The organism is Paraburkholderia nodosa, from assembly GCF_001718195.1.
Lineage (GTDB): Bacteria > Pseudomonadota > Gammaproteobacteria > Burkholderiales > Burkholderiaceae > Paraburkholderia > Paraburkholderia nodosa_A.
This window is the reverse complement of the sequence record NZ_MCNV01000003.1, coordinates 1-57406: the sequence shown is the minus strand read 5'-3', so window position 1 is coordinate 57406 and position 57406 is coordinate 1. Positions and strand designations below refer to the sequence as shown.

Annotated in this window: 49 protein-coding genes and 1 pseudogene (1 of these 50 cut by a window edge); 36 read left to right on the top strand and 14 right to left on the bottom strand. The window is 65.4% G+C overall.

Features of this window, described 5'->3' with window-relative positions; genetic code table 11:
* Together BFD71_RS06485 and BFD71_RS06480 are read right to left on the bottom strand one after the other, a co-directional pair.
* Positions 1-121: the 5' portion of a hypothetical protein gene (locus BFD71_RS06485; RefSeq protein ID WP_069262492.1), read on the bottom strand. The gene continues 860 nt to the left of window position 1, outside the view; only the first 121 of its 981 coding nucleotides appear in the window; it begins with the start codon at positions 119-121; the stop codon falls past the left edge of the window.
* A gap of 7 nt (positions 122-128) precedes the next feature.
* Positions 129-2111, bottom strand: a complete 1983-nt coding sequence (locus tag BFD71_RS06480; protein WP_069262491.1) for a primary-amine oxidase — start codon at positions 2109-2111, stop codon at positions 129-131.
* Between the two features lie 207 nt (positions 2112-2318).
* Here BFD71_RS06480 and BFD71_RS06475 point away from each other — a divergent pair, with 207 nt between their 5' ends.
* The 9 genes and pseudogenes from BFD71_RS06475 to BFD71_RS06435 all read left to right on the top strand — a co-directional run.
* Complete coding sequence (locus BFD71_RS06475) at positions 2319-3335, top strand: AraC family transcriptional regulator (protein WP_141710590.1); 1017 nt, start codon at positions 2319-2321, stop codon at positions 3333-3335.
* Positions 3336-3645: 310 nt separating this feature from the next.
* Positions 3646-5100 (top strand): APC family permease, encoded by a 1455-nt coding sequence (locus tag BFD71_RS06470; RefSeq protein WP_083245105.1) that lies wholly within the window; start codon positions 3646-3648, stop codon positions 5098-5100.
* Positions 5101-5239: 139 nt separating this feature from the next.
* Complete coding sequence (locus BFD71_RS06465; protein WP_069262488.1) at positions 5240-6451, top strand: porin; 1212 nt, start codon at positions 5240-5242, stop codon at positions 6449-6451.
* Between the two features lie 120 nt (positions 6452-6571).
* Positions 6572-7315, top strand: coding sequence for a (Fe-S)-binding protein (locus BFD71_RS06460; protein ID WP_069262487.1), 744 nt, complete (start codon positions 6572-6574; stop codon positions 7313-7315).
* The gene (locus BFD71_RS06455) at positions 7312-8706 is read left to right on the top strand and encodes a lactate utilization protein B (RefSeq protein WP_069262486.1); all 1395 of its coding nucleotides are present in this window, start codon (positions 7312-7314) and stop codon (positions 8704-8706) included. Before BFD71_RS06460 ends, BFD71_RS06455 begins: the two co-directional genes overlap by 4 nt.
* Complete coding sequence (locus tag BFD71_RS06450; RefSeq protein ID WP_069262485.1) at positions 8693-9280, top strand: LutC/YkgG family protein; 588 nt, start codon at positions 8693-8695, stop codon at positions 9278-9280. The genes BFD71_RS06455 and BFD71_RS06450 overlap by 14 nt, the downstream gene beginning before the upstream one ends.
* 12 nt (positions 9281-9292) lie before the next feature.
* Positions 9293-11533 (top strand): cation:proton antiporter, encoded by a 2241-nt coding sequence (locus BFD71_RS06445; protein ID WP_069262484.1) that lies wholly within the window; start codon positions 9293-9295, stop codon positions 11531-11533.
* Positions 11530-12336, top strand: a complete 807-nt coding sequence (locus BFD71_RS06440) for a bestrophin-like domain (RefSeq protein ID WP_069262483.1) — start codon at positions 11530-11532, stop codon at positions 12334-12336. The genes BFD71_RS06445 and BFD71_RS06440 overlap by 4 nt, the downstream gene beginning before the upstream one ends.
* Positions 12337-12400: 64 nt before the next feature.
* Positions 12401-12637 (top strand): annotated as a pseudogene (locus tag BFD71_RS06435) (hypothetical protein); the annotation flags it as partial.
* Between the two features lie 292 nt (positions 12638-12929).
* Here the strand turns inward: BFD71_RS06435 and BFD71_RS06430 are convergent.
* Entirely contained in the window at positions 12930-14291 is a 1362-nt protein-coding gene (locus BFD71_RS06430) for an NYN domain-containing protein (RefSeq protein ID WP_083245103.1), read from the bottom strand.
* Positions 14292-14564: 273 nt separating this feature from the next.
* Between BFD71_RS06430 and BFD71_RS06425 the strand changes: the two genes are divergently transcribed.
* Entirely contained in the window at positions 14565-16442 is a 1878-nt protein-coding gene (locus tag BFD71_RS06425) for an alkaline phosphatase family protein (RefSeq protein WP_083245102.1), read from the top strand.
* A gap of 76 nt (positions 16443-16518) precedes the next feature.
* Positions 16519-17760, top strand: a complete 1242-nt coding sequence (locus BFD71_RS06420; RefSeq protein WP_069262481.1) for a cytochrome-c peroxidase — start codon at positions 16519-16521, stop codon at positions 17758-17760.
* Between the two features lie 66 nt (positions 17761-17826).
* Here BFD71_RS06420 and BFD71_RS06415 read toward each other — a convergent pair whose 3' ends face one another.
* Positions 17827-18711, bottom strand: a complete 885-nt coding sequence (locus BFD71_RS06415; RefSeq protein ID WP_083245101.1) for an IclR family transcriptional regulator — start codon at positions 18709-18711, stop codon at positions 17827-17829.
* Between the two features lie 163 nt (positions 18712-18874).
* Between BFD71_RS06415 and BFD71_RS06410 the strand changes: the two genes are divergently transcribed.
* The 4 genes from BFD71_RS06410 (at position 18875) to BFD71_RS06395 (ending at position 25655) form a co-directional block, all read left to right on the top strand.
* A complete protein-coding gene (locus tag BFD71_RS06410; RefSeq protein ID WP_069262479.1) occupies positions 18875-21214 on the top strand; it encodes a cytochrome P450/oxidoreductase in 2340 nt (779 codons plus the stop codon).
* A gap of 47 nt (positions 21215-21261) precedes the next feature.
* Entirely contained in the window at positions 21262-22635 is a 1374-nt protein-coding gene (locus BFD71_RS06405; protein WP_069262478.1) for an MFS transporter, read from the top strand.
* 260 nt (positions 22636-22895) lie between these two features.
* Positions 22896-24428 (top strand): class I adenylate-forming enzyme family protein, encoded by a 1533-nt coding sequence (locus BFD71_RS06400; protein ID WP_069262477.1) that lies wholly within the window; start codon positions 22896-22898, stop codon positions 24426-24428.
* A gap of 69 nt (positions 24429-24497) precedes the next feature.
* Positions 24498-25655, top strand: coding sequence for an acyl-CoA dehydrogenase family protein (locus BFD71_RS06395; RefSeq protein WP_069262476.1), 1158 nt, complete (start codon positions 24498-24500; stop codon positions 25653-25655).
* 41 nt (positions 25656-25696) lie between these two features.
* Here BFD71_RS06395 and BFD71_RS06390 read toward each other — a convergent pair whose 3' ends face one another.
* On the bottom strand, positions 25697-26599 hold the full coding sequence (locus BFD71_RS06390) for a LysR family transcriptional regulator (RefSeq protein ID WP_069262475.1): 903 nt from the start codon (positions 26597-26599) through the stop codon (positions 25697-25699).
* A 293-nt stretch (positions 26600-26892) separates the two neighbouring features.
* On the opposite strand from BFD71_RS06390, the gene BFD71_RS06385 reads away from it, so the two are divergent.
* From BFD71_RS06385 to BFD71_RS06325, 13 genes are all read left to right on the top strand, one after another.
* On the top strand, positions 26893-27798 hold the full coding sequence (locus tag BFD71_RS06385; RefSeq protein WP_069262474.1) for an SDR family NAD(P)-dependent oxidoreductase: 906 nt from the start codon (positions 26893-26895) through the stop codon (positions 27796-27798).
* Positions 27798-29090, top strand: a complete 1293-nt coding sequence (locus tag BFD71_RS06380; protein ID WP_069262473.1) for an acetyl-CoA hydrolase/transferase family protein — start codon at positions 27798-27800, stop codon at positions 29088-29090. Before BFD71_RS06385 ends, BFD71_RS06380 begins: the two co-directional genes overlap by 1 nt.
* Positions 29091-29152: 62 nt before the next feature.
* Complete coding sequence (locus BFD71_RS06375) at positions 29153-30352, top strand: acetyl-CoA C-acetyltransferase (RefSeq protein ID WP_069262472.1); 1200 nt, start codon at positions 29153-29155, stop codon at positions 30350-30352.
* A 45-nt stretch (positions 30353-30397) separates the two neighbouring features.
* Complete coding sequence (locus BFD71_RS06370) at positions 30398-31573, top strand: phenylacetate--CoA ligase family protein (RefSeq protein WP_069262471.1); 1176 nt, start codon at positions 30398-30400, stop codon at positions 31571-31573.
* Positions 31570-32706 carry a lipoate--protein ligase family protein gene (locus BFD71_RS06365; protein ID WP_069262470.1) on the top strand — a complete coding sequence of 379 codons (1137 nt, stop codon included), beginning with the start codon at positions 31570-31572 and terminating at the stop codon, positions 32704-32706. Before BFD71_RS06370 ends, BFD71_RS06365 begins: the two co-directional genes overlap by 4 nt.
* Positions 32703-33494: an enoyl-CoA hydratase/isomerase family protein gene (locus tag BFD71_RS06360; protein ID WP_069262469.1), complete on the top strand. Its 792-nt coding sequence runs from the start codon at positions 32703-32705 to the stop codon at positions 33492-33494. Before BFD71_RS06365 ends, BFD71_RS06360 begins: the two co-directional genes overlap by 4 nt.
* A gap of 20 nt (positions 33495-33514) precedes the next feature.
* The gene (locus BFD71_RS06355) at positions 33515-34384 is read left to right on the top strand and encodes a MaoC/PaaZ C-terminal domain-containing protein (RefSeq protein WP_069262468.1); all 870 of its coding nucleotides are present in this window, start codon (positions 33515-33517) and stop codon (positions 34382-34384) included.
* A 33-nt stretch (positions 34385-34417) separates the two neighbouring features.
* Positions 34418-35206 carry a citryl-CoA lyase gene (locus tag BFD71_RS06350; protein ID WP_069262467.1) on the top strand — a complete coding sequence of 263 codons (789 nt, stop codon included), beginning with the start codon at positions 34418-34420 and terminating at the stop codon, positions 35204-35206.
* Between the two features lie 158 nt (positions 35207-35364).
* On the top strand, positions 35365-36210 hold the full coding sequence (locus tag BFD71_RS06345) for an FAS1-like dehydratase domain-containing protein (protein ID WP_069262466.1): 846 nt from the start codon (positions 35365-35367) through the stop codon (positions 36208-36210).
* Between the two features lie 37 nt (positions 36211-36247).
* Positions 36248-37411 carry an acyl-CoA dehydrogenase family protein gene (locus BFD71_RS06340; RefSeq protein ID WP_069262465.1) on the top strand — a complete coding sequence of 388 codons (1164 nt, stop codon included), beginning with the start codon at positions 36248-36250 and terminating at the stop codon, positions 37409-37411.
* A 15-nt stretch (positions 37412-37426) separates the two neighbouring features.
* Positions 37427-38605 (top strand): CaiB/BaiF CoA transferase family protein, encoded by a 1179-nt coding sequence (locus tag BFD71_RS06335; protein ID WP_069262464.1) that lies wholly within the window; start codon positions 37427-37429, stop codon positions 38603-38605.
* Positions 38606-38650: 45 nt separating this feature from the next.
* Positions 38651-40030 carry an MmgE/PrpD family protein gene (locus BFD71_RS06330; protein WP_069262463.1) on the top strand — a complete coding sequence of 460 codons (1380 nt, stop codon included), beginning with the start codon at positions 38651-38653 and terminating at the stop codon, positions 40028-40030.
* Positions 40027-40830, top strand: a complete 804-nt coding sequence (locus tag BFD71_RS06325) for an HpcH/HpaI aldolase/citrate lyase family protein (RefSeq protein ID WP_069262462.1) — start codon at positions 40027-40029, stop codon at positions 40828-40830. The genes BFD71_RS06330 and BFD71_RS06325 overlap by 4 nt, the downstream gene beginning before the upstream one ends.
* Before the next feature lie 104 nt (positions 40831-40934).
* Here the strand turns inward: BFD71_RS06325 and BFD71_RS06320 are convergent, their stop codons facing one another.
* From BFD71_RS06320 to BFD71_RS06305, 4 genes are all read right to left on the bottom strand, one after another.
* Positions 40935-41870, bottom strand: coding sequence for an electron transfer flavoprotein subunit alpha/FixB family protein (locus BFD71_RS06320; RefSeq protein WP_069262461.1), 936 nt, complete (start codon positions 41868-41870; stop codon positions 40935-40937).
* Between the two features lie 14 nt (positions 41871-41884).
* The gene (locus BFD71_RS06315; RefSeq protein ID WP_069262460.1) at positions 41885-42634 is read right to left on the bottom strand and encodes an electron transfer flavoprotein subunit beta/FixA family protein; all 750 of its coding nucleotides are present in this window, start codon (positions 42632-42634) and stop codon (positions 41885-41887) included.
* A 206-nt stretch (positions 42635-42840) separates the two neighbouring features.
* Positions 42841-43833, bottom strand: a complete 993-nt coding sequence (locus BFD71_RS06310) for a hypothetical protein (protein WP_069262459.1) — start codon at positions 43831-43833, stop codon at positions 42841-42843.
* A gap of 347 nt (positions 43834-44180) precedes the next feature.
* Entirely contained in the window at positions 44181-44798 is a 618-nt protein-coding gene (locus BFD71_RS06305) for a LysE/ArgO family amino acid transporter (protein ID WP_069262458.1), read from the bottom strand.
* Positions 44799-44942: 144 nt separating this feature from the next.
* Here BFD71_RS06305 and BFD71_RS06300 point away from each other — a divergent pair, with 144 nt between their 5' ends.
* Entirely contained in the window at positions 44943-45851 is a 909-nt protein-coding gene (locus BFD71_RS06300; RefSeq protein ID WP_069262457.1) for a LysR family transcriptional regulator ArgP, read from the top strand.
* Between the two features lie 762 nt (positions 45852-46613).
* On the top strand, positions 46614-47087 hold the full coding sequence (locus tag BFD71_RS06295) for a DUF3331 domain-containing protein (protein WP_083245099.1): 474 nt from the start codon (positions 46614-46616) through the stop codon (positions 47085-47087).
* A gap of 214 nt (positions 47088-47301) precedes the next feature.
* Here the strand turns inward: BFD71_RS06295 and BFD71_RS06290 are convergent, their stop codons facing one another.
* Together BFD71_RS06290 and BFD71_RS06285 are read right to left on the bottom strand one after the other, a co-directional pair.
* On the bottom strand, positions 47302-48552 hold the full coding sequence (locus BFD71_RS06290; protein ID WP_141710589.1) for an MFS transporter: 1251 nt from the start codon (positions 48550-48552) through the stop codon (positions 47302-47304).
* An 11-nt stretch (positions 48553-48563) separates the two neighbouring features.
* Complete coding sequence (locus BFD71_RS06285; RefSeq protein WP_069262455.1) at positions 48564-49613, bottom strand: PRC-barrel domain-containing protein; 1050 nt, start codon at positions 49611-49613, stop codon at positions 48564-48566.
* 520 nt (positions 49614-50133) lie between these two features.
* On the opposite strand from BFD71_RS06285, the gene BFD71_RS06280 reads away from it, so the two are divergent.
* Positions 50134-51537 carry an NCS2 family permease gene (locus BFD71_RS06280; protein WP_083245098.1) on the top strand — a complete coding sequence of 468 codons (1404 nt, stop codon included), beginning with the start codon at positions 50134-50136 and terminating at the stop codon, positions 51535-51537.
* Positions 51538-51656: 119 nt separating this feature from the next.
* Here BFD71_RS06280 and BFD71_RS06275 read toward each other — a convergent pair whose 3' ends face one another.
* Positions 51657-52052 (bottom strand): hypothetical protein, encoded by a 396-nt coding sequence (locus BFD71_RS06275; RefSeq protein WP_069262454.1) that lies wholly within the window; start codon positions 52050-52052, stop codon positions 51657-51659.
* A gap of 140 nt (positions 52053-52192) precedes the next feature.
* On the opposite strand from BFD71_RS06275, the gene BFD71_RS38950 reads away from it, so the two are divergent.
* Genes BFD71_RS38950 through BFD71_RS06265 form a run of 3 tightly spaced genes read left to right on the top strand, consistent with a single transcriptional unit; the run spans position 52193 to position 53759 of the window.
* Positions 52193-52645, top strand: coding sequence for an ArsR/SmtB family transcription factor (locus tag BFD71_RS38950; RefSeq protein WP_083245097.1), 453 nt, complete (start codon positions 52193-52195; stop codon positions 52643-52645).
* On the top strand, positions 52579-52983 hold the full coding sequence (locus BFD71_RS06270) for an SRPBCC family protein (protein ID WP_083245139.1): 405 nt from the start codon (positions 52579-52581) through the stop codon (positions 52981-52983). The genes BFD71_RS38950 and BFD71_RS06270 overlap by 67 nt, the downstream gene beginning before the upstream one ends.
* Positions 52984-53018: 35 nt before the next feature.
* Entirely contained in the window at positions 53019-53759 is a 741-nt protein-coding gene (locus tag BFD71_RS06265; protein ID WP_069262452.1) for a DUF899 domain-containing protein, read from the top strand.
* Positions 53760-53834: 75 nt separating this feature from the next.
* On the opposite strand, the gene BFD71_RS06260 is transcribed toward BFD71_RS06265, so the two are convergent.
* Complete coding sequence (locus BFD71_RS06260; RefSeq protein WP_069262451.1) at positions 53835-54017, bottom strand: hypothetical protein; 183 nt, start codon at positions 54015-54017, stop codon at positions 53835-53837.
* Between the two features lie 106 nt (positions 54018-54123).
* Positions 54124-55038 (bottom strand): NAD-dependent epimerase/dehydratase family protein, encoded by a 915-nt coding sequence (locus tag BFD71_RS06255; protein WP_069262450.1) that lies wholly within the window; start codon positions 55036-55038, stop codon positions 54124-54126.
* A 115-nt stretch (positions 55039-55153) separates the two neighbouring features.
* Between BFD71_RS06255 and BFD71_RS06250 the strand changes: the two genes are divergently transcribed.
* Positions 55154-56086, top strand: coding sequence for a LysR family transcriptional regulator (locus BFD71_RS06250; protein WP_069262915.1), 933 nt, complete (start codon positions 55154-55156; stop codon positions 56084-56086).
* 124 nt (positions 56087-56210) lie between these two features.
* Positions 56211-57406 (top strand): histidine ammonia-lyase (hutH, locus tag BFD71_RS06245; RefSeq protein ID WP_069262449.1); only part of this gene is annotated, 1196 nt, incomplete at its 3' end.

Below are 57406 nucleotides of genomic sequence, written 5' to 3'. Positions count from 1 at the left end.
CCGGCATCGCCGCGATCATGACGCCTCCCGCAAGCGCGCTCGCGCCGCCCGTGATCGACGCCCAGACGCACAGCAGGCGTGCGGCGTGCATTACATCGAGGCGGCGCTCGCGCGGCATCATCGCGCGCTCACTGCTTGCTGTGGCAGCACGATTTTGCTTCGGGCGCGTCTGCGCGGTCCTGCACGCTGTGCGGATCGCGCCCGCCCGGCAGGTCCATCGCGGGATTGCCGTAGAAGAAGTTGTTGGGCTTGAGCATGAAGCCCGCATACTCCACCGGCATCACGGGGAAATCCTCGGGCTTGCACACGTGCGTGTGGCCGAAGCTGTGCCACAGCACGATGTCCTCGTTCTCTACGTTGCGGTTCGCCTCGATATAGCGCGGCAGGCCGTCGCCGCCGGCGTGCTGGTTCGGGTAGTCGCCGCTCGCGTAGCGCTGCGTCGTGTCGTACGGTGTGACCCACACGTGGCGCGTGGCGAAGCCGCCGCGCTGGCGCACCTTCGAGTCGGGATCGGCGAGCATGAGCGGCGAGTCGTTGACGATGAGCTTGTAGCCCGGATTCGCGCCGACGCGGTTCTTCACGTTCGGGTTCACCACTTTCCAGAAGCGCCCCGTCTGACCACTGGCGTTACGCGCCGCTTCCTGCTCGGTCTTGAGCACGCGCCTGGTCGTATCGAACACGTTGCCGTATGGATTCCCGGCACCCATCGCGCGCGGCACGAATTCGTGCTCGGTGACGGAGTTCTTCTCGCCGTCCACCATCATGTGCAAGCGCGCGTTGAAGAAGTGCTGATGCGTCGGGCCACCCAGGTTCTCTGTGACCATGCCGCCCCACGGGTAACTGTCGCCATCCGCCACCGCGGAAGTCTGGATGATGCCCGTGAGCTTGCATTCGAGCTGGATCGTACCGTCCTGATAGAAGTACCAGTAAAAGCCGTAATCGTAGTTGCCCACTGTTGCGAAGAACGAGATCACGAGGCGGCGCGAACGGCGCATCTCGAACACACCGGTGCGGAACTCGTAGTGCTTCCAGAGCGTGCCGTAATCCTCTTCGTGCAGACACACGGCGTTCTTCATGGTGAAGCCGTTGCCGAAGTCGTCGGCGGACGGAATGTCGAAATAGCGGATCGTGCCGAGGCAATCGCAGCCCAGTTCGAGCTGGTTCGCGAGCTTGCCGAGTCCGTATTCGCCCGCATCGAACGCGCTTTTCCAGTAATGGTTCGTGGTGGGGTCCGAGTAGGGCACGCACATCTCGGTCACGCTCGCGCGGTAGACGATCGGGCGCGGCGCGCTCTTGCCGTCGTCCCATGTGATCTGGTGCAGCACGAGCCCTTCGCGCGGCGTGAAACCCACGCGGAATTTCCAGTTCTGCCAGCTAACCTGCCAGCCGTCTATCGTGAAGCTCGGGCCTTCGGGCTGACTGATTGAGAGCGGCTTGACGGTGTCACGCGGCTTGCCGAGGCTCGGCGTGTCGTAGTTGTGCCTGGCGCGCGGAATGGGGATGATGCGGCCGTCGTCGATCAGCTCGATCACCTTGTGCGCGAGCAGGTCCACCACGGCGACGACGCCTTCGATGGGATGCGCGTAACCATTGTCGGTCAGGGACTCGCGGTAGTAGCTCACGCAGCGCACGAGGCGGCGGCCGTTTTCGTTCGGGCGGTCGAACGCGCCCGCGGAGAACGGGTCGACCTGCACGCGCTCGAGTTCGTCTTCGGTGAGGCCGCGCTTTTTCACGGCCTCGCGCCATGCTGCGTCTTCCTTGACGATGCGCTCCGCGTTCATGAAGTCTTCGATCATCACGGGCGGCTGGCCATAGGGCGCGTTTTGCAAGGCGAGCGCCTTACGCAATTCCACTTTCTTCTCGCGCAGGTCCACCACGAATTCGAGCGTCTGGCTGCGGGTGCGATCGATCGCGATGACGAAGGCGCGGCGCGAGAAGTAATCGCCATGCTTGTACGCGAGCACTTCCGCCTTGGGCGGCTCGCACAGTTCGGTGACAGGAAAGCGCCCAAAATCATCGAGCTGCTCGGCGGCTTTCACGATGTCACAGGCCAGCTGCATTTCGGCGAGGCTCAACGGGTCGAGCGGATGCGCGTTCGGATTCGTGTTCATAAGCATTTCGTAAGGATGGCGTTGGGCGCAACAGGGCATGGGACGGTATGAAGAAACCGCATTCGTCTCATGCGATGTCGATGGGTCAATCGTAGAAACGCCGCATTTTTTTCGCGCTTGCAAAACGCGCCAAAGGGGCGATAGAGTGCGCCAGAGACGATCGACTGTTAAATCCGTCGGCGCATACAGGCCCTAATGGAGCGAGACATGAAAAGAGTGCCTGTCAATAGCGGTTTCCCGATGATTCGCGGTGCCGTGATGGGTCCCATCGTGCGTGCACTCGACGCCGCCGGTGCGGACTGCGATGCATTGCTGGCCGAGTTCGGCCTGAGTCGCCGGCAGCTTTCCAATCCGTATGAAATCGTGGCGCTCGGGCGCTACGTGGGCGCGTTCGAACGCGCGGCGCAGGTCCTCGACGAACCCTTTCTCGGCCTGCGCTTAGGCGCCGAATTGCAGCTCACGGAACTGGGGCCGGCTGGCCTCGTGTTCATGTCGTCGCCTACACTCGGCGCCGCAATCCGTAAGTTCACCGACACGCTCGGCTCGTGGCAAAGCGCGACGGCCGTCGATCTCGTGAGCGACAACGCATGGCCGATGTGGAGCTATCGCATCGCGCATACGCAAATCTGGCCGCGCCGGCAGGACGCCGAGTACAGCGTCTCCGCCATGTGCCACATGATTCGCCAGGTGCGAGGCGCAGCATGGACGCCGTGCGAGATTCATTTCGAGCACGCCGCGCCCGAGGACCTCAAGCCTTATTTGCGCCTCTTTCGCGTGCCCGTGCGCTTCCAGCAGCCGGCCAACGGCGTGGTCCTGCACCCGCACGATCTCGACACGCCGCTCAAGAGCGCCGACGTGCAGATGGCGCGCATGATGGAGCGCCACGCCACCGACCTGATTTCGCGCGACACGATTCCGCATACGCTCGTGGACCAGGTGCGCGATCTCGTGACGCGCCGGCTCGCGCGCGAAAAGCTCGTGGTCGGCGATATCGCCAAGGACCTCGGGCTTTCGGACCGCTCTTTGCAGCGGCATCTCGCCGACGCCGGGACCTCTGTGCGCCAGATCATTCGCGAAGAGCGCGAGCGCAGCGTGGCGGTGCTGCGCGAGCAGGAGGGCATGACCAACGCGGCCGTGGCCCGCGCCGTGGGTTATGCCGACGCCACCGTGCTATGGCGTGCGACGCGCAACTGGGGCCGTGCAGGCGCCAAGCGACCCCGCTAGCGCGCAAGTGGTGAAAGAGAATTGACGGCTTTCAGTAAGCTTGTGGGCTGAAGTACGGATTCCCGGCTCGCGGCATTAATCAGGATGCCGAAGGTAATATCGACCGCTTCAGCGCGGTTAAGTGAAAACCCGCTCCAGCCCTGGCGCACTTTATCGAGTAATTGGCGCGTTGCGCCAAGTCGGCGAGTTTATTAGCTGCCTACCATGCGCTCAATCCGAATCGGGAAATTCGATTCGTCGAGCGCCGGAGGCACGCGGTTCTTCATCGTGTCGTATGGCGAACCCAGAACAGACACCCGCAGAGGCAACGATGAACGAACCGTATTCTTCTCCCGCTCACCTCGTTGGAGACAACGCGGCAGTGGACTCACAGCGCAGCTTGCTCGGGCTTTGGCAGATCGTCTTTCTCGTCATTTCCGCGGCGGCGCCGCTCACCGGCATGCTGGGCGCGGTGCCACCTGCCATCAGCCTTGGCAATGGCGCGGGCATTCCCGGCGCATTCGTGATCGCGGGCGTCGTGCTGCTCGTGTTCAGCGTGGGCTTCGCTTCAATGAGCCGCCACATCGTGCGTGCCGGCGCGTTCTACGCGTACATCACGGCGGGTTTCGGCCGACCTGTTGGCATGGCCGGCGCACTCGTCGCGCTGCTCTCGTACACGAGCATCCAGATCGCGTTGTACGGCCTGTTCGGTTTCTTCTGCACGGTGGTGCTCGGGCCACTGCTGCATAGTTCGCTGCCGTGGTACGCGTATTCATTCGCGTGCCTCGTCGTCGTGCAGTTCACCGGCATTCGCGGCATCGACCTGAACAGCCGCCTGCTCGGCGTGCTCATGTGTCTCGAACTCGGCATCCTGCTGCTGCTGAGCCTCGCGATCGTGATTCATCATGGTGGACCGGATGGCCTGACGCTCGCGCCGTTTTCGCCGCGCCACGTTTTCAGCGGCCACCTCGGCATCGCGGTGATGTTCGCGCTCGCGTCGTTCATCGGTTTCGAGGCCACGGCGATCTACGGCAAGGAGTGCCGCGACCCGAAGGTGACGGTGCCGCGCGCCACCTATGTTTCCGTCACGCTGATTCTCGTGTTTTTTGCGTTCGTCACGTGGGCTATCGTTTGCGCCTATGGCATCAGCAACGTCACGGACGTCGCGACGAAACAGCCGGGCGACTTCTGGTTCATCCAGTCGACGAAGTACCTGGGCGGCGCGATGACCACGACGATGAGCTTCCTGCTGCTTTCCAGCATCTTCGCGAGCCTGCTGTCGTTCCACAACACGATCGTGCGTTACATCCACGCGCTTGCGGGTGAGGGGATTCTTCCCGCGGTGCTCGATCGCCTGCATCCGAAGTATGGATCGCCGTATCTCGCGAGCTATCTGCAGACACTTTCGGTCGCTGTGCCGGTGGGCCTTTTCGTTCTCGCGGGCAGCGATCCGTTCAACATCGTGTTCAGCTGGGGCTCGGCGCTCGGCACCATCGGCATCGTCATGCTGCAGGCGGTCACGAGCTTTTCGGTGGCGGCGTTTTTCCGCGCCACGAAGAAGGACACGCGACTGTGGCACGCGTTCCTCGCGCCGGTGCTGGGCGGCTGCGGTCTGCTCTCCATCGGCATCGTGCTGATCGGCAATCTCGACGCGCTCGCCGGTTCCGATAGCCCGGTCGTACGTGCGTTCCCATGGGTCGTGCTCGCGGTGGCGCTGATCGGCGTGCTGATTGCTTTCGTGCTCAAGCGTTCGCGGCCGGACATCTACGCGCGCTTCGGCCAATAACGACTTGCCCGGGACGCGTCTCGCGTCAAGCCCTCGATTCCCGCAGTTCCTGACTCGTGCGGCGCGCTCCCGGCGCCGCGCTTCGGCCGCGCACGCGCATGCAGCGCAGCGGCCCATCTCCCTTCGACAAGACAACGACATGGCAAATCTCGTCAATCGCACAGCGCTGGCGCTGGCTTCGTGCGCCCTCGCGACGAGCGCACTCGCGCAATCTTCAGTCACGCTTTACGGCACGGTGGACGCGGGCCTCATCTATTCGACCAACCAGCAGACCACGCACGCAGACGGCAGCACGAGCGGCCACGCCAACTGGCAACTGGGCGGCGGCAACCTCGTGCCGTCGCGCTGGGGTCTCACGGGCAGCGAGGACATTGGCGGCGGCACGAGCGTCAATTTCACGCTCGAAAACAGCTTCTTCTCGCAGAACGGCGCACTCCTGCAGGGCGGCACGCTCTTCAACCGCAACGCCTGGGTGGGCGTGGCGAATAGCCACTACGGCACGCTCACGCTGGGTCGCCAGTACGATCCGTTTTCCGACGATCTGGGCGCCTATGTGTCGAGCAATAACTGGGCAACGCTCTATGGCTCGCACTTCGGCGACGTGGACAATCTCAACGAAGCGTTCAACTTCAATAACTCGATCAAATACGTGAGCCCGAGTTTCGGCGGCTTCACGATAGGCGGTCTGTTCAGTTTCGGCGGCGTGGCGGGGAATTTCTCGCAGAACCGCGGTTGGTCGGTGGCGGCTAATTACGCCAACGGGCCGCTTTCGCTTTCTGCCGGCTACCTCGAGTTGCGCAATCCGCTGCAGGCGGCGTTGGGCGGGGAGAGCGGCTATATCGGCGACTTCAGTTGCAGCAATCCGAATGCGTCGTACTGCGAACTACAGAATGCGCAGCGCGTGAGCATTTTCGGCGCGGGCGGCTCGTACGCGTTCGACAAGGTTAGCGTGGCGCTCAGCTATACCCATACGCTTCTTTCGCAGAGCCAGTATTTCGCGGATGCGGCACGGCCGCAGGGCGCGGACATCTCGTTCGATATCGCCGAGCTGAATACGTCGTGGCAATACTCGCCCGCGCTGCAGTTCGGCTTCGCTTACATCTTCAACGACGCTCACCCGGACGGCGGCTCGTCCACACGGCTTCACCAGATCAATCTGGGCGCGGTCTACAGCCTCTCCAAGCGCACGGCAGTTTATGCGGTGGCGATCGGCCAGAAGTCGTCGGGGGCGGGTCTCGGGATCGATGCCGCGAGCGGGGCGACGCAGAATCTGGCGCAGATTCCGAACCTCGTGAATTCGAACTCCGACAAGCAGCTTGCCGTGATCGCGGGCATTCGCCACAACTTCTGAGTGAAAAGCCGCGGCGCAGCATGATGCACCGCGGCAACGCGCAGCGCATACACGCTTCGCGCGACGCCCGCGCCGTTCGGCAGTAGAATGTTCGGGTCCGCTTTTCGTGTGAGCCCGCGCATGAAAGTTGCCTTGTTCGTCCCTTGCTTCATCGACGCGTTCTACCCCGAGGTGGCAATCGCCACACTGGAACTGCTGGAGCGTTTCGGCTGCGAGGTGGACTATCCGCTCGAACAAACCTGCTGCGGCCAGCCCATGGCCAACAGCGGCGCGCAGGCCGAGGCAGCCGGCGCGGAGCGGGTATTTGCGCGCGCGTTCGCGGGCTACGACTATATCGTCGGCCCGTCGGCGAGCTGCGTGAATCACGTGCGCGACCACTTCACCGCGATCGAGCAGACCGAGACCGTACGTAAGGTGCGCGAGAGCACCTATGAACTCGTCGAGTTTCTGCACGACGTGCTGGGCGCGCGCGAATTCCCCTGGGCCGAATTTCCCTGGCGCGTGGGTTTGCACAATAGCTGCAGCGCGCTGCGCCATTTGAAGGAAGCTTCGGTTTCGGAAATCGCGGGTCCGACGTTTTCGAAGCCCCTCGCGCTGCTCGAACATGTGAAGGGCATCGAATTCGTGAAGCCGGCGCGCCCCGACGAATGCTGCGGCTTCGGCGGCACGTTCGCCGTGACCGAAGAGGCGGTATCGGTGCGCATGGGCCAGGACAAGGTGGTCGATCACGTGAGCGCGGGCGCGCAATACATCGTTTCCGCCGACATGTCCTGCCTCATGCACCAGCAGGGCTGCGCCGAGCGCATGAGCGCGGACATCCGCTTCATCCACATTGCCCAGGTGCTCAACGGAGCGCGCGAATGAAGCGAGTCGAACACGCGAAGCTCGCCGGCACGTTTCTCTCGCGGCCGGAGCACGTCGCCTTCCACGACAAGCGTCTATGGGACTTGCGCTCGAAGCGCGACGCCCAGGCGCATGCCATTCCCGAGTGGGAAATGCTGCGCACGCTCGCCTCGCAAATCAAGGCGCATACGCTCTCGCATCTCGCCGACTACCTCGACCACTTCACGCGCACGGCGCAAGCCAATGGCGTGCAGGTCCATTTTGCGGATACGGCCGAGGAACACAACGAAATCGTTTATCGCATCCTGAGCGAGCGCGGCATGACGGCGCTCGTGAAGAGCAAGTCGATGCTCACCGACGAGTGCGAGATGCGTCCGTATCTGGAGTCGCGCGGCATTTCGGTGATGGAGACCGACCTTGGCGAGCGCATCCAGCAGCTCGACAAGCAGCCGCCCAGCCATATCGTCGTGCCCGCCGTGCACAAGCTGCGCGACGACGTGGCCGAAGTGTTCGGCCGCACCATCGGCACGGACCCGCACAACAACGACATTCACTATCTGGCGGAAAGCCAGCGCATGAATACGCGGCCGTGGTTCGTGCGCGAGAAAACGGCGGGCATGACCGGCTGCAATTTCGCGGTGGCGGAAACGGGCACGGTGGTGGTTTGCACCAACGAGGGCAACGCGGACCTTTCCGCCAACGTGCCGCCGCTGCACATCGTCTCGATGGGCATCGAGAAGCTGATTCCGCGCCTTTCCGATCTCGGCGTATTCGTGCGCATGCTCTCGCGCAGCGCGCTCGGCTCGCCAATCACGCAATACACCTCGCATTTCCGCGCGCCGCGGCCCGGTGCGCAAATGCATTTCGTGCTCGTCGACAACGGCCGGGCCGAGCGGCTGGCCATGCCCGAGTTCTGGTATTCGCTCAAGTGCATTCGGTGCGGCGCGTGCATGAATACCTGTCCCGTGTACCGGCGCAGCGGCGGCCTTTCGTACGGCAGCACCTATGCGGGGCCGATCGGCGCGATCATCAATCCGACCTTCGACCTCAAACGCTTCAGCGCATTGCCGTTCGCCTCGACGCTCAACGGCAGCTGCACGAACGTGTGCCCGGTGAAGATCAATATTCACGAGCAGATCTACCAGTGGCGGCAGGTCATCGCGGCACAGCACGAGGTGCCCTTCGTGAAGCAGGAAGTGCTGAAGATGGCTGGCCGCTTGCTCGGCAGTCCGACGCTTTATCGCGGCACGGTGAAATCGCTCGAGGGCGCGTTGCGGCGCTTGCCGAACTTCATGCTCTACAACCCGCTCAATATCTGGGGCAAGCAGCGCGATCTGCCGCACGTGCCGCACACGACGTTCCATGCGTGGTACCGGAAAAACCGCAAGGGAGGCGGCGATGGCGGATCGTGAGGCGTTTCTCGCGCGCGTGCGCGCCGCGCAACCCGCGCACGAACCGTTGCCCGAGGTGCCGTTGTTCGAAGCGCCCGCCGGCGATCTGCGCGAGCGCTTTGGCGCCGCGCTCAAACTGATGGGCGGCAGCGACACGCAGATGCAAAGCGGGGCCGAGGTGCGCGCCATGATCCTGCGCCGCTTTGGCAGCGAGGCGCGTATCGCGTCGGCCACGCCGGAGGTCCAGGGCACGCGCGAGATCAGCGCCGTCACGAAGCCGGCCTCGCTCGAAGACGTCGACGTGGGCGTGGTGCGCGCACGCTTCGGCGTGGCGGAAACGGGATCGCTATGGCTGAGCGAGTGCGAGTACGTGGTGAACGCGCTCGGCTATATCGTGCAGCATCTCGTGGTGCTGCTCGATCCCGCACAGCTGGTGGCGGGGCTGCAGGACGCGTACCGGCGCGACGATTTTCGCAGCGCGCGCTACGCGGCGCTCGTCACAGGGCCGTCCGCGACGGCCGATATCGAAGGCGTGTTGATCCAGGGGGCACAAGGGGTGAGGTCGTTGACGGTGGTGTGGCTGCCGGCGCCGTGACGGTTGCACGCCATGGTCATCCACGTCCTTCTCCTGAGCGGCTTTCTGCTGGCGAGCATCGCGCTCGTGCAGGCGGTGAGCCTGCGCTGGTCGATTTCCGAATCGGTGCTGCTCGCCGGGTGGGGTTTCACGCTGGGCGGCATCTACCTCGTGAGCGGCGAGGCCTGGCCCACGCTCGCCGCGAACTTCGTGATGCCCGCGCTTGCGCCTCGGCTGCCGCCTGAGGCTTACTTGTGGATCTTCCTGCCGCCGCTGCTATTCCAGGCCGCGCTCAGCGTGAACGTGCGCGAGATGCTCGGCGACGCGGCGCCGATTCTGCTGCTTGCCGTGGTGGCCGTGTTCGTGGCGACCGGCATGGTGGGCGGCGCAGTCCGGCTCACGGGCCTCGGTCCGCTTGCCGACGGCCTCCTGCTCGGTGCGATGATCGCGACCACCGACCCTTCCGCCGTGCTCGCCGTGTTCCGCGAAGTGGGTGCACCCGAGCGGCTCGTGCGCCTCGTGGAAGGCGAGAGCCTGCTCAACGATGCGGCCGCCATTGCCATCGCCGGCGTGCTGATCGCCGCGATCACAGGAGACGCGGCCAATGTCTCGGCAACGGCCGCGCTGCGTGCGCTCGGCATCGCGCTCGGCGGCGGGCTGCTGGTCGGGGCGCTGGCCGGGCGCGCATTCGCGTGGCTCCTGCCGGCGCTGGGCGGCGAGGGCAAAGCCGAGATCTCGCTCAGTTTCGCGCTGCCGTATCCGCTCTATCTCCTCGCCGACCAGATGTTGCACGTCTCGGGCGTGGTAGCCGTGGTCGCGGCCGGGCTCGTCATCAGCGGGCTGGGGAGCACGCGCCTGTCGCCTGTGAACTGGAAGCATCTGCAACTGATCTGGGAACAGATCGCGGCCATGGCGGGCGCAGCGATTTTTCTGCTCGCGGCCATGCAGATTCCGGCCACGCTGCGTGACGCGCAATGGATCGATCTCGTCGCGCTCGCCGTCGTGGTGGTGGCGGCGTTCGCGGCGCGCGTCGTCGTGGTGTTCGGCATGCTGCCGCTACTGAGCCGCCTGCGGCTCACCGAGCCCGTGAGCGCGGCCTACAAGCTCGTGATTGCATGGGGTGGACTGCGCGGCGCGGTGACGCTCGTGCTCGCGCTGGGCCTCGCGCAGGACACGGCGCTGCCCGATTCCACGCGCCGCTTCGTCGCGATCCTCGCGACGGGCTTCGTGCTCGTGAGCCTCATCGTGAACGGCACGTCGCTCAAGCTGCTGATCCGGCGGCTGCGCCTCGATCTGCTGTCGCCCCAGGAGCAGGCGCTGCAGCAAAAGGCGGTGCAGCTTTCGTCGATCGGCGTATCCGAGCGCGTGCATATGGCGGCACGCACCTTTCACATTCCCGATGCGATCGCCGACCAGGCCTGCCATACGTTCCGGCGCAGCGTGGACATCAGCGCGACGGCATTCGATTTCGAGGCGGCGCTCTCGGACCGCGAGCGTCTCGTCATCGGCCTCGTGACGCTCGCGGCGAAGGAGCGCGACCTCATTCCGCAGTATGGCAGCGGCATCATTACGATCCGCAATCTCGACGCCATGATGCGCAACACCGATGCCATGATCGAAGAGGCGCGCGTGGGCGGGCGGCTCGGTTATCAGCGCGCGGCCGCAAAAATACTGGCCGATACGATCGAGATGCGTGTCGCGCGGCTGCTTTATCGCTGGCTGCGCGTGCGGCAGCCATACGGCGACGCGCTCGCCGATCGCTTCGAACTCCTGATGTGTCGCCGCGTGGTGCTGCATCAGCTGATCGTCTTCAACGACCGCAGCCTCACGCCGCTGTTGGGCGAGCGCCTCGCGGCGCTGCTCAAGACGATCCTCAAGGCGCGCATCGCGACCGCCGAGCATGGGCTCGCGGACGTGCGCCGTTGCTTCGGCCAGGCTTCGGACGTGCTCGAGCGGCGCATGCTGCTGCTCTACGCGCTGCGTGAAGGGCGCGAACGCGTGCAGGCCATGTACGAGGACCGCTCGATTTCGAAGGAGATCTACGATTCGATCCGGCGCGAGCTGGACGCCGCGTGGAAGCTCGCCGTGCCGCGGGCGCATCCGGACCTCGTGCCGGGCGAGACGCAGGCGAAGGAGATTCATACGCGCATCGACGCATTGAGCGTTGGCGGCGCTGAAGCGCACGCAGCGCCTTCGGCACCCACGGCGTCGCACACCGACACCGCCGCACAGGTGGTCAACGCCGCCGCCGAGGAGCGCAGGCCGTCGCCATGACCGAGATCCAGTCGGCGCTGCTCGTGTTTGCGTTGCTGCTCGGCGGCACGGGCCTCGGCGTGCTGTTGCGGCCGCTATTGCCCGAGGAGCATCGCAAGCATGAAACCGTGCAGCTCGTGCAACTCGTAATCGGCATGCTGGTGACCTTTGCGGCACTGGTGCTGAGCCTGCTCACCGCGTCCGCGAAATCGAGCTTCGATACGGCGACCAACGACATGCGCGCCTACGCCGCCGACCTGATTCAGCTCGATCAACGCCTGCGCGAATACGGTCCCGACGCGGCCGCGGCGCGCACCTTGCTGCGCGCGTATACGGCAAGCGCCATCGCCTCGACCTGGGCGCAGGAAAAGCCGCCGCCGGGTAACTACTATCCACACGATCCGGGCGTCGGCAATGACGAACTCGAAAGCCGGCCGCTCGGCGCGCTGCTCAACTCAGTCGGGCACGAAATCGAAATGCTCGCGCCACGCGACGCCTATCACCAGGCGCTCGTGGGCCCGCTCTCGCAGATGTTCGACCGCGTGACCGATACGCGGTGGCGTCTGATCGAAGAGGCGCATGGCACGATTTCGCGGCCGTTCTTCACGATGCTCGCGCTCTGGCTGATTTTGATCTTCCTGAGCTTCGGGCTCGTCGCGCCGCATAACGCGCTGGCGATCGTGCTGATCTTCCTTGGTGCGGTGTCGATTTCGTCGGCCGTCTACGTGATCGCCGACCTCGATACGCCGTTCACGGGACAACTCGTGGTGCCGAGCGATTCGATGCGCGATGCGCTCGCGCACATGAACGCGTCGGCCACGTAGCGACGCGAGCGAGTCATTGCGCTAGACTCGCGCGACGTGACGCGTACAGGAAAGGAGGTTTGCAATGTTGCGCAAGACGCTCAATGCTTCGCGGCTGCAGGAGGAAGTGCATCGGCGCATCCACAAGCTGCAGGAGGTGGTCGAAGACGGCGTGAAGATCGGCGTGCCGCGCCCGCAGTTGCAGGAGCCCGACCGCAGCGGCTGCAACTGGACGATGCAGCACTTTCACAACGCGGCTGGCTTCGAAGCGAGCGTGGCGCGCGTGCTGGAGCAGGTGCAGGCCGAGTACAACATCGCGCAGGCAAAGGATGAAGCCGTGGAGGACGATGTCGGCCAGCAGGCCGGCACGTGCGATCCGTTCGGGGGAGCGAAGCGCGCCGGCGCTGAGAACCCATTTGGTGGATCGAAACCCGCGCAGGCCGCAAACCCGTTTGGAGTGGCGGGGCCGTCGGGCAAGCAGGATCCTTTCGGCGATACTGCGCCCGCGAGTGAAGATGCGCCGCCTGCGAAGGGCAAACGCCCCGCGAATCCGTTCGGCGATTGACCGATGCGCTGCGCGCCGCCCACTTAGAGCGGCGCGCGTCACGCCATTGTCAGCTTTCTTCCGCTGCGGCCTTGCTGCGCGCGCGACGCGCGCGCGACGGCGCCTTCCTGGCAGCGGGCTCAGCCGGCGCTGCTGCCGGGCTCGCCGGTTCGTCAACGGAACTGGCCGGTGTTTCTGCCGCTTTCTTCGCTGTCTTCTTGCGCGCGGGGCTCTTGCGAGCTGCCGTCTTGCGCGCTCGCGCGGGGGCGGGCGCGGTGGGTTCGACATCGGCGGCCGGCTCGGGCGCCGCATGCCCCTCGTAGGCCTCTTGCGGCGAGTGGGTGTTCTCGTTCGCGTCGAATGGCAGGGCGGGGAAGGGCGGCTCGGCTTCGTGCCGATGCGCTGCTTGCGCAAGCGCCTCGACCGGCTCGAACGGAATTTCGCCTTGCGTCTCGGCCGGTTGCTCGACTGCGGTTTCTCGCACCTCCGCCGCGCTGCTTGCGCGGCCATTGCGACGGCCCTTGCGCCTGCCGCGCGGCTCCTCGGCACGCGCCGCCGTGCTTTCCGGCGCTGACACGCTGGCGGCGGCAGCCGCGAGCGGGGGCGGGTTCAGCCGCGACACCCAGGTCCCCGACTTGTCGTCGCGGCCCACTTCGAGCAGCCCGCGCGACTGCGCCTCTTCGAGCAGATTGCCGAATGCGCGAAAGCCGTAGCGCGTTTCGTTGAAGTCGGGCCGGCGGCGCTTGATGGCGCTCTTGAGCACCGAAGCCCAGATCTTGCCGCTTTCGCCACGCTCGAGCACGAGCGCGTCGAGCGTTTCGATCGCGAAGGCCACGGCCTTCGACTTGCGCTCGTCGCCGTCCTGCTTCGGCTGTCGTTCGTCGCCGCCCTGGCGTTTCGCACCGCCGCCGTCCTTGTTCTTGCCCCTGCCGTGCGTGTGCTGTTCGCGCTCGAGTTCGCGCACCAGGTCGTCGTAGAAGATGAATTCGTCGCAATTGGCGACGAGCAGGTCGGAGGTGGAGTGCTTCACACCCACGCCGATCACCTTCTTGGCGTTCTCGCGCAGCTTCGAGACGAGCGGCGAAAAGTCGGAGTCGCCGCTCACGATCACGAACGTGTCCACGTGCGACTTCGTATAGCAGAGATCGAGCGCGTCCACGACGAGGCGGATATCGGCCGAATTCTTGCCCGACTGGCGCACGTGGGGAATTTCGATCAGCTCGAAGCTCGCCTCGTGCATCGCGGCCTTGAAGCCCTTGTAGCGCTCCCAGTCGCAATAGGCCTTCTTCACGACGATGCTGCCCTTGAGCAAGAGCCGTTCCAGCACGGGCTTGATATCGAAGCGGTCGATCTTCGCGTCGCGCACGCCGAGCGCGACGTTCTCGAAGTCGCAGAACACCGCCATGCTGATGTTTTCCTGGGGGGAAGCCATGTGATTGATTCGTTCCATCTACGGTGTGAATTCACATGATAGCCGGTTGCACCGCGGCGGGCCGCGAATCGCGATAGCGGCGCCTCACCCCGTGCGGCATGTGGTTGTGTGCGCAAGCATGATTCCTTTGAACGATTTTCGAACGTGGAGCCGTAAAACGCAGTCATTTTATGTTTACCCAACAACTTCTTAACAAGCGTGTAACACAACTTTCATAAGCTTTCCGCGAGTCAAAATCCGTCGGGTGTGTCCGACTTATAACGAGGGACGGTTGTGAAGAAAATAAAGTCGCGCAGGGGTGCGCTCGCGATGCTGGCGAGCATCGGCGTATTGGCGGGGTTATCTGGTTGCGGAAGCAACGGCTCAGATGGCAGACCGAAGGTCACCGGTCAGGTGCTCGGCAGCTATATCCAGAATGCGGCAGTCTGCCTGGATGTGAACAACAACGGCAGGTGCGACCCGGGCGAGCCGGTCGCGCGCTCGGATGCCCAGGGCAAGTTCTCGATCTCCGATACGAGCAAGGGGTCGTGGAAGTACATCGTGGCCGACCTGAGCGGCGCCACGGAGAACGACGCATCGGGCAAGAACATGGGCACGGCGTTCAACGGGACGGCTACGTTCCGTTCGCCGCGTGGCGTCGGTTCCGTCAGCGCGATCACGACGCAGCTCTCGCAACTGATCGACAGCGGCCTGTCGCAGTCGGATGCTCAAACGCAACTGGCGAACAAGATCGGCACGACGCCGGACGCCCTGCTGGGCGACTTCAATACCAACGGCAACACCCTGGTGAAGGCCGCGAGCGATCAGTACATTGCAACCGTCGTTTCGAGCAAGGCGATCAAGCACGTCTGGGTTATCGTGCTCGAAAACAAGAGCGCGGAATCGACGTACGGCACGACGGCCTCGGATTCGAACCAGGACCCGTACCTGAAATCGCTGATGCCGCAGGGCACGTTCCTTTCGAACTACTACGGCACCGGCCACGTTTCGCTGGACAATTACATATCGATGGTGTCGGGTCAGCCGTCGACGCACGACACCGAAACGGACTGCTTCCAGCTGTGGTCCGATATCGTGGATGCCGGCAACGACTCGGCGAACCCCAAGGTTCTCAAGGCAGGTACGGACGCAAACGGCCACGCGAGCGGCGGCTGCGTGTTCCCGGCTCGCGTGCAGCATATTGGCAACCAGATGGAACAGGCCAAGCTCACGTGGCGCAGCTACAACGAGGACATGGGCAACGACCTGAACCGTGACGGCACGAGAACCTGTTCGTTCCCGCGCCGTACCGCGCAGCTTGCGGGCTCGGACCCGGCGAAGGCTGTGGACGGCACGCAGGCCGCGCAGGCTCCTTCGGCTTCGGGTGACGTGGCAGGCGATGAGTACGCAACGCGTCACAATCCGTTCCCGTATTTCCATTCGACCATCGATGATCTGGCCAACTGCGACGCGCACGTGGTCAACCTGCAAGACAACCTGGCAACGGATCTTCAGTCGATTGCCTCTACGCCGAACTTCTCCTTCATCACGCCGAACCTGTGTAACGATGGCCATGATGGTGACGGTACCGGCGCGGCGGGCAAGGGCTGCAAAAACGGTCAGCCTGGCGGTTTGGCTTCGATCGACGCGTTCCTGAAGAACACGATCCCGTTGATTCAGGCTTCGCCCGCCTACAAGCAGGACGGCCTGATCATCATCACGACGGACGAAGGCGTCGTGACCGGACTGACGCCGACAACGTCGCTCAGCGCAGATGGCACGACGCTTTCCCTGCTGGAGCCGGAAATGGGCAACCAGTGCCCGGGCTGCAACCAGCAAACGGGTCCGAACGTGACGCGTCCGGAACAGGTCACGATGTCCACGCTGCCGGTGGCTCAAGCAGCCCTGCTCGGTATCAACCCGGCGACGCTGCCTGCATCCGTGCGGAGCGTGTCGATTGCGTTGAACTACCTCGGAGTCGGTGGCGATCAGATCGGTACGCTTCTGCTGTCGCCGTTCATCAAGGGCGGTCACGTGGATGGTACGGGCTACAACCACTACGCGCTGCTGCGTTCGCTCGAAGACAACTTCGGCATCGGCTCGTATCTCGGCTACGCAGATGATGCATCGCTCAAGCCGATCTTCACATCGGCCAACATCGATAACCGCTAATCCGTAGCGGTCTCACAAGAACTTTGTTGTCCTGGCCCGGTTCTCGGCTCGAACCGGGCTCTTTTCCTGATCCGTCATGCGCCAATTTCCTCTAAGGGCTGTTCTCACAACGGCCCTTTGCATTTGCCTGCTTTGCGCATGCGACCAACATGCACCGGACGCTCAGGCAGCCACGGTCAAAGCACCTGCGCCTGATCTGGCAGCCATCGGCAAGGCAGCGTTCTTCGATCCGTCGCTGTCGGCTTCCGGCAAGCAGTCATGCGCCTCCTGTCACAGCCCCGCGAATGCCTATGGGCCGCCGAACGGTCTGGCAGTCCAGTTGGGTGGTCCAAACCTCGATCGAGCCGGACTGCGCTCGGCGCCGTCGCTGCGCTATCTGCGTGCTGTGCCTTACTGGACGTTCACGCAGGCAAATAGCCTGAAAGAGCGTCTCGAGGACGGCGACAATCAGCCCAGCGGCGGATACACCTGGGATGGACGCTACAACTCCCCCGCGGATCAGGCTGCATTTCCCCTGCTCAATCCGGATGAAATGGCAAACAGCAGCGCGGAGGACGTAGCGCAGAAGCTGAGCAAAAGCGCCTACGCACAGCAGTTCCGCGAAGCATTCGGTCAGGACATTTTCTCGCGGCCGACGCAGGCGCTGGCGGACCTCGGAAAGGTATTGCAGGCATTCCAGTTCAACGATCTGTCGTTCGCGCCGTACTCCAGCAAATTCGACCGGGTGCTCGACGGCAAGGAGCATTTCACGCCACAGGAAGCGCACGGATTGGCGCTGTTCAGCGACCCGGACAAGGGCAACTGTGCAAGCTGTCACCTGATCAACAAAGGCGCTCACGGCGCGCATCCGGCATTGACGGATTACAACTTTCAGACGCTGGGTGTGCCACGCAACATGGAAATTCCGGCCAACCGCGATCCGAATTTCTTCGACATGGGGTTATGTGGGCCGCTGCGTCAAGACGAGGCGAAGCAGCAGAAGTGGTTCTGCGGGATGTTCCGCACGCCCACGCTTCGCAACGTCGCCACGCGACGCGTCTTCTTTCACAATGGCATGTACCATACGCTGGAAGATTCGTTACGCTTCTATGTCGAGCGCGACACGAACCCGGAGAAGTGGTATTCGAAAGACGCGCACGGCCACGTCGTGAAGTTTGACGACCTGCCGAAGAATCTGCGCAGTAATGTGGATACCAGGACGGAGCCGCTGACGAATCACCTGGGCGGCAAACCGGTCTGGTCAGACTCGGATATCCGCGACGTAATGGCGTTCCTGGATACCCTCACCGACGCGGACGCAAAGACGGTGGCTCGCTAACGTCGTTCAGAAAAAGGAAAAACCCGGTCAGTTTTGAACCGGGTTTTTTTATGCGCTGACGAAGCGTTAAGCGCTGCTCGCCACGTAGCCGAGGAGGGCGCTCACGGCGTCCGCTTCGCGGCGTACGGCGCGACCGTTCGGGCCCTCGGCCGTGGCGTCGAAGCCGCCCGTGGCGCCCAGCGCCGTGAGCACGCCGCAGAGCTTGCCGGTGTGATCGAAGAGCGGCGCCGAAACGGCGCTGATGCCCTTGAGATTCGTGTCGCGCACGCTCGCGCAGCGCGCTTGCTGCACGTCGCGCCGCAGCGTGCCGATCGGATCGCTCGCACTCAGTTGCGCGCGCAACGAAGCATCGGCGTGGGCGAGTTCTTCTTCAGCTTGCGCGAGCACGCGCGTGTCGTCGAGCAGGCCGAGAAACACGCGGCCCGTGGACGACCATAGCAGCGACATCACCGAGCCCACCCGCACGTTGACGGTCACGGGCAGCCCCGGTTCCTCGAAACGGATGATCGTGGGCCCCTTGTTGCCCATCACCGCGACGAACGACGTCACTTCGAGCGTCTCGCGCAGGCGCACGAGCGCGGGCTCCGCAATGCGCACCGGATCGGCCTGACGCATGGCGGCCACGCCGATCATCATTGCCTCGACGCCGAGCCGATACTGCTGGGTGGCGGTGTCCTGCGCGACCAGGCCTTCCTCGATCAGGCTCACGAGATAGCGATGCACCTTTGCGGGACTCTCGCCCACGCAAGCGGCGAGACCCGAGAGGCTCGCGCGGCCGCCCAGGCGCGCGAGACCCTTGAGCACGGCCATGCCGGTTTGCGCGGATTGCACGCGCTGCCGGCGCTCTCGCGGCGCGGCTACGGCCCTCGTCTCTTGCGCGACTTTGGGCGACGTCGAGGCGTCGGCCACTTTGGCCGTGGTGCGACGGGGAGTGGTTTTCCTGCTTTCCATACTGGACGGGACGCTGGGATATCGGTTGGGTTCACGCGGATTTTAGGGCGCGTAGGGGCGGCATAGTGCCTGCTGAGCTTGCACGTTAACCCCTATCTCGTAATTACGCAATGCGTACTAGAGTTACGCAAAACGTAATGCACGCAGGATGCAGGAGAGGCATATGAGCGAGACACCTTCCCCATCGACGGGCCGCTGCCCGTTTCCCCACGCCGCGAACCGGACGTCGCCCGCCACGTCGCGCTGCCCGGTCAGTGCCAATGCCGCGGCATTCGACCCCTTCAGCGACGGCTACCAGCAGGACCCGCCCGAGTACGTGCGCTGGGCGCGCGAGCAGGAACCCGTGTTCTACAGCCCGCAGCTTGGCTACTGGGTGGTCACGCGCTACGACGACATCAAGGCGATCTTTCGCGACAACCTCACGTTCTCGCCCTCCATTGCGCTCGAAAAGATCACGCCCACCGGTCCCGAGGCGAACGCGGTGCTGGACTCGTACGGCTACGCCATGAACCGAACGCTCGTGAACGAGGACGAGCCTGCCCACATGCCGCGCCGCCGCGCGCTGATGGAGCCGTTCACGCCCGAACATCTCAAGCACCACGAACCGATGGTGCGGCGCCTCACGCGCGAGTACGTGGACCGTTTCATCGACGCAGGGCGTGCCGACCTCGTGGACCAGATGCTCTGGGAAGTGCCACTCACCGTGGCGTTGCATTTTCTGGGCGTGCCCGAGGAGGACATGGACTTGCTGCGCAAGTATTCGATTGCGCATACGGTCAATACGTGGGGGCGGCCGCGCCCCGAAGAGCAGGTCGAAGTGGCGCACGCGGTGGGCAACTTCTGGCGGTTCGCGGGCAAGGTGCTCGACAAGATGCGCCAGAACCCGGACGGCCCGGGCTGGATGCAATACGGTATTCGCAAGCAGAAGACACATCCCGAAGTCGTCACGGACTCCTATCTGCATTCGATGATGATGGCCGGCATCGTGGCCGCGCACGAGACCACGGCCAACGCCACGGCGAACGCGATGAAGCTGCTGCTGCAGCACCCGCATGCGTGGCGCGAGATCTGCGAGGACCCGAGCCTCATTCCGAACGCGGTGGAGGAGTGCTTGCGCCACAACGGCTCGGTCGCGGCCTGGCGGCGCCTCGCAACGAAGGACGTGCAAATCGGCGGCATCGACGTTCCGGCGGGTTCGAAGCTGCTCATCGTGACGTCCTCGGCGAATCACGACGAGCGCCACTTTGCCGACGCCGACCTGTTCGACATTCGCCGCGACAACGCGAGCGACCATGTCACGTTCGGCTATGGCTCGCACCAGTGCATGGGCAAGAACCTCGCGCGCATGGAGATGCAGATCTTCCTCGAAGAATTCACGCGCCGCTTGCCGCACATGCGCCTGGCCGAGCAGGCGTTCACGTATGTTCCCAACACGTCGTTCCGGGGTCCTGAGCATCTGTTCGTGGAATGGGACCCCGCGCAAAACCCGGAGCGCGCGAATCCGGCGCTGCTCGGCGCGCACGTGGCGGTGCGCATTGGCGAGCCGTCGGCGCACGCGCTTTCGCGGCCTGTGGTGGTCGAGCGTGTGGACGCCGTGGCAGAAGGCATCGTCCGTGTGCGCCTCGTCGCGCCGGAGGGCGGCGCGCTGCCGCGCTGGGCGGCGGGTGCGCATATCGACGTGGAGTGCGGCGACACGGGCATCTCGCGCCAGTACTCGCTTTGCTCGGACCCCGCCGACACGGGCGCGTTCGAGATCGCCGTGCTACGCGAAATGCAAAGCCGCGGCGGTTCGGCCTGGGTGCACGACACGTTGCACGCAGGCATGCGCCTGAAGATACGCGGCCCGCGCAACCACTTCCGGCTCGACGAAGAGGGGCGGCGCGCGATCTTCATTGCGGGCGGCATCGGCATCACGCCGGTAAGCGCCATGGCGCGCCGCGCGCGCGAACTGGGCATCGACTACGAATTGCACTATAGCGGGCGCTCGCGCAGGACGATGGCGCTCGTCGACGAACTCGCGCAGCTGCACGGCGAGCGCCTGCATCTGCACGTTTCGGACGAAGGCTCGCGCAACGATTTTGCCGCGCTGTACGTCGACGAGCATACGCGCGTCTACGCGTGCGGACCGGCGCGCATGCTCGAAGCACTCGAAGCGTGCAGCGAGGCGTGGCCCGAGGATGCACTGCGCGTGGAGCATTTCGCGGCGACCGGCGGCAAGCTCGACCCCTCGCGGGAGCAGGCGTTCGAAGTCGAGCTGAAAGACTCAGGGCTCGTACTCAACGTGGGCGCCGACCAGACCGTGCTCGACGCGCTGCGCCGCGCGAACATCGACGTGCAAAGCGATTGCGAAGAAGGCTTGTGCGGCTCGTGCGAGGTGCGCGTGCTGGCGGGCGAGATCGACCATCGCGACGTGGTGCTCACGCGCGCCGAACGCGACACGCAAACCCGCATGATGACCTGTTGCTCGCGAGCGAAAAGCGGGCGATTGGTACTCGAACTTTAGTCGCCACAGAGCGATCGGGACGACATAACAATGATTGGAGACATTGCATGAACAAGGCGGTGGAGGTTACCGGCATCATCGACGAAAGCCGGTTCGGGCGGTATCAGCTCCTCGTGGTCACGCTGTGCGCATTGTGCCTCGTGATGGACGGCTTCGATGTGCAGGCCATGGGCTACGTGGCGCCGGTCGTGATCCGCGAGTGGGGCATCGCGAAGGAGACGCTCTCGCCGGTGTTCGGTGCGGGCCTCTTTGGCATGCTGGTGGGCTCGCTCACGTTCAGCACGCTCGCCGACAAGATCGGCCGCCGCCCGGTGTTGATCGGCGCGACGCTGTTCTTTTCCGCGTGCATGGTCGCAACGGGCTTCGCGCATTCGATCGCGCAACTGGTGGCCTGGCGCTTCGTTGCGGGGCTGGGTCTCGGCTGCATCATGCCGAACGCGATGGCGCTCGCGGGCGAGTACAGCCCGCGCCGCATGCGCGTCACGCTCATGATGATCGTCTCGTGCGGCTTCACGCTGGGCGGCGTGGTGGGTGGCCTGATCACCGCGGCGCTGATTCCCGCGTTCGGGTGGCGTGCCGTGTTCTTCGTAGGCGGCGCGATTCCGCTCGTGCTCGGCGTGCTGATGTGGCTCGCGTTGCCCGAGTCGATCCAGTTCCTCCTGTTTCGCGGCCGTGGTGAGCGCACGCAGGCGCGCGTGCGCCGCAATCTGTCGCGCGTGGCGCCTGCGCTCGCGTTGCCGGCCGGCGTGCAGTTCACGAGCGTGGAAACGCGCTCGCGCGGCGTGCCGTTCGTCGAGCTGTTCAAGGAAGGGCGCGCGCGGGTGACCGTGCTGCTGTGGGTCGTGAACTTCTCGAACCTGCTCGCCATGTATTTCCTCTCGAACTGGCTGCCGACCGTGATCCGCGACGCCGGCTATTCGACCCGGACCGCCGTGTTCGCCGGCACGGCATTGTGGGGCGGCGGTGTGATCGGCACGCTGCTGCTCGGGCGCATCATCGACCTTGCGGGCTTCACGCGCGTGCTCGCCACGACGTTCCTGATCGCCATCGTCTCGACGGCCGCCATCGGCAATCCCGCTGTGATGGTCTCCGTGGCCGCGATGTTCGCGGCGATCTTCGTCACGGGCTTTACGATCATCGGCGGCCAGCCCGCGCTCAACGCGCTCGCCGCGACCTACTATCCGACCTCGCTGCGCTCGACCGGCATCGGCTGGAGCCTCGGCGTGGGGCGTATCGGCTCGGTCGTCGGCCCGGTGCTGGGCGGCGCGCTCCTGCACCTGCAGTGGTCGTCGTCGGCGCTCTTTCTCGCGGCGGCCGTGCCGGCCTGTGTGTCGCTCGCGGGCATCGTGGCGATTCATCGGGCGAATAGCGCTTCCCGGGGCACGATGGGAGGCGAGCGTGCGGCGGCGCAGATGGAGTGACTGGCGGCAGCGCCTGCGCAGGGCGCCTCGCACGCGTCACTCACGAGGGCTGAGCGCCCGCCGAGCACGCTCCCGGTCGAGAAGATAATCACCTCGAAGCCCCGGCCATCGGGGTGAATTCCGACTTCTCGGCAGACGAATGCCGGCTTTATCGAAAACGAATTGTTGGCAGGCCGCGCCTGAACCACACTGATACCTGTCGCGATGCGGCGTGCCACGGCGCGCCGTACGCAGTCAAAGAGCAACGACGGGAGGTGACAGTGGTGAGGCGAGCGGCGCGCAAGATCAGCGATATCGCGCGGCATTGGGCGCAGGCGTCGCCCGAAGCCGTGGCGATACGCGAAGAAGCAAGGGTGACGAGCTTCGGGCAGCTCTGGAGCGACGTGGGGCAGGCGCAGCGGTTTTTGCGCGAGCAGGGCGTGGACGTGGGCGACCGCGTGCTCGTCGTGGCCGAAAACTGCTCGGCCGTGGTGACGCTGCTGTTCGCGCTATCCGAAATCGGCGCGTGGCCGGCTGTGGTCAATGCGCGGCTCTCGGAGCGCGAGATCGAGACGATTCGCGCGCATTGCGGGCCGCGGCTCATGCTGTTTACGCATGGTGCTTCGCCCGACGCGCTGCGTCATGGCGTGCGCTATCGGGCGCGCGAGATCGCGCCCGCCGGGCTCGGTCCGCTGATGATGGCGGCGCCCGACCTCAACGCCGTGCGTGAGGCCGAAGCGCTCGCGCACGAGGTCGCGGTGCTCATCTACACGTCGGGCACGACGGGCCAGCCCAAGGGCGTGATGGCCACGCATCGCGGCCTGCTGCATTTCGCGCATGTCTCGGCGACATCGCGCGACATGACACAGGCGGACTGCGCGTACGCGGTCATGCCGATGTCGCATATTTTCGGACTCGCCACGCTGCTGCTCGCCACCTTCGAGGCGGGCGCGAGCCTGCATCTGGCCGCGCGCTTTTCGGCCGAGGAGGTCGTGAAAGCGCTCGCCGCCTCCGAAATCTCCATCCTGCAGGGGGTGCCGACGCTCTTCACGCGCATCGTCGCCTATGTGCGCGAGCACGGCGGCACGGTACATGCGCCCCGTTTGCGCTACCTGTACACGGGCGGAGGTCCGCTCGATCCCACGCTCAAGCAGCAGGTCGAAGCGCTCTTCGGCATGCCGCTGCATCACGGCTACGGCATGACCGAGTACGCGGGCTCGCTATTCATCACACGCATGGACCGTCCGCGCAAGGACGTGTCTTCGGGCGAGATCGTCGAGGGTGCCGAGTTGCGCGTGGTCGGGCCCGACGGTCACGATGTGCCGCGCGGCGAAGCGGGCGAGTTGTGGGTGCGCGGTCCCGGCGTCATGCACGGCTACTACCGCGAGCCGGGCCTGACCGCCGAAGTGCTCGATGCGGAAGGCTGGCTCAAGACCGGCGACCTCGGCCGGCTGGACGCGGACGGCGCGCTCTTCATCGTGGGCCGCTCGAAAGATCTCATCATCCGTTCGGGCTTCAACGTGTATCCCATCGAAGTCGAGTCGGTCATCAACACCTACGCAGCGGTGCGCCAGAGCGCCGTGGTGGGGCGGCGCGACGCCGAAGGTAACGAGGAAGTCGTGGCGTTCGTGGAAGCGAAGGACGGCGCGACGATCGACACGGCCGATCTCGCCCATTATCTGAGCGAGCGGCTCTCGGCCTACAAGCGCCCCTCGGAAATCGTGACCATCGACATGATTCCGACCACGGCCAGCGGCAAGCTGCAAAAGCAGCCACTGCGCGAAATGGCCAAACGCGCCGTGCGCGCTCACTGAGCATTCCTGATTTTGTCATCCTCACGGGCGGCATCGTGCCGCCCGATCAACGATTGCAGGGCATACACCATGATTCGCGACCAGGAAACGATGAACGTTCTGCTCGACAACGTCGCGCGCTTCGTGCGCGAGCGTCTCGTGCCGAACGAAGAGCGCGTGGCCGAAACCGATGAAATTCCGGCCGATATCGTCGATGACATGAAGGCCATGGGCCTCTTTGGCCTGACCATCCCGGAGCAGTACGGCGGGCTCGATCTCACGATGGAAGAAGAAGTGCTCGTGATGTTCGAACTCGGCAAGACTTCGCCCGCGTTTCGCTCGATCATCGGCACGACGGTAGGTATCGGCTCGCAGGGCATCGTGATCGACGGCACCGACGAGCAAAAGGCAACATGGCTGCCGAAGCTTGCGAGCGGCGAGATCATCGCGAGCTTCGCGCTCACGGAGCCGGGCGCGGGCTCGGACGCTGCATCGATCAAGACGCGCGCCGAGCGGCGCGGCGACCACTACGTGGTGAACGGCACCAAGCGCTTCATCACGAATGCGCCGCAGGCCGGCATGTTTACGCTGATGGCGCGCACCAATCCCGACGAGCCGCGCGCGGGCGGCATCACCTCGTTCATCGTCGACGCAAAAACGCCCGGCATCAGCTTCGGCAAGCGCGACAAGAAGATGGGCCAGCGCGGCGCGCATACCTGCGACGTCATCTTCGAGGACGTGAAGGTGCCCGCGGAGAACATCATCGGCGGCAAAGAAGGTGTGGGCTTCAAGACCGCGATGAAGGTGCTCGACAAAGGGCGTATTCATATCGCGGCGATCTGCGTGGGCGTGGCGCAGCGCATGCTCGACGACGCGCTGCGCTACGCGATAGAACGCGAGCAGTTCGGCGAGAAGATCGCCGAGTTCCAGCTCGTGCAGGCCATGCTCGCCGATAGCCAGACCGAACTCTACGCGGCGCGCTGCATGGTGCTCGACGCGGCGCGCCGCCGCGACGCCGGCCAGAACGTGAGCACCGAGGCCGCGTGTGCGAAGCTCTTCGCATCCGAAATGTGCGGGCGGGTAGCAGACCGCGCGGTGCAGATTTTCGGCGGCGCGGGCTATATGTCCGACTATGGCATCGAGCGTTTCTACCGCGATGTGCGCATCTTCCGCATCTACGAAGGCACGAGCCAGATCCAGCAGATCGTCATTGCGCGCAACATGATTCGGGCGGCCGGCGGGCGCTAGTCGAGAGGGGCGGCGCGCAGCACGCGCGCCGCGTCATGGGGCTATTCGAGGCGGCCGATGCCGTCGGCCACTAGCAGATCGACGAGCTTGCGCGCGAACAGCGGCAGCGCATCGCGGTCGGTCATGCAGATCTGCAGTTTGCGCACGGCCCACTCGTCGGTGAGCGGCACGATCTTGAGCGACATGGTTTGCGCGTGGCGGCGCGCCGTACCTTCGGGCAGCACGCCGATGCCGATGTTCGCCTCGATCATGCGGCACGCGGCTTCGAAATTGCCGATCTGGATGCGCCAGCGTATCGTGCGTTGCAGATCCGACGAGGCGCGCTTGAGAAACGAGAAAATCGCGCTCTCGTCGGGCGGCCCGATGAAGTCGTAGTTGAGCGTATCGGCAAACGCCATCTCGCTCGCTTGCGAAAGCGGGTGGCTGAGCGCGGTGACGAGCACGAGCCGGTCGCGCCGGTAGGGCAGCACCTGCAGTCCCTCGGTGCGCACATTGCCGGCCACGATGCCGATATCGATCGTGCCGTCCTGCACGGCGCGCACGATATCGGGCGAAAGGCGCTCGTGAATGTCCACGTACACGTCGGGATGATTGATGAGGTAGGTGCGCAGCACGGCAGGCAGGAACTCGCTCATCGCCGTGGTGTTCGCAAACACGCGCACATGGCCCTTCACCCCCTGCGAATATTCCTGCAAGTCTCCCGTGAGTTGCTCGAGTTGCTTGAGCACGCGGCGCGCGTGCGCGAGCAGCGTCTCGCCGGGGCCCGTTAGCGTGACCCCCTGGCTCGTGCGGCTCAAGAGCTTCACGCCCACCTGTTCTTCGAGATTCTTGATACGCGTGCTCGCCGCGGGCAGCGACAGGTGCGCGCGTTCCGCGCCGCGCGTGAGGCTGCTCGCCTCGGCTACGTGGGTGAAGAGCTTCAGGTCGACGAGATCGAAATGCATGGGTTGACTTGCCGTGACTCCAATGTCCGTCAGCTCGTTCGTTAGAGGGATGCAAAAAACATGAGGGGCGAGCAGACTCCAGCCATTATTGCGCCGCGGCGCAACGCACGCCATTAGCGATAGTACGGGTTAATCCTGGCCGAAACAGGCGTTCGGCATATCCAAATTGTGCAGCTTTGGCCGATGCGTCAAGCTGCAACACGAACGGCACAGCTTGCCGCATCACGATTCAAATCGAATGAATGCCCGGCGCAACGCGGGCTGGAGGAGCGAAAACGATGACGACGCAACGAATGCTGGACGGCAAGGTCGTGGTGGTGACGGGATCGGGCGGGGGCATTGGCCGCGATATTGCGCTCATGATGGCGCGCCACGGCGCGAAAGTCGTGGTGAACGACGTGGGCGCCACGCTCACCGGCGAGGGCCATAACGACGGCCCCGCGCAAGCCGTGGTGAACGAGATCACGGCGTTCGACGGCCAGGCCACGGCGAACACCGACAGCGTGGCCGACGCCGCCGGCGCCGCCCGCATCGTGCAGAACGCGCTGGACGTGTTCGGCCGTATCGATTGCGTGGTGAACAACGCGGGCATCCTGCGCGACCGCTTCTTCCACAAGATGAGCGAAGAGGAGTGGGACGCCGTGCTCAAGGTTCACCTCTACGGCTCTTACTACGTTTCGCGCGCCGCCGCCGACCACTTCAAGGAGCAGCGCAGCGGGGCGTTCGTGCATATGACGTCCACGTCCGGGCTGATCGGCAATCTCGCGCAGGCCAACTATAGCGCCGCGAAGCTCGGCATTGCGGGCCTGTCGAAATCCATCGCGCTCGATCTGGAAAAGTTCGGTGTCCGTTCGAACTGCATCGCGCCGTTCGCGTGGAGCCGCATGATCAACTCGATCAAGATCGATTCGCAGGAACAGGAAGCACGCGTTGCCAAGATCAAGCAGATGACGCCCGCGAAGATCGCGCCGCTCGCCGTCTACCTCGCGAGCGAGCAGGCCGCCGACGTGACGGGTCAGATTTTCGCGGTCCGCAACAACGAAATCTTCCTCATGAGCCAGCCGCGCCCCGTGCGTTCGGTGCATCGCGGCGAGGGTTGGACGCCGGAGACGATCGCCGAGCATGCCATGCCGGCGCTGCGAAAATCGTTCCATACGCTCGATGTTTCCGCCGATGTCTTCAGCTGGGACCCCGTCTGATGACGCGCGGCCCGCGCGCGGCGCGCATCGTCGACGCCGCGCAGCTCGATTTCGCGCAGTACGTGCGCCCGGGCGACACGCTCGCATGGGGCCAGTGCGGAGCCGAGCCGTGCACGCTCACCGCGCTGCTGATGGCGCAGCGCAAGGCGATAGGCGGGCGCTTTCGCGTGTTCGTGGGCGCGTCGTGGTCCGACACGCTCGAGCCCGCGTATGCCGACTGCGTGGACTTCATGGCCTATGGCGCGTCGGGAACGAACCGGCGCCTCGAACGCGAAGGCGTGCTCGATATCCTTCCGTGTCACTACTCGCAGTTTCGCAGCGCGCTGACCAGCGGTCCGAATCGCATCGACGTGTTGCTGCTGCAAGTTGCCCCCGCGGATGAGGCGGGCCGCTACAGCCTCTCGATCGCCCATGAGTATCTCGTGCCGCTGATCGACAGCGCGCGCGTGGTCATTGCGGAGGTGAACGCGGCGGCGCCGTGGACCTACGGCGAGCGCATGTTGCGCGGCGATGATTTCGACGTGCTGATCCATACCGACCGCACGCCACTGGAAGCGCCGGCCGCACAGGCCGGCGACATCGAGCGGCGCATCGCGCAGCACGCCGCTTCCCTGATCGAAGACGGCTCGACGATCCAGTTCGGGCTGGGCGCGCTGCCCGAGGCCATCGTCGCGCAGTTGCGCGACCGGCGCGACCTTGGCGTGCATAGCGGCACCATCGGCGACGCTGTGGTCGATCTGATCGAAGCGGGGGTGGTGACGAATGCCCGCAAGCCGCGCGATCGAGGCGTGAGCGTGGCCGGCACGATGATGGGCACGCGCAAGGTCTACGCGCATGCGCACCGCAATGCGCAGATTCAGTTTCGCGCCACGGCCTATACGCACGACATCGACGTGCTCGGCAGCCTCGACCGGTTCGTGGCGATCAACTCGGCGCTCGAAGTCGATTTGACGGGGCAGGTCAATGCGGAAGCTGCCGGCGGTCGCTATGTGGGCGCCGTGGGCGGGGCGCTCGATTTCATGCGCGGCGCGGCGCGCTCGCACGGGGGCGTCGCGATCGTCGCGCTCGCAGCCAGCACGCGGCATGGCAGTCGCATCGTCGCGCGTCTTTCGGGGCCGGTCAGCACGCCGCGCAGCGACGCCGCGGTGATCGTCACCGAGCACGGCGTGGCCGATCTGCGCGGGCTCACGCTCGCCCAGCGCACCGAGCGCATGCTCGCCATCGCGCCGCCAGAATGGCGCGAACAGCTGGCGGCGCAACACCATGCGCGGCGGGATACGATAGCGGTTTGACGGTACGCAGGCACACGACGCGGCGAACAACAACAACCAGACTCCATGTAAAGGAATCCGAAATGAGAAGAGCAGCGATAGTCGCACCCGTACGCACGCCGGTCGGCACCTTCGGCGGCAGCCTGCGCCCTGTTTCCGTCGAAACGCTCGCGGCCACGGTGCTGCGCGAAACCATCGCGCGCAGCCGCGTGGACCCGGCACGCATCGAGGACGTGGTCTTCGCGCAATCGTATGCGAACAGCGAAACGCCTTGCATCGGCCGCTGGGCTGCGCTCGAAGCAGGGCTGCCCGTGCAGGTGCCCGGCATGCAGCTCGATCGCCGTTGCGGCGGCGGGCTGCAGGCGGTCGTGACCGCCGCGATGATGGTGCAGAGCGGCGCGGCGGACGTGGTCGTGGCCGGCGGCGTGGAAAGCATGAGCAATATCGAGTACTACACGACCGACATGCGTTGGGGCGCTCGCGCGGGCTCGGTGAAGATGCACGACCGTCTCGAGCGTGGCCGCGAACGCTCGCAGCCCGAAGCGCGCTTCGGCTACATCTCCGGGATGATCGAAACGGCTGAAAACCTCGCGAAGGAATACGGCATCACGCGCGAGGAAGCGGACGCGTACGCCGTGCGCAGCCACCAGCGCGCCGCGGCGGCATGGGAGTCGGGCCGTTTCGCCGACGAGGTGGTGGCGGTTTCGGTGCCGCAACGCAAGGGCGACCCGGTGCTGTTCGCACGCGACGAAGGCGTGCGCGCCGACGCAAGCGAGGCGTCGCTCGCGAAGCTCAAGCCGCTCATGAAAGGCGGCACGGTGACGGCGGGCAACGCGAGCCAGCAGAACGACGCCGCGGCTGCGTGCCTGATCGTCGCCGAAGACCAACTCGACAAACTGGGCCTCACGCCGCTTGGTTACCTCACGGGCTGGGCAGCTTCGGGATGCGAGCCCGCGACGATGGGCATCGGCCCGGTGCCGGCCGTGCAAAAGCTGCTGCACAAGACCGGGCTCACCTTCGATCAACTCGATCTCGTCGAACTGAACGAGGCCTTCGCGTGCCAGGTGCTCGCGGTGCTCAAGGGCTGGGGCTGGCACGACGAAGCGCGGCTGAACGTGAACGGCTCGGGCATTTCGCTCGGTCATCCGATCGGCGCGACCGGCGTACGTATGCTCACGACCTTGCTTTACGAACTGCAGCGCCGCAAGGGCCGCTATGGCCTCGAAACCATGTGCGTAGGCGGCGGCCAGGGCATCGCGGCGATTTTCGAGCGGGCGGCTTGAGTACGAACGCTTCGCATCCCTACGGAACATAACAAGGAGGAGACGATGCTCGATGCACTCAACGCGCAGCTCGCCCGGCTGCAAACGCATCCGTTCTATGCGGGACGTCTTCCGGGCAGCGTCGCGAGCGCGGCGGAGTTCGCCGAGCGCGTGCCGCTCATGACGCGCGCCGAACTGGTGGCCGAGATGCATTGCCCCGGCTACGGCGCGTTTGCGCCGGCCGTTCCGCCGGTGCGCGTTCACCTCACACCGATGGGCGCAACGCTGGTGCCGATCCTGCAGAGCGCGGCCGATCTGCGTGCCATCGAAGCCGCGTGCGGGCAGCATCTCGACGCGTGCGGCATCGGTCCCGGCGACGTGTGCATGGTGACGTTCGGCTATCACCTCTTCGTTGCGGGGCTTTTCTATCAGACCCAGATGGAAGCGCGCGGCGTGGCGTGCATTCCGCATGGCCCGGGCGAGACCGAGCGCGCGGCACGTGTCGCGCAGCAATGCGGCGTGACGGTGCTGGCCGGTAATCCGTCGCATGCGCTCAAGCTCATCGAAGCGGGGTGCCCCGTGCCGCGCGTGTTCTTCGCGGGTGGCGAAGCGTTCACGGGCAATGCCGCGCTGTACGCCCGCGTGCGCGAAGCGATGCCGGGCACGTTGTTGATCGACAGTTACTCGCTTTCCGAATGCCTGCCGGTGGCGCGGACATTCCCCGGTGGTACGGGGGTGCATGTGTTCGACGAACTGCTGTACGCCGAAGTCATCGACCCGGACACCGGCAATCCGGTTGCCGAGGGCGAACGTGGCGAACTCGTGCTCACGCATCTGAACAAGGAACTGCAACCGCTCGTGCGCTATCGCACTGGCGACCTCACCATGCTCGAGCGCACTGCGCCCGTGCATGGGCGCACGGTGTCGCTGCCGCGCGTGGTGTTCGGCCGTGCAGATTCGATGGTGAAGATCAAGGGCGTGAAGGTCTACCCATCCGAATTGAAGACGGTGCTGCTGGGCCTGGAGGGCGCGACGGGCGCCTATCGGCTCGTGGTCGGCACTAAGACTCATGGCGGCGACCATCTGACGCTGCAGGTGGAAGGGACGGTGCAGGGCGGTGCGATCGAGGCCATAGCCGAGCGCTTCAAGCGCCAGACGCTCATACACGCGGACGCCATCGAGACGGTCGCGAAGCTCGAAGGCGCGGCACTCGTAGAAGATCAACGGAGAGAGACGACATGAATGCAAGCGCAACGCACACCCCAACCCCGTGGCGACTCGTCGTAGGCGGCCACAGCTACGCGGACTTTTCCATTTCGGTGTCGCCGGCCGTCGAGCGCGCCGTGGCCGAGAATCTCGTACCGCCCACGGTCTATCTGAACGTCTTCAACGAAGACAGCATCACCGTAGGCGTGAACGAAGATCCGAACCAGGTGCTCGATCTGCCGTTCTGCCGCGACAACAACGTGCTCGCGCGGCGGCGCGTGAGCGGCGGCGGCGCGATTTACGCGGGGCGCGGCTCGGCATTTCTCGCGTTCTATCTGCCCATCGGTCTGCCCGGCGTGCCCCAAACGGCGGCGCAAGCGTTTCCGACGATACTGGGCCACGTCGCCGAAGCGCTACGCGATGTGTTCGGCCTGCAAGCCGCTTATCGGCCGCTGAACGACGTCGAGATCGACGGACGCAAGCTCGTGGCCACGTCGCTGAAGATCGAAGGCGGCGTGCTGACGTTCCGCATTTTGCTGAACGTGAAGGCGATCGACACGGCAATCGCGGCGCGCGCCATGCCCATGGCGCCAGAGAAGGTGAAGGACAAGAAGCACAAGGATCTCGGGTCGCGCTACACGTTTCTGGAGCAGGAACTCGGCCGCGAGGTGAGCGCCGATGAGTTGACCGCGTGGGTCACGGCCTGCGTTCGCCGCACGTTCGGGGAAGTGGCGCTCGTATCTGGCGCGCTCGGCAGTGAAGAATTCGTTTTTGCCCGGCAATACGAGCGCGAGCTGCACGAAGAGGGCTGGTTCCATGAGAAGAGCGAGGCCGCGCGTTACAGTCCAATCAGCGCGATGGGAGACCGTATCGTGCGCGGACGCGAAAAGGCACCGGCCGGGCTGATCTGGCTGAGTCTGCTCGTGCGTGACGGCACGGTGGTCAAGGCGATCGTCAACGGCGACTGGCACCCGCGTCCGCTGGCTTCGGTCGCCTGGCTCGAAGACGGCTTCACCGGCCTTGCCGCCACGCGAGAAGCCTGCGCGGCGCATATCGAGGCATTTCTCGCACGTCCCGACGTGGAATTCGCCGGCGTTGAGCCTGTGCATCTCATCACGGCGCTCGACAAGGCACTCGCAGAACTCGCAAGCGCCGGGGTGAGCGCATGAGCGAAAAAACGGTGCTGGTTGAACAGGACGCGGGCGTCGCGACGCTCACGTTCAATCGTCCGGAGGCGAAGAACGCGCTCAACGGCGAGATGCGGGTGGAATTGCTCGAAGCCGTGCAGCGCATACGTGCCGACCGCGGCGTGCGTGCGGTCATTTTGCGCGGCGCGGGCAATGACTTCTGCTCGGGCGGCGACGTGCGCGGCATGAACGTGACGAGCGCCGAAGCGGGACGCGACCGGATCGACGACCTGCATGGCTGGGTGAGCATGCTGATCGACCTCGACCGCCCGGTGATCGCGGCCGTGGATGGGGTGTGTTACGGCGCGGGCTTCAGCTTCGCACTCGCCGCCGATTTCGTGATTGCCAGCACGCGGGCGCGCTTTTGCATGCCTTTCATGAAAGTCGGTCTCGTGCCCGATTGCGGCGCGTTCTATACGCTGCCGCGCGTGGTGGGACTCGCGCGCGCGAAGGATCTCGTCTTTACGGCGCGCGAGGTACGCGCCGCAGAAGCGAAGGAGATGGGCGCGGTGCTCGAAGTCGTCGAGCCCGAACAGCTCCATGCACGCGCTACGCAGGTCGCGGCCAGTCTCGCGGCGGCGTCGCCCATTGCGTTCGGTCTGGCCAAGCGCGCGTTGAATCAGTCGCTTGGCAGCGACCTGCGCGCGATGCTCGAAATCGAGTCGGCGGCGCAGGGCATTGCGTTCACGACCGAATTCCATCGCGAAGCCGTGAAGCGCTTTCGCGAGAAGGCCGACCCGCTCTTCAAGTGGCCCGCCGCCGAGGCCTGATCTTTCATCCACGCACCGCCATGACGATCGACTATCACACCCTGCGCAACTGGCCGTTCAAGGACGTCGAGCAAACCTATACCGCGCGCGACGCCATGCTCTACAGCCTCGCTGTGGGATACGGCGCCAATCCCGTCGATCCGGACGACCTGGCATTCGTCTACGAAAAAGAGTTGCGCGTGCCGCCGACGCTTGCCGTCGTGCTCGGCTTTCCCGGCTTCTGGGCGCGCGACCCGCGCTCGGGCATCGACTGGGTGCGGCTGTTGCACGGCGAGCAGAGCCTCGTGATGCACAAGCCGCTGCCGCCGGCCGCAACGGTGATCGGCCGCTCGCGTATCACGCGGGTGGTCGACAAAGGCGCAGGCAAGGGCGCGCTGCTCGAAATCCAGCGTAGCATTACCGACAAGGCAAGCGGCGACCTGTATGCCACCGTCACGCAGCTCACGTTCTGCCGTGGGGACGGCGGCTTCAGCGCGGACAACGGTTTGAGCGACGAAGCGCCCGCGCCGCCGCCGCCGATGCCCGAGCGCGCGCCCGATCATCATTGCGATCTGCCGACGCGCCCGGAAACGGCGCTGATCTATCGCCTGTGCGGTGACGACAACGCGTTGCATGCCGACCCGCAGGTCGCACGCGCGGCGGGTTTCGAACGGCCTATCCTGCACGGGCTCGCCACGTGGGGCGTGGCCGCGCATGCCGTGCTCAAGACGATGTGCGCGAGCGACCCGCAACGCCTCGTGGCGTTTCACGCACGCTTTACGGCACCTGTGTATCCGGGCGAGACGATCCGCACCGAGATGTGGCGAGATGGCGACGAAGTGAGTTTTCGCGCGCGCGTGCTGGAACGCGACGTGCTCGTGCTCAACCATGGGCGCGCGCAGTTGCGCTGAGCGCTATTCTGTATAACGAAGGAAATCAGGACTATGGCCCGTCAACCGAAACCGCTCGTGCGCTCCGATATCGCGTACAGCACGCCCGATCGTATCGTCGTGCGAGGCAAGAGCCTGCCCGACGAAGTGCTCGGCCACGTGAATCTCGGCGACTTCGCGTTTCTGCAACTCACGGGCAAGGCGGCCACGCCGCAGCAGTCCGCGATGTTCAACGCCATCGTCATCACGCTCGTCGAGCACGGCATGACGCCAAGCGCCATCGCCGCGCGCATGACCTATGCGGGTGCGCCCGAGTCGCTGCAGGCAGCCGTCGCAGCGGGGCTATGCGGCCTCGGCTCGGTGTTCGTCGGCAGCATGGAAGGCGCGTGCCGCATGCTGTCCGAAACGCTGCCCTATGACGGCCAGTGCGACGACCTGGAGAAACTCGCAGTCGATACCGTCGCCGCATGGCGCGCGCGTGGTACGCCGATTCCGGGGCTCGGCCATCCGCTGCACAAGCCCATCGATCCCCGCACGCCGCGCCTTTTCGAACTGGCCGCGCAAAACGGCATGTCGGGGCGCTATGTGACCCTCATGCAACTCATTGGCGCGGAGGCCGAGCGTGCGTCGGGCAAGGCACTGCCGATCAATGCGACGGGTGCGATCGGCGCGATTTGCTGCGAATTCGGCTTCCCGTGGCGTATCGTGCGCGGCTTCGGTGTGATGGCGCGCGCCATTGGCCTCGTGGGTCATCTGCTCGAAGAAGGCGAGCGCCCCATGTCGTTCGAGTTGTGGCAGCGCGTGGAAGACGAAGCCTCCGCCCATCTGCGCGGCGAAGCGTGAGGGCTGCGCGCGGCCGTGGTTGAAAGCCGCGTGCAAGTATCGGGCCGCAATGGTCGAGGGATTAACGAAAGCGAAAGGGCCGATTCGGCAAAGGCAACTTCGCGAAACGATGTGAGCCGTTCATAGTATGGCCAACAGTCTCGAATCGGAGAAACGCCATGCCGGAATCGCAAACGCCAACGCTCAGTGCGTGGCTCGACAAGACCGAAACGCTCACCGACGATATCACCGCGTTTCCACTGCGCGCCCTCGCGGCCACGCTCGATCGCGAAGCCCCCGATAGCGCCGTGCCGCCGCTGTGGCACTGGCTCTATTTTCTGCCCGTCTCGCCGCTCGCGCAAGCGGGTCCCGATGGCCACCCGAAACGCGGTGGCTTTCTGCCGCCGGTCGAACTGCCGCGCCGCATGTGGGCGGGCGGACGCCTCACCTTTCACGCGCCGCTGCGCGCGGGCAGCGAGGCCGCGCGCACCTCTACCATCGCGAACATCGAGGACAAGACCGGCCGTAGCGGCCGTCTCGTGTTCGTGACCGTGCAGCATCGCTACGAGAGCGGCGGGGCGCTGTGCATCGAGGAAGAGCACGACATCGTTTATCGCGACGCGCCGCAACCCGGCGCGAGCGCGCCCAAGCCGGTAGTGGCACCCGAAGGCGAGACATGGTCGCGAACGCTCACCGCCAGTGCGCTCATGCTGTTCCGCTATTCCGCGCTGACCTTCAACGGTCATCGCATTCACTACGACTTCCCGTACGTCACGCAGGAAGAGGGCTATCCGGGCCTCGTCGTGCACGGCCCGCTCATCGCCACGCTGCTGCTCGACCTCGTGCGCCGCGAGCGGCCCGACGCCACCATCGCAACGTTTGCGTTTCGCGCGGTACGGCCCACGTTCGCAGGCCACGCGTTCACGCTGTGCGGCAAGCTCGCGGACGACGCGCGCTCGGTCGAACTCTGGGCGAAAGACCACGACGGCTATCTGACGATGCAGGCCACCGCCACGCTGGCCTGAACGGCAACACGAACTACATAGCGAATTCATATCGATCATGCAAACCACGCAACAAGATTCGTTTCAGGACATCCGCGAAGCCGTGCGCGATCTGTGCCAGCAGTTCTCCGGTGAATACTTCCGCAAGATCGACGAGGCGCGCGGTTATCCCGAGGAATTCGTCGACGCACTCACGAAAGCGGGCTGGCTCGCTGCGCTGATTCCTCAGGAGTACGGCGGATCGGGTCTGGGCCTGACCGAAGCTTCGGTCATCATGGAAGAGATCAACCGCTCGGGCGGCAACTCGGGTGTCTGTCACGGCCAGATGTACAACATGGGCACGCTGCTGCGCCACGGCTCGGCCGAGCAAAAGCGCAAGTACCTGCCGAAAGTCGCGAGCGGCGAACTGCGCCTGCAATCGATGGGCGTAACCGAGCCCACGACGGGCACCGATACCACGAAGATCAAGACGACGGCGGTACGCAAGGGCGACCGCTACGTGATCAACGGGCAAAAGGTGTGGATTTCGCGCGTGCAGCATTCGGACCTCATGATCCTGCTTGCGCGCACCACGCCGCTTGCCGACGTGAAGAAGAAGTCCGAAGGCATGTCGATTTTCGTGGTGGACCTGCGCGAGGCGATCGGCAACGGCCTCACCGTGCAGCCGATTCTCAACATGGTCAATCACGAGACCAACGAACTCTTCTTCGATAACCTCGAAATTCCGGCGGAAAACCTGATCGGCGAGGAGGGAATGGGCTTCAAGTACATCCTCGACGGCCTGAACGCCGAGCGCACGCTGATCGCGGCCGAGTGTATCGGCGACGGCTACTGGTTCATCGACAAGGTGAGCGCCTATGCCAGGGAGCGCATCGTGTTCGGGCGGCCGATCGGACAGAACCAGGGCGTGCAGTTTCCCATCGCGCGCGCGTTCGTCAACGTCGAAGCCGCGAGCCTGATGCGCTTCGAGGCCGCGCGCCGCTTCGACGCGCACGAGGCCTGCGGCGCGCAGGCCAATATGGCGAAGCTGCTCGCCGCCGACGCTTCGTGGGAAGCCGCGAATGCATGCCTGCAGTTCCACGGCGGTTTTGGCTTCGCCTGCGAGTACGATGTGGAGCGCAAGTTCCGCGAGACGCGCCTCTACCAGGTCGCGCCGATCTCGACCAACCTGATCCTTTCGTACGTGGCGGAGCATGTGCTCGGCCTGCCGCGTTCGTTCTGACCGGAGGCGCGCGCCATGAGACCACTCGACGGCATCAAGGTCGTCACGCTCGAACACGCGATCGCTGCGCCTTTCTGCACGCGCCAGCTTGCCGATCTCGGCGCGCGCGTGATCAAGATCGAGCGGCCTGGCGTCGGGGACTTCGCGCGCGGCTATGACGAGCGCGTGCATGGACTCGCATCGCACTTCGTGTGGACGAACCGCTCGAAGGAAAGCCTCTCGCTCGACGTCAAGCACAAAGAGGCCGCGCCGATCCTCGACGCGCTGCTCGCCGACGCCGACGTGCTCGTGCAGAATCTCGCCCCGGGCGCCGCCGCGCGACTTGGGCTGAGCTACGAAGCGCTCAGCGAGCGTTACCCGAAGCTGATCGTGTGCGACATCTCCGGTTACGGCGACGACGGTCCTTACCGCGAGCGCAAGGCCTACGATCTGCTGATCCAGAGCGAATCGGGCTTCCTCTCCATCACGGGGTCGGCCGGCGAGCCCGCGAAGGCAGGCTGCTCGATCGCCGATATCGCCGCAGGCATGTATGCCTACTCGAACATCCTCAGTGCGTTGCTGATGCGCGGTCGCACCGGGCGCGGCTGCCGCATCGACGTTTCGATGCTGGAGAGCATGGTGGAGTGGATGGGCTATCCGCTCTACTACGCGATCGACGGGCAAACGCCTCCGCCACTCGCAGGCGCTTCGCACGCGACAATCTATCCCTATGGGCCGTTTCCCGCCGGCGACGGCAAGTCGGTGATGCTCGGCCTACAGAACGATCGCGAATGGAAGCTCTTTTGCGAGCACGTGCTGCTGCAGCCGGAACTCGCCACCGATGAGCGCTTTGCCGCGAACTCCCAGCGTTCCGCACGCCGTGCGGAACTGCGCGAACTGATCGTCGATGCGTTTTCGAAGCTGACCGCCGCGCAGGTCATTGAACGGCTCGACCGCGCCGGCATTGCCAACGCCCAGATGAACACGATGGCCGATGTTTGGGCGCACCCGCAACTGCAGGCACGCGAGCGCTGGCGCGAGGTGCAGACCTCGGCGGGGACCGTTCCGGCGCTGTTGCCGCCGGGCGCGCCTTGCGCATTCGACGCCCGCATGGATGCGGTGCCCGCGCTCGGTCAGCATACCGAATCAATCCTGCGTGAGCTTGGCTATGACGCGGCGCGCATCGGCGCGCTGCGCGAAGCCGGAGCCATCTGATCGCGTCTCGCGCTTCGCAAACCGACTCCACTGAACTACGCTGCCATGACAGATCATCCCAGCCGCGCGCTCGCGGCCTTCGCCTCGCAACTGCGCTTCGACGCGATTCCGACTCACGTGGTCGAGCGCGCCGTCAATCTTTACGTGGACTGGCTCGGCTCCGCGCTGGGCGGAAAGGGCGCGCGTCCGGTCGAAACGATTGCGCGCTTCGCACGTGCCGCGCGCGGTGGCACCGGCGCGCAAGGGCCGTGCGACATCATCATCGACCGCACTCGCACCACGGCGTATTTCGCCGCGATGACCAACGGCGCCGCTTCGCATTTCGTCGAGCAGGACGACGTGCACAACGGCTCGGTGCTGCATCCGGCTACTGTCGTGTTTCCGGTGACGCTGGCACTCGCGCAGGCACTGGGCGCCTCGGGACACGAGTTCATCGCGGCCTCGGTGGCGGGTTACGAGGTGGGCATCCGCGTCGGCGAATTCATGGGACGTTCGCACTACAAGATATTTCACACGACTGGTACCGTGGGCACGATCGCGGCTGCCGCGGCCGCAGGTCGTCTGCTCAAGCTCACCCCTGAGCAGATGCTCGACGCATTCGGATCGGCGGGCACGCAGGCGAGCGGCTTGTGGGAGTTCCTGCGCGACGCGGCCGATTCGAAGCAACTGCACACGGCCATGGCGGCTGCGAATGGACTGATGGCCGCCCAGCTCGCGGCGGACGGGTTTCGCGGCGCACAGCGCGTTCTCGAAGGCGCACAGGGCATGGCGGCAGGCATGTCGAGCGACGCCGATCCTGCAAAGCTGGTCGATCGCCTGGGCGAGCGTTGGGCCACGGTCGAAACCTCGTTCAAGTATCACGCGGCGTGCCGTCATACGCATCCGGCCGCTGACGCGCTGCTTTCCGTGATCGAAGCGCACGGTCTGAATCCCGACGATATCGCGAGCGTGACAGCGCATGTGCATCAGGGCGCCATCGACGTGCTCGGCAGCGTGGTCGTGCCGAGCACCGTTCACCAGGCGAAATTCAACATGGGGACGGTGCTCGGACTGGTCGCCTATCGCGGCTATGCAGGCGTGAACGAGTTCGAGCGCGACTCCTCGGCGGACGATATCGCCGCGTTTCGCGAACGCGTGACGATGGCGCTGGACGAGGAAGTGGATCGCGCATATCCCGCCCGCTGGATCGGCAAGGTGAGCGTGACGACGCGCGACGGCCGGACGTTGCAGGGCCGCGTGGACGAGCCGAAGGGCGATCCGGGCAATACGCTCTCGCGCGAGGAGATCGGCGCGAAGTTCGTGCGGCTCGCGGCATTTTCGGGCGCAGCGAGCGAAAGCGATGCGCAGCGTCTGCTCGACGCGGCGTGGGGCATTGCCGAGGCGCAGCGCGTGGGCGCGCTGTTCGGCGAGAGGATGGGTGTATGAGCGCCGTGCTTTCCCGCTCGTATCTCTTCGTACCGGGCAACCGGCCCGAGCGCTTCGAGAAGGCGCGTGGCGCAGGGGCGGATGCCGTGATCTTCGATCTGGAAGATGCGGTTGCGCCGGACCAGAAGGGCGCGGCGCGCGACGCCGTGCTTGTATCGCTGGACCCCGTGCGCCCCGTGTGGGTGCGCGTGAACGGCACCGACACGCCCTGGTTCGCCGATGATGTCGTCGCCCTCGCGGGACACGCGGGCGTGGCGGGCATCATGTTGCCGAAGGCGGAAAGCGCGGAGCAGGTCGCGGCGGTGCGCTCAGGCGCGCACGGCGCGCTGCACGTGTTGCCGATCGTGGAAACGGCGCGCGGTATTGCGGGCCTGGACGCAGTGTGTCGCGCACAAGGCGTGCTGCGCGTCGCGTTCGGCACGCTCGACTTTCAGGTGGATATGGGTATCGACGGCGACGGCGAGGAACTCGACGCGTTCCGTTCGCAGATCGTGCTGGCCTCGCGCCTTGCGGGCATTGCGGCGCCCGTGGACGGTGTTTCGACCGTATTCGACGATGCCGGTCTTCTCGAGCGTGAAGCACGGCGTGGACGGCGATTCGGCTACGGCGGCAAGCTTTGCATTCATCCGAAGCAGATCGAGCCTGTGCATCGCGCGTACGCATGGAGCGAGGCTGAGCGCGCATGGGCGCAGCGCGTGCTCGATGCGGTGCAGGCGAGCGGCGGGGCGGCGGTGGCGCTCGAAGGCAAGATGGTCGACATGCCGGTGATCCTCAAGGCGCGGCGGATTCTGGGTGCTTGAACGCTTGCCGTCGTCGTAGAAGTTGCTGCGATGAAGTCGATAAAGAAGGCGCCTTGTTTTCACAAAGGCGCCTTCCGTTTTTTGCTGCCAGCCTGGCGGCGGTATTAGCCGATTGCCCGAGCGAGTTCCGGTACGGCCGTGAACAGGTCGCCCACGAGGCCGTAGTCGGCCACGCTGAAAATCGGCGCTTCTTCGTCCTTGTTGATCGCGACGATGACCTTCGAGTCCTTCATGCCGGCCAGATGCTGGATCGCACCCGAGATACCGACGGCCACGTACAGCTGCGGCGCGACGATCTTGCCGGTTTGGCCGACCTGATAGTCGTTCGGCACGTAACCAGCATCCACCGCTGCGCGCGAGGCGCCAAGTGCGGCGTTGAGCTTGTCCGCGAGCGGCTCCAGAACCTTGGTGTAGTTCTCGCCGCTGCCCAGACCCCGGCCGCCCGAGACGATGATCTTCGCGCTCGTGAGTTCCGGACGGTCGAGCTTGGTCACTTCGCGGCTCACGAATTGTGAAAGTCCGCTGTCGGCTGCGGCTTCGATCTTTTCGATCGCTGCGTTGCCGCCAACGGCAGCGACTGCATCGAACGCCGTCGAACGGACCGTGATGACCTTGATCGGATCGACCGACTGCACCGTCGCGATTGCATTGCCCGCGTAGACCGGACGCTCGAACGTGTCGGCGCTGTGCACCGCGACGATGTCGCTGATCTGGGCGACGTCGAGCTTCGCGGCAACGCGCGGGGCGACGTTCTTGCCTGCGGCTGTTGCCGGGGCCAGGATGTGCGAGTAGTTCCTTGCGATATTGAGGACCGTCGCTTCGACGTTTTCCGCGAGACCTTGTTCGAGTTGCGGCGCGTCGGCAAGCAGCACCTTTGCGACGCCTCCGATCTGCGCGGCTGCATCGGCAGCGGCCTGTGCGTTGTGGCCCGCAATCAGCACGTGAACGTCGCCGCCAATTATCTGTGCTGCGGCGACCGTGTTCAGCGTTGCAGCCTTGATCGACTGATTGTCGTGTTCAGCAATAACCAGATTCGTCATTTTCGTCTCGCTCCTTACAGCACCTTGGCTTCCGTCTTCAGCTTCTCGACCAGCGTCTTCACGTCCGGCACCTTCACGCCTGCGCTGCGCTTCGGCGGCTCGGCAACCTTCAGCGTCTTCAGACGCGGCGCGACGTCGACACCCAGGTCTTCAGGCTTGAGCGTCTCCAAAGGCTTCTTCTTCGCCTTCATGATGTTCGGCAGCGTGACGTAGCGCGGTTCGTTCAAGCGCAGGTCCGTGGTGACGACCGCGGGTAGCTTGAGCGACAGCGTTTCCGCGCCACCGTCCACTTCGCGCGACACGGTCGCCTTGCCGTCGGCCACGACCACCTTCGAGGCGAACGTCGCTTGCGGCAAGTTTGCCAGCGCAGCGAGCATCTGCCCGGTCTGATTCGAATCGTCATCAATGGCTTGCTTACCGAGGATGATCAGCGACGGCTGTTCCTTGTCGACGAGCGCTTTCAAAAGCTTCGCCACGGCGAGCGGCTGCAGATCGTCGTTCGACTCCACCAGCACGGCACGATCCGCGCCGATAGCGAGGGCCGTGCGCAGCGTTTCCTGGGCCTGCGATACACCGCACGAAACGGCAATGACTTCGGTCGCCACGCCGGCTTCCTTCAGACGCACCGCTTCTTCAACGGCAATTTCATCGAACGGGTTCATCGAAAATTTCACATTGGCGATATCCACCCCCGTGCCGTCCGACTTCACTCGGACCTTCACGTTGTAATCGACCACGCGCTTGACGGGCACCAGAATTTTCAAGCTCTCTCTCCTCGATAGGGGCAATGCTTTCGTCACTGTGACAGACGCGTGAGCTGCGCGGAATTCAGCTTTGCGGAAGGCGTGCTTCGAGCACGCTAAAGCGGCACCGCGCAACCTGCATGGGCGCGAAGCGTCACATGAAAGCAGCGCGCGTCGCAATCGTCCGTTCGAACGAAGCGGCGCGCGTGCAGGGGAAGGGGGGAGCGTCAGTGCTTCTTGTCGCGCACGAAGCGCAGTGCGAAGCGCACGAGCCGCGGCATGGTCACCGGGCGCAGCAGACGCTTGTCGTAGCCCGCAAAGCGCCGCTCGTTCTCGGCGAGACACAGGTGCATGAGTTCCGGTACGCTGATGTCCACGTCCGTCACCTGCTGCGCGCCGTTCATCGTGAAGTTGTTGTCGTGCCGGTGTTCGTTGCCCTCGGCATCCATGGCGCGCGCGAGGCCAACGCGTTCCCACGCCAGAAAGGCCCAGACGCCGGCCACCTTCAACTCGAAGCGAATGCGTTGCCACCAGGTGAGCCGGACTCGGTGCCAGGCCACCCAGTTCGCGAACAGCAGGATATGGCGGCATTCTTCCTGCATGACGGGCTCGAACGTGTCGATGAGTTCGGGCGGAAAGAGGCCCGAGCGTCGCGCCACTTCGAAGAGGCCGAACGCGAAGAAGCTGTCCACGCATTCGCTATAGCCCGTCACGAGGTAGGCCCATTCGGCGTCCTTGGGGTACACGTAGGGCGGCTCGCTCGCGAGCTTGATGCCGTACGCCGCCACCATGCGCGAGAGCACTTCCTTGTGGCGGTTCTCCTCCCACGCGTTGAGTGCGAGCGCGTCGCGCATTACGGCGTCGTCGAGCGAGGCGGCATAGGCGGCCATGCGCAGGCGCGCGCGGCCTTCCGTTTGCACGGCGATGTCCCAGATGGGCAGATCGGTAATGCGCTTGAGCGCCGCGGCTTCGAGCTGCGGCCAATCGAGTACCGAGGGCCGGTAAGGATTGAAGGTCTCGCGGAACATGCGGCACATTTCGTCGCGATGCACGTCGGAGCCCGGCGTGAGCGCACCGGTGACACGGCTCGTCCAGTGGCGCGTGTTGCGCTCGGCGGCGTCGAGCGTTTCGCGGTCCGGACGCTCGACGGGCAGCGCTGGCGCGTGGAAGCCGGGAATCAGTTGCGACGCATCGAAGGCGTCGAGGATCAGGTCGTCCATCTCGCTGTTCTTTTGCTGGCGGCAAAGGCACGCAGTGCAGAAGAGATTGCAGTCGTCGCAAGAGCTTACTTCGAACCGGCGCGATGCGCGATGAGCGCGACGTGCCGTCGAATCGTTAGCTATCGTTCAGACGTCGCGCGAGAAGGCCGACTGCCGCTTCCGATCGAGTCTGTCTCGTTCGGCGCAATAACGGGCCGCTCCATATCGAATCGTTGAACAATCGCGGCGCGAACGAGCGGGCCTGAGCATGGCGGTGCGGCACGCTTGCCGCGTGGGGTAGCGGGTCGTCATGGAAAACGCGGCACACGCGGCAAGTGCGCTCGCCGCGCATCGCGCTTTCGTGGACGTCAACGCAATTGCGCAAAGGCGATCAACAGCACCATCCCGCCGATAGCGCCGTCGAGCACGCGCCATGCACCCGCACGCCGGAACAGCGGCGCAAGCACGCGTGCGCCGTAGCCGAGCGCGACGAACCACACCGCGCTCACGGACATCGCGCCGATCGCGAAGGCGAGGCGGCTGCCTTGCGGTTCTCTCGCGCCAGCCGTGCCGATCAGCAGGAAGGTGTCGAGATACACGTGCGGATTGAGCCAGGTGAACGCGAGCGTCATGAGGATGATCGGCCAGGCGCGCTGTTCGGGCGCATCCGCCGCGGCATGGCTGTCCAGCACCGCGTGCGACGGGCGCACCGCACGGCGCAGCGCGCCGATGCCGAACCACACGAGCCAGACGAGCCCCACGTACAGCACGATGTGCACGAAGGTCGGATAGCGCTCGACGAGCGCCGAAGCGCCGCCTACCCCCGCGCCGATCAGCACGAAATCGGACAGTGTGCAGAGCAGGACGATCTTGCCGACGTGCGAGCGCAGGATGCCCTGACGCAGCACGAACGCATTCTGTGCGCCGATCGTGACGATGAGCGAGGCGCAGAGCGCCGCGCCGTGAGTGAAAGCGAGCCAGTTCATGACGGTTGCGAAGAAAGTAGGCGCCGCGGGCGGCGCGGTGCGCAGCGCCTGCGGTCATTGGACATCGACAGGGAATGGCGTTAGTCTGCCGCCAGGAGCCGCATAAGCAAAGCTCATTTTCATTAACCGGATTAAGGAACGCTAATGCTCGACTATGCCTTGCTCGATGCGCTCGCCGCCGTCGTGCGGCATGGTTCATTCGATCGCGCCGCGGGCGCACTCAACGTTACGCCCTCGGCGGTTTCGCAGCGCGTGAAGCTGCTGGAGGAGCGCGTGGGCACTGTGCTAGTGAAGCGCGGCCAGCCTTGTGTCGCGACGGCTTCCGGCGCGCTGCTGTGCCGTCACACGGAGCGCGTGCAATTGCTCGAGGCGGAGCTGGGCGGGGCGATGCCGACCTTCACGAGCGCGCTGGGGGCGGCGCGGCCGACGCTACGGGTGGCCGTGAACGACGACAGCGTGGGTACCTGGTTCATCGACGCCGTGGCGGGCTTCTGCGTCGAGCGCGGCGTTCTGCTCGATCTCGTGATCGACGACCAGGATCACACCGCGCAACGCATGCGCGACGGGAGCGTGCAGGGCGCCGTCACGACGCAGGCCGAGCCCGTGCAGGGCTGCCGCTCGACGCGCCTCGGGCGCATGCGCTACCTCGCGGTGTGCTCGCCGGCGTTCTTCGAGCGGCATTTCGCGCAAGGGGTGACGCGCGACACGCTGCGCCACGCGCCGTGCGTCGAGTTCAATCCCAAGGATCAACTGCAAAAGCGCTTCATTCGCCGCATCACGCGCGCGCAGATCGACGCGCCGCTGCACTGGATTCCTCATGTGGCCGGGTTTCTGCGCTGCTGCCTGAACGGTCTGGGCTGGGGCATGTGCCCGGAGCGCATGATCGCGCCGCATCTCGCGCGTGGCGAACTCGTCGAGCTTACGCCCGGCCGCGCGCTCGACGTCGAACTGTACTGGCAAAGCTGGCGGCTTTCCATTGGCTGGCTCGACGACTTCGGCGCCATGCTCAAGGTGCGCGCCGGCGAATTTCTCGATCAGGGCCGCGGGACATAAGATGCGCGCCGCGCGATAGCTTCATTCGTTTGTCTTTATCCACGGATTCAATGGTGGATTAGTGTGCTGACTTTCGGTGCGCACGACAGGGCTCGTAACATCACCGTTTTGTTGCTATTTCTCTCCTGCGAGTTGCACAATGTCAGCATTGGGTCGCGGCAATGCATCTAAAGCAATATCCGAAATCCATTAATTGCTTTTCGAATAGTGGAATGCTTCGATATTCTATGGGTGTGGAGAATGCAAGCTTCGTGCGAGAATTTCGCGTCCAATAGACTGACGTTTAGTATGTGATATGTCTGATGCACCAATGTCGAATAGATGCATTGCGTTTCATTGATCGGTCACGTCCCGTGTGTAAGAGTGGAGCCGTCGCGATGCCGGTAAAGACCGCGAGACCGGCCATGGGCGGGCATTTCGGGCTTTATGCGCGCGCGTGGCGCAGCGGGCGGTGTAACAATTCAGTTATGTGGAAAGTCGCGCGACGCGTGACATCCAGGCCTGAAACCGGTTATTTTTTCCGCAGTGAGATTGTTAAGTATCATCAAATCGGCAAAAAAGTTCACGGATGTAAAGAAACCAACATTGGAGGCGTACAGCCGGAACTGAAAGCTCTGCCGTCTCGTCTTTTGCGTTTCGCATTATCGTGTGAAAATTGCGTTTTTCCTGTGGATTGCGAGTTGGACACGCTATAATCCGGACGTGGCAGAGTGCTTATTCGACCGGCATATTTGAATCGTTTCCACGTGCACGAGGTGCATTATGACGAAATTAGATACCGGCAGCGTTTGGCAACAAACCATTGACCTTCTGTCCGCGGCTTCCGAGCCGTTAAGCCTGGACGGCGAATTCGAAGGCGGCAGAAGCTGCAAACCGGTACCCATCACACGCGGCGCATCGGAGGCGGCGAACCGGCGGCGTGCCACCGTCCGTTCGTGGGATGCGCAGGGCATCACGTTGATCCGGCGGCATGATCCGGACAGCATCACCGTTTGCTGGAGCGACGCCACCTATGGCCGTTACTCCGACCAGTTGTGGCGGGTCTGCACGGCGCGCCGCAGCGCCGTTTGTGCGCTGACCGGCGAGAAGATCCGCCGCGGCGACGCGGTGTTCCGGCCGAGCCCCAATCGCCGTCACCGCCCGGCCAATGCCGACGCGATGATCCTCGCGAGCAAGCTCGACAACCTGCCCAACGCCGTGGTCGCGGCGCGTCTGGACGAGGCGCTGGCCGCCTGAGCGGCGTCCCAGGGCGCACCGGTCGCCCGCGCGGGTATGCCACCCGCCGCTCACATGCCACGTGGCTGGTCACACCTCGTCATGCTCATGTCATGAACTGCACAAGAACAAAACGGCGCCTCAAGGGCGCCGTTGTTCGTTTGCAGGGTGAAAGGCGGGTCGCCGCCATCCGTCGGCGCAGGCGCAACCGGCGCCCGCCCCGGCGGCGCACCGCTCACACGGTGGCGTCGCGGGCGTTTTCCTCTTCGAGCGCGTCGCGCGTCTCGGGCATCGCAAGCCAAACCAGCAGCACGGCGGCGGCGCCCGCGCTCGCGAGCGCGAGGAAGCTCACCGTATTGCCCAGGTGATCGGCGATAAAGCCGGCAAGGGCCGTCGAAAGCGTCGCCCCGATCCCCGCCGACAGTCCGAAGAGCCCGATACACAGGTTGTAGCGGCCCTTGCCCCCCGCCACGTCGGCGGCGATGAGCGGCAGCATCACGCCGAACACGGCGGCCGACAGGCCGTCGAGCATCTGCACCGGGACGAGGAAGTAGGGGTTGCCCACGGCGGCGAACAGCAGCGCCCGCAGCGGCAGCGCGCAAAAGCCCAGAATCAGCACGGGGCGGCGCCCCCAGGCCTGCGCGGTGCGGCCGACCCAGGGTGACATCAACGCGACGATGGCTTGCGGCACGATGATGCACGCCGCGATCACGAGCTGAACGTTGTCGCCCATGCCGGCCGTCACTTCGCCGGCGGCGAGGTTGAGCATCGCGGCGTTCGAGAGGTGGAACAGCACCACACAGGCCGCGAAGGTCAGCATGCGCCGGTCGCGCAGCAGGTCGAGGATCGTTTCGCGCGGTTCGCCGGCAACTGCCGCGGCGGCCTTGCCGGGCCTGGCCGCGGGTTTGGCGTAGGCGGCGTTCTGGTCGTACTCGATCATCGCGAGCGCGACGAGCGCGGGCAACGCGAGCGCAGCCGTCAGCCAGAACACGGAGCGCGGCGACCAGTACTCGCCGCAGAGGCCCATCAGGCCGGCGGCCACCGCGCTGCCGATCGAGGCCCAGCGCGCGTTGCGGCCAAGCCGGTCGCCCAGGTTCTGGCGACCCACCAGCGCGAGGGCGAGCGCCGCCATGGCCGGCACGAGCATGCAGCTGGCGAAGCCGTGGAAGACCTCGGCGGCCATCACCGCCACGACGGTCGGGCTCGCGGCGAGCAGGACGGCAGAGATGATGATCGCGATGATCGCCCACGCGGCGGCGGCCTTCTTGTTGCGCAGGGCGTCCACAGCGGCGCCGCCCGGCACCTGGCTCACCATCGCGCTGATCGTGCCCACCGAAAGCGCCAGGCCGATCTCGCCCTGGGTCCACTTGTGCGATGCCAGATACGACGCAATGAACGGCCCGAAGCCCGTCTGTACGTTCGCCACGAAGAAGTTCAGCCAGTCGAGCGCGCGCACGCTGCGCTGGCCTGGATTGGGTTGTTGCATGGTGCCGTCCGTCATTTGGCACCGTGGGCATTGGCCGCCGAGGCGACGGGCGATGCAGCGGGCGCGGCTTGCGCAGCCGAAGCAGCCGAAGTGGCGGAAGCGGCCGAAGCGGCCGGGGCCGGCGGCGGGGCGGCGGGCGTGACCGCGTGCACCGGCTGGTCGGGTGCGTAGGGCGGCGAGGCATCCACCTGCTGGTCGCTCATTTCGAGCTGCGCTTCGAGCGTGTTGTTCTTCGTGACGAAGTGCAGCGCCGACCAGTCGGCCGCGATCGTATGACGTTTCTCGAGCGTGCCGCTCACGTCGAGCACGACGGCCTGCGGGGCGGCGCTGCCGTCGAGCAGCACGTCGACGACGCGGCCGACCTTGCCGCCGTTGGCGCGTTCCACGTCCGCGTCGAGCATGGGCAAGCGCGTCGCGCTCGCCTCGGGGTTGCCGGGCTGCGGCGCACCGGCCTTGGGCCGGTCGGGAACCTGCAGCTGGCTGGCCGGCAGGGCGAGCGTGATGGCGGGCGTTTTCGCCTGGGTATTCACGCGCACACCACTCCACGGGAAGTTGGCCTTGCGGTCGCCAATGCCCATGAAGCCCTGCAGGTTCACCACGACGTCGACGGGCTTGCCGCCGGGGCCCGTGACCATGTCGACGGCGCGGCCCACGACCTTGCCGTCGGTCTTTTGCACTTCGCTGTCGAGCAGCGTGCGGAAGGTGCCGCGCTCGAGCGTGCGCACCTGCACGAGGGGCGCTGGGGGCGGCGCCGGCGGGGCGCTGGCGGGCGCGGGCGGCGCCGGCGCGGGACGGCGGCGGTGCACCGGCGCGGGGCGCGGCTTCTTCGGCGCCGGCTTCGCCGTGCTCCCCGCTTCCGGCTCGCTCGCCATCTCGGGCGCGGATGCGGCCTCGGGCTCGCTCGCGGCCGGCTCGGGCTCCGTGGCTACGGGCGCTTCCGGCTCGGGCGGCGGGGCCGGCCGGAACAGGCTGCAGCCCGAGAGCGTGAGCAGCATCAGCAGCGTAAGGGCGTACGGGAAGTGAAAAACGGGACGTGCGCAACGCAGGAAGCCGCGTCTCATCTACTGAAACTCCTTGGAGCAGCCGTCGCGACGCGCGCGCGGCAGGGGGAAACCGGGTCGGGATGCGTGAGTGTAACCCGCGCACCGGCCCGATCCGCTTAATGACGGCGTCAAGGCGACCAGCGTGGGCGGCCAGCGTGGGCGGCCGGCTGGTCGACTCGCCGCAAGCGCCGCGCCGGGACGATCGCGCGTCGTCATACGAAACCGGCCCCGGTGCGCGCGGCAACGGCCCGCTTCACGCCCAGGTGTAAACGCGGGGCCGGCCTCCGCGCCGTGCCTGTCCACGGGCATATAAGCATCGCGGCATGAACGCAATGCGATTCGTGCGATGGGAGCGCAAATCGTGTTCGCCTAACCTTCGCTCCATCCATAAGAGATGTCAAAACGATGAGCGCCTGGAAGTAGAAGAAGGCGCCGGCAACGCGTCGACACGACTAATTCAATTCGAGACGAACCTGATGACGGATCGGGCTGGTGAGCCGTGAACCGTTTCAGCATGCTGATAAAGGAGGCACTCACCATGATCGAACCCCACGCGCAGCCGCTCGCCGGTGCGACCGCCGCCGAAGTCGAGTCCCCGGATTCATTGGGCCCGGCCTCGGGTTTCATCGACCGTTATTTCGACATTGCCGAGCGCGGCAGCTCGCTGCGTCAGGAGACGATTGCGGGCGTCACCACCTTCCTCGCGATGGTCTATTCCGTGTTCGTCGTGCCGGGCATGCTCGGCAAGGCGGGCTTCGACACCAGCGCCGTGTTCGTGGCCGTGTGCCTGACCACGGCGTTCGGCTCGCTGCTCATGGGCCTGTGGGCGCGCCTGCCGATCGCCATCGGCTGCGCCATTTCGCTGACGGCGTTCACCGCCTTCGGCCTCGTGCTCGGCAAGGGCCTGAAGCCCGAAGTCGCGCTCGGCGCGGTGTTCCTCATGGGCCTCGTGTTCACGGGCATTTCGGTGACGGGCGTGCGCTCGTGGATCCTGCGCAACCTGCCGCACGGCATCGCGCATGGGACGGGCATCGGCATTGGCCTCTTCCTGCTGCTGATCGCCGCCAATGACGTGGGCCTCGTGGTCAAGAATCCGGGCGCGGGCCTGCCGGTCTCGCTCGGCCATATCACCTCGCTGCCCGTGATGCTTTCCGTGGTCGGCCTCGCCGCGATCTTCGGCCTCGTGCGCCGCCGCGTGCCGGGCTCGATCCTGATCGTGATCGTCGCGATCTCCGCGCTCGGTCTCGCCATCGATCCGGCCGTGAGCTTTCATGGCGTGTTCGCGTGGCCTTCGCTGTCGGCGCCGGGCCATGCCTCGCTGATCGGCGCGATGGACATCAAGGGCGCGCTCTCGCTCGCCGTGCTGCCGAGCGTGCTGGCGCTCGTGATGACGGCCGTGTTCGACGCGACCGGCACGATCCGCGCCGTGGCAGGGCAGGCGGGCCAGCTCGACGCGAACGGGCGCATCGTCAACGGCGGGCGCGCGCTCACGGCCGACTCGGTCAGCTCGATCTTCTCGGGCTTCCTGGGCGGCGCGCCGGCGGCGGCCTATATCGAATCGACGGTGGGCGTGGCCGCGGGCGCGAAGACGGGCCTAGCCGCCGCCACGGTAGGCGTGCTGTTCCTCGCGGTGATGTTCTTCGCGCCGCTCGCGGGCCTCGTGCCCTCGTATGCGACGGCGCCCGCGCTGATGTACGTCGGCCTCATGATGCTCTCGAGCGTGAGCCGCCTCGACATGGCCGATATGGTCGACGCGATGTCGGGCCTCGTATGCGCCGTGTTCATCGTGCTTACGGCGAACATCGTCACGGGCATCATGCTGGGCTTCTGCACTCTCGTGATCGGCCGCGTGGTGAGCGGCGAGATCCGCAAGCTGAACGTGGGCACGGTGGTGATCGCCGGCGTGCTGGCCGCGTTCTACCTGGGCGGCTGGGCCATCTGATCATCGGATGACCCGGTCATTCGCCCGGCGGCCATGGCGGCCCGCCCGGCGGCTGCACGGCCCGCGTCGCTTCACGGCGGCGCGGGCCGTGTGGCTTTTGCGCGCTATGTTCCGGCGCGCTACCCGGGCAGCACGCTGTTGCGAGCCTTGGCCGCTTTGCGCCGCTTGCGTGGCTTGGGCTTCACGCCAATGCGCGGGTCGCGCGCGAGGACGAGCGCGCTCAACTGCGCGGCCGTGTCTTCGAACGCGGCATCGGCTTGCGGCACATAGAGCCATTTGCCGAGCACGGGGTGCACTCGCAACGCCGGCATCGCTTCGATGAGCGACGCATGGTTTTCCCGCGACGTGCAGACCAGCACGCCGTTGAAGGGCGGGTCGCGGTCGGCGGCCACGAGGCACAGCAGGCCGTCGAGATAGGCGGCGTCGCAGCCGAACATCGGCTTGCGGATATAGCCGGCCTCGCGCTCGAAGGCGTCGAAGATCCAGAGCAGTGAGTTGCGGATTTTGGACGGCATGGCGTGACGTGGCGGAGAGAGCGGGGCGCGGCGCGCAGAAATCGCCATTCTAGTGGCGCCGATGCGGCCGTGCGCACCGCCGCTCGCGGACGACTTACGCATGTCTTGACATCGCTCGCTCGTCGTCTATGCTAAACCACATGGTTAAGTATGAAGACGCCACCCTCGACCGCACCTTCGCGGCGCTCGCCGATCCCACGCGGCGCGCGCTGCTGGCGCGCCTCGCGCAGCACGATGACCTCTCGGTGAGCGCGCTCGCACAGCCATTTGCGATGTCGCTGCCCGCGGTCATGAAGCATCTGGACGTTCTCGCTCAGGCGGGCCTCGTCACGCGCGCGAAGACCGGCCGCACCGTGGCGTGCCGGCTCGCCGCCGGGCCGATGGAGGACGCGATGCAGTGGCTCGCGCACTATCAACGCTTCTGGAGTGAAACGCTCGATCGACTCGCCGCTTTCGTGGAGGAAGATGCATGTCTACCCAACCCGCAGCCGGACCTGGCAACGCCCCGCAAGCTCCCAGCCTCACCATCCGGCGACGTCTCAACGCCACGGCCGCGAAGGTCTACGCGGCGTGGACGCAGCCGTCGCAACTGATGCGCTGGATGCACCCGTTCGATACCACCTGCATTCACGCCGAAGCCGACGTGCGCGAGGGCGGGCGCTTTCGCGTGATCATGCGCGGTGCGAACGGCGAAGACCACGATGTGAGCGGCACGTATCTCGAAGTCGTGCCCGACGAAAAGCTCGTCTTCACGTGGGCGTGGCGCAGCACACCGGAGCGCGAGTCGCTCGTCACGGTGACGCTGCGCGCCGACGGGTCCGCCACCGACCTCACGCTCGAGCACGAACGCTTCTTCGACGAGGCGGCGCGCGACTCGCACAACGAGGGCTGGACGAGTTCGATCGATCAACTGGTGGCGCTGTTCGACTGAACGGCGCTCATTCAAGCGCACGGAGGAATCGAAAGATGGAATCGCACAAGATCGTTTCGCAGACCGAATGGCTGCAGGCCCGTAAGGCGCTTCTCGCCGAAGAGCGCGCCTTCACGCACGCACGCGACGCGCTGGTGGCCAAGCGCCAGGCACTGCCGTGGGTGAAGGTCGAGAAGACCTATACATTCGAGACACCGCAAGGCCCGCGCACGCTTGCGCAGCTATTCGGGCCGCGCAGCCAGCTGATCATTTACCACTTCATGCTCGGGCCGGAGTGGGAAGAGGGGTGCCCGGGCTGCTCGTTCCTTTCCGATCACGTGGACGGCATGCTGCCGCATCTGGAGCATCACGACGTGACTTACGTGGCCGTTTCGCGCGCGCCGCTCGCGCAGATCGAAGCGTTCAAACAACGCATGGGCTGGCGTTTTCCGTGGGTTTCGTCGCATGCGAGCGACTTCAACTTCGACTATCACGTATCGTTCAGCGAAGCCGACAAGGCGCGCGGCAAGGCGATCTACAACTACATCGAGCAGGACTACATGAGCGACGAACTGCCCGGCGTCAGCGCGTTTTATCGCGACGAAGCGGGCAACGTGTATCACACGTATTCGACCTACGCGCGCGGTGGGGAGATGTTGATCGGCACCTATGCGATGCTGGAGTTGACCGCAAAGGGACGCAACGAAGAGAAGGACATGCGCGAGTGGATGCGCCACCACGATCGCTATGACGACGCGCCCGCGCCGGAGTCGTGCTGTGCGCACGAGAAGCAGTAGATGCGCTGGGCGGACAGTCGTTAGCGCAACGAAAGAAAGCGGCGCCGGTCGCGAATGAATCGTGAAAAGAGCGCGTTACAGCGACATGTCGAACGCGGGGCGCAGCAGGACTTCGATCGCCATCACGACGAGTCCCATCGCGCCGGCGGCGAGCGTCAGCGTGCCATATTCGTCGTAGCGCGTGTCGTAGAGGCACGCGACGATGAACAGGATGGCCAGCAGGTTGGTTAGCCAGTAGAAGTTCAGCGCGAGGAGCATCGGCGTATCCGGTACCGGCGGGCAGCGCGCCGGCGGCGAGTGCAAGACGCTCGGATTCTAGCGGAGCGACCTTACGGATACGCAACAATTAGGTGCGCTACAACACTTATTTTTGCGCGATCGGCGCTTTTAGCATCTCGTTGCGGATCCAGTCCGTGACCGAGGTGCGCCGCGGTTGCCAGCCGAGCAGCGTGCGGGCGCGCTCGCCGCGCACGCGGCTGTTCGAGCCGAGGCCGTAGGACGCCATTTCGTAGCCCCATTCTTCGATCGCGGCTTCGAGCGGCCAGTCCTGCGGCGCGCCCAGACCCATCACGTCGGCGAGCGCCGTGGTCATGTCGCGGAAGTTCGCTTCGCCGCTTTCCACGAAGTAGAACGTGCCCGCGGGCGTGTTTTCGAGCGCGAGGCGATAGAGTTCGGCGACGTCGTCGACATGCACGTTCGACCAGATGTTCAGTCCGCGCCCCACGTGACGCATCACGCCGCTCTTCCGCGCCTGGCGGACGAGCCGCGGCAACTGCACGCTCGCGGCGCCCGGCACCGCGCCCACGCCATAGATCAGCGTGTTGCAGAGCACGGCACTCTTCACGCCGCGCGCGGCGGCCGCGAGCACGAGATTGTCGATCGCCACGCGCGGCGCCTTGTCGGCGGTCGGCTCGGGCAGGGCGTCTTCGCGATAGATGTGCGCGGTCGCCTCGCCGCCCGACGCGTCGCCCACGATGCTCGATCCGCTCGTATGCAGGAGTGTCTTGCCGGAGCCTTCGAGCGCGTCGATGAGCGCCTCGACCGCACCGCGGTGGTCGCTGCTCGCCGCGTTGATCACGGCGTCGGCGTCGCGTGCTTGCCCCATTAGCGTCGCGCGGTCGTCGAGATCGCCCTGTACGGGCGTGATGCCGAGCTTTTCGAGGTCGGCGAACTGCTCGGGCCTGCGCACGAGACCGCGCACCGTGTGGCCCGCGCGCACGAGATGCGCCGCGATCGAGCCGCCGATAAATCCGCCTGCGCCTGTCACGAAGACTTTCATGAGTGGCTCCTGATCCTGTCTTGATTGCGATGGAAGCCAGTATCGGGGCATCCGGGTTTTGCAAAAACCGTGTTAGTCTCAAATGAATATTGACTGCGGATCAAGAATGTCCACGATGAAGACGTCGACCGACGAACTGCTCGTATTCGTCACCGTGATCGATGCGGGGTCGATTACCGCCGCGGCCGAAAAGCTCGAGCAGACCGTCTCGGGCGTGAGCCGCGCGCTGACGCGGCTCGAAAAGCAGCTCGGTGTCGCGCTGATCCTGCGCACCACGCGGCGCCTGCAACTCACCGAAGAGGGCGAGCTGTTCCTCGATCGCGCTCGCACGATTCTCGCGGCGCTGGCGGACGCCGAGGAGGCCGTCACGCGCCACCGCGAGCGTCCCTCCGGGCGGTTGCGCGTGGATGCGGCCACGCCGTTCATGCTTCACTGCATCGTGCCGCACGTCGCGGCATTCGCCGACGCTTACCCCGAGATCGAACTCGAACTCACGAACAACGAGCGCATCGTCGATTTGCTGGAGCAGCGCGTGGATATCGCCATTCGCATCGGCACGCTGCAGGACTCCACGCTGCACGCGCGCTCGCTCGGCACGAGCCGTTTGCGCATCGTCGCGAGTCCCGGCTATCTCGCGGCACACGGCACGCCGCGCAGCGTGGCCGCGTTGCGCGAGCATCGGCTGATCGGCTTTACGGCGCCCGCGCATCTGAACGGCTGGCCGCTGCGGCTGGCGGCCGGCGACGAAACGCACACGGCCGCAAAGACCCAGGCGACCGAGCCCGGCTACACGATCGCGCCCGCGCTTTTGGCCTCGAGCGGCGAGACGATCCGCCAGCTCGCGCTCGCCGGCAGCGGCATTGCGTGCCTCTCCGACTTCCTCACGACGGCCGACCGCGAGGCGGGCCGCCTCGTCACCGTGGTCGACGACGCGCTGATCGAATCGCGCCAGCCGATCCACGCGGTCTACTACCGCAGTGCGGCGCTCGCCGCACGCGTGCAATGCTTTCTCGCGTTTATCGGGGGCAGGCTGCAACTCGACGCGTGACGGGCGCCGGCGGCGCTCTCGTGGATAATCCCAGGCTACACGGGCCGCAAAGGGGAGTTGTATAGACAGGCGCGCCAGGCTAGACTTCGGCCACTTTCGCGACTTGTATAGACAGGATTCGACCATGCTCCCCACCCTTCGCCTCACGCCCGGCCATCTGACCCTGCCCCACCTGCGCCAGATCGCGCGCGAGGCAGTGCGGCTCGAGCTCGATCCGGCCAGCTTCACGGCCATCGACGCTGGCGCACGCGCCGTTGCCGAGATCACGGCGAAGGGCGAGCCCGCCTACGGCATCAATACGGGCTTCGGGCGTCTCGCGAGCACGCATATCCCGAGCGACCAGCTCGAACTGCTGCAACGCAATCTGGTGCTCTCGCACGCCGTGGGCGTGGGCGAGCCGATGTCGCGCCCGGTCGTGCGTCTGCTCATGGCGCTGAAGCTGTCGAGCCTGGGCCGGGGCTATTCGGGCATCCGCCGCGAAGTGATGGACGCGCTCATCACGCTGTTCAACGCCGACGTGCTGCCGCTCATTCCCATGAAGGGCTCGGTGGGCGCCTCGGGCGACCTCGCGCCGCTCGCGCATATGTCGGCGGTGCTGCTCGGCATCGGCGAAGTGTTCATCCGCGGCGAGCGCGCCAGCGCCGAAGCCGGTCTCGCGGCTGCGGGCCTCAAGCCGCTCGCGCTGCAGGCCAAGGAAGGTCTCGCGCTGCTCAACGGCACGCAGGCTTCGGCCGCGCTTGCGATCTACAACATGTTCGCGATCGAGGACCTCTACCGCACGGCACTCGTCTCGGGCGCGCTCTGCGTGGACGCGGCGGCAGGTTCGGTGAAGCCGTTCGACGCGCGCATTCACGAACTGCGCGGCCATCGCGGCCAGATCGAGGCGGCCGCGGCCTATCGCACGCTGCTCGAAGGCTCGGCGATCAACCTCTCGCACCGCGATTGCGGCAAGGTCCAGGACCCGTACTCGCTGCGCTGCCAGCCGCAGGTGATGGGCGCATGTCTCGACCAGATGCGTCACGCGGCGCAAGTACTGCTCATCGAAGCGAACGCGGTGTCGGACAATCCGCTGATCTTTCCGGAAACGAACGAAGTGCTCTCGGGCGGCAACTTCCACGCGGAGCCGGTGGCCTTCGCTGCCGACAATCTCGCGCTGGCCGCGGCCGAAATCGGCGCGCTGGCCGAGCGCCGCATCGCGCTGCTCATCGACGCCACGCTCTCGGGCCTGCCGCCTTTCCTCGTGAAGGACGGCGGGGTGAATTCGGGCTTCATGATCGCGCACGTCACGGCGGCCGCACTGGCGTCGGAAAACAAGACGCT

Coding starts and splice junctions, on each gene's coding strand:
- BFD71_RS06250 (WP_069262915.1), top strand. CDS start 55,154: ATGAAGACGTCGACCGACGAACTGCTCGTATTCGTCACCGTGATCGAT.
- BFD71_RS06340 (WP_069262465.1), top strand. CDS start 36,248: ATGCAAACCACGCAACAAGATTCGTTTCAGGACATCCGCGAAGCCGTG.
- BFD71_RS06325 (WP_069262462.1), top strand. CDS start 40,027: ATGAGCGCCGTGCTTTCCCGCTCGTATCTCTTCGTACCGGGCAACCGG.
- BFD71_RS06475 (WP_141710590.1), top strand. CDS start 2,319: ATGAAAAGAGTGCCTGTCAATAGCGGTTTCCCGATGATTCGCGGTGCC.
- BFD71_RS06350 (WP_069262467.1), top strand. CDS start 34,418: ATGGCCCGTCAACCGAAACCGCTCGTGCGCTCCGATATCGCGTACAGC.
- BFD71_RS06465 (WP_069262488.1), top strand. CDS start 5,240: ATGGCAAATCTCGTCAATCGCACAGCGCTGGCGCTGGCTTCGTGCGCC.
- BFD71_RS06415 (WP_083245101.1), bottom strand. CDS start 18,711: ATGGAAAGCAGGAAAACCACTCCCCGTCGCACCACGGCCAAAGTGGCC.
- BFD71_RS06480 (WP_069262491.1), bottom strand. CDS start 2,111: ATGAACACGAATCCGAACGCGCATCCGCTCGACCCGTTGAGCCTCGCC.
- BFD71_RS06405 (WP_069262478.1), top strand. CDS start 21,262: ATGAACAAGGCGGTGGAGGTTACCGGCATCATCGACGAAAGCCGGTTC.
- BFD71_RS06285 (WP_069262455.1), bottom strand. CDS start 49,613: ATGAGACGCGGCTTCCTGCGTTGCGCACGTCCCGTTTTTCACTTCCCG.
- BFD71_RS06365 (WP_069262470.1), top strand. CDS start 31,570: ATGAATGCAAGCGCAACGCACACCCCAACCCCGTGGCGACTCGTCGTA.
- BFD71_RS06380 (WP_069262473.1), top strand. CDS start 27,798: ATGACGCGCGGCCCGCGCGCGGCGCGCATCGTCGACGCCGCGCAGCTC.
- BFD71_RS06320 (WP_069262461.1), bottom strand. CDS start 41,870: ATGACGAATCTGGTTATTGCTGAACACGACAATCAGTCGATCAAGGCT.
- BFD71_RS06345 (WP_069262466.1), top strand. CDS start 35,365: ATGCCGGAATCGCAAACGCCAACGCTCAGTGCGTGGCTCGACAAGACC.
- BFD71_RS06280 (WP_083245098.1), top strand. CDS start 50,134: ATGATCGAACCCCACGCGCAGCCGCTCGCCGGTGCGACCGCCGCCGAA.
- BFD71_RS06395 (WP_069262476.1), top strand. CDS start 24,498: ATGATTCGCGACCAGGAAACGATGAACGTTCTGCTCGACAACGTCGCG.
- BFD71_RS06455 (WP_069262486.1), top strand. CDS start 7,312: ATGAAGCGAGTCGAACACGCGAAGCTCGCCGGCACGTTTCTCTCGCGG.
- BFD71_RS06445 (WP_069262484.1), top strand. CDS start 9,293: ATGGTCATCCACGTCCTTCTCCTGAGCGGCTTTCTGCTGGCGAGCATC.
- BFD71_RS06300 (WP_069262457.1), top strand. CDS start 44,943: ATGCTCGACTATGCCTTGCTCGATGCGCTCGCCGCCGTCGTGCGGCAT.
- BFD71_RS06255 (WP_069262450.1), bottom strand. CDS start 55,038: ATGAAAGTCTTCGTGACAGGCGCAGGCGGATTTATCGGCGGCTCGATC.
- BFD71_RS06275 (WP_069262454.1), bottom strand. CDS start 52,052: ATGCCGTCCAAAATCCGCAACTCACTGCTCTGGATCTTCGACGCCTTC.
- BFD71_RS06420 (WP_069262481.1), top strand. CDS start 16,519: ATGCGCCAATTTCCTCTAAGGGCTGTTCTCACAACGGCCCTTTGCATT.
- BFD71_RS06375 (WP_069262472.1), top strand. CDS start 29,153: ATGAGAAGAGCAGCGATAGTCGCACCCGTACGCACGCCGGTCGGCACC.
- BFD71_RS06385 (WP_069262474.1), top strand. CDS start 26,893: ATGCTGGACGGCAAGGTCGTGGTGGTGACGGGATCGGGCGGGGGCATT.
- BFD71_RS06295 (WP_083245099.1), top strand. CDS start 46,614: ATGACGAAATTAGATACCGGCAGCGTTTGGCAACAAACCATTGACCTT.
- BFD71_RS06430 (WP_083245103.1), bottom strand. CDS start 14,291: ATGGCTTCCCCCCAGGAAAACATCAGCATGGCGGTGTTCTGCGACTTC.
- BFD71_RS38950 (WP_083245097.1), top strand. CDS start 52,193: ATGGTTAAGTATGAAGACGCCACCCTCGACCGCACCTTCGCGGCGCTC.
- BFD71_RS06310 (WP_069262459.1), bottom strand. CDS start 43,833: ATGGACGACCTGATCCTCGACGCCTTCGATGCGTCGCAACTGATTCCC.
- BFD71_RS06355 (WP_069262468.1), top strand. CDS start 33,515: ATGACGATCGACTATCACACCCTGCGCAACTGGCCGTTCAAGGACGTC.
- BFD71_RS06260 (WP_069262451.1), bottom strand. CDS start 54,017: ATGCTCCTCGCGCTGAACTTCTACTGGCTAACCAACCTGCTGGCCATC.
- BFD71_RS06360 (WP_069262469.1), top strand. CDS start 32,703: ATGAGCGAAAAAACGGTGCTGGTTGAACAGGACGCGGGCGTCGCGACG.
- BFD71_RS06330 (WP_069262463.1), top strand. CDS start 38,651: ATGACAGATCATCCCAGCCGCGCGCTCGCGGCCTTCGCCTCGCAACTG.
- BFD71_RS06470 (WP_083245105.1), top strand. CDS start 3,646: ATGAACGAACCGTATTCTTCTCCCGCTCACCTCGTTGGAGACAACGCG.
- BFD71_RS06265 (WP_069262452.1), top strand. CDS start 53,019: ATGGAATCGCACAAGATCGTTTCGCAGACCGAATGGCTGCAGGCCCGT.
- BFD71_RS06335 (WP_069262464.1), top strand. CDS start 37,427: ATGAGACCACTCGACGGCATCAAGGTCGTCACGCTCGAACACGCGATC.
- BFD71_RS06290 (WP_141710589.1), bottom strand. CDS start 48,552: ATGCAACAACCCAATCCAGGCCAGCGCAGCGTGCGCGCGCTCGACTGG.
- BFD71_RS06450 (WP_069262485.1), top strand. CDS start 8,693: ATGGCGGATCGTGAGGCGTTTCTCGCGCGCGTGCGCGCCGCGCAACCC.
- BFD71_RS06410 (WP_069262479.1), top strand. CDS start 18,875: ATGAGCGAGACACCTTCCCCATCGACGGGCCGCTGCCCGTTTCCCCAC.
- BFD71_RS06460 (WP_069262487.1), top strand. CDS start 6,572: ATGAAAGTTGCCTTGTTCGTCCCTTGCTTCATCGACGCGTTCTACCCC.
- BFD71_RS06390 (WP_069262475.1), bottom strand. CDS start 26,599: ATGCATTTCGATCTCGTCGACCTGAAGCTCTTCACCCACGTAGCCGAG.
- BFD71_RS06440 (WP_069262483.1), top strand. CDS start 11,530: ATGACCGAGATCCAGTCGGCGCTGCTCGTGTTTGCGTTGCTGCTCGGC.
- BFD71_RS06370 (WP_069262471.1), top strand. CDS start 30,398: ATGCTCGATGCACTCAACGCGCAGCTCGCCCGGCTGCAAACGCATCCG.
- BFD71_RS06305 (WP_069262458.1), bottom strand. CDS start 44,798: ATGAACTGGCTCGCTTTCACTCACGGCGCGGCGCTCTGCGCCTCGCTC.